We start from the raw sequence: 57,671 nt of genomic DNA on the forward strand, positions 1-57,671 counted from the left end.
TATGCTAATCAAGATGTCCCCTTTGAGCAAGTGGTTGATGGGTTAGAAATCGAACGAAGTTTAAGTTATAATCCCTTATTTCAGGTTATGTTTGCGCTGCAAAATGCCCCCCTCAATGCTTTAGAATTACCTGATTTAAAGGCTCAATATTTAGCCGTCGAAAACCAGAGAATTAAATTTGATCTCAGCTTAATTTTAGAAGAAATCGAAACCGAAAAAGGAGCTTATTTAGAAGGTTTTTGGGAATATGATAGCGACCTATTTACCCCTGAAAGAATCACCCGCATGGTGGGTCATTTCCAAACTTTGTTAAAAGGAATTGTAGCCAATCCTCAGCAAACCGTCGGGGAATTACCTTTACTAACTGAACCAGAAAAACAGCAATTATTAGAAGACTGGAATCAAACTCAACAAGACTATCCTCAAAATCTATGTATTCATCAACTATTTGAAGCGTGGGTAGAACAAACACCAGATGCTATAGCACTAATTTTTAAAGGCGAACAGCTAACCTACCGAGAACTAAACAGCAAGGCGAACCAATTAGCAAACTATTTACAAACCTTGGGGGTAAAACCAGAAACACTGGTGGGCATCTGTATCGAACCTTCCCTTGAAATGATAGTAGGGATTTTAGGTATCCTGAAAGCAGCTGGCGCTTATGTTCCCATAGACCCTACTTATCCATCTGAGCGTATCGCTTATATGCTCGATGATTCGCAACTAGCAGTTCTATTGACTCAGGAAAAACTGGTCACCTCGTTACCACAGCATCAAGCACAAGTAATTTGCTTAGATTCCGATTGGAAAGAAATCTCTACCGAAAGTAAAAGTTCCCCTATCACTAGCCTAACACCAGAGAACTTAGCTTATGTCATTTACACTTCTGGCTCAACCGGAAAGCCGAAAGGAGTTCTCGTTGCTCATCGAGGATTGTGTAATCTATCCCAAGCACAAATCAAGCTATTTAACGTGCAGCCAGATAGTTGTGTCCTTCAGTTTGCATCCATTAGCTTTGATGCTTCTATTTCGGAAATTGTCATGGCTCTTTGTGCGGGGGCAAGGCTTTATCTGGGAACGCGGGAAGAACTACAACCAGGACAACCTTTACTGGAACTGTTACAAGAGCAGGAGATTACCCATTTGACTCTTGTGCCATCAGCACTCGCCGCTCTGTCCAGTGAGAACTTGCCAGCATTGCAGAATATCATTGTTGCGGGAGAACCCTGCCCTCCTTCTTTGGTTATTCAATGGGCTAATGGACGGCGTTTTTTTAATGCTTACGGGCCAACGGAATCCACTGTCTGTGCTACAGTTGCACAATGCTTTGAAGACATGGATATGCTGCCCATTGGTCGTCCGATCGCCAACACCAAAATCTATATTCTTGATCGCTATCTCCAACCCGTTCCTATTGGTGTTCCTGGGGAATTACATCTTGCCAGCGTTGGATTAGCTAAAGGATATCTCAACCGTCCAGAGTTAACCGATTCTAAATTTATTGCTAATCCTTTTAGTCAAAAACTCAGTGATCGCCTTTACAAAACCGGTGATTTAGTTCGTTATAGAAACGACGGACAAATTGAATTTGTGGGTCGCATTGACAATCAAGTTAAGATTAGAGGTTTTAGAATCGAATTAGGGGAAATTGAAACCATTCTCAATCAACATCCCCAAGTTAAAGAAGCGATTATTATTGCCAGAGAAGATCAACCCGGTGTTAAGCGTTTATGTGCTTATGTGATTGCCTCTCAAAACTTAACTGTTTCTCAATTGCGTCTATTTTTGCAAGAAAAGTTACCTCAATATATGATTCCTGCTTTCTTCGTTTTGTTAGACGCTTTTCCCCTAACTCCTAATGGTAAAATCGATCGTCGCGCTCTCCCACAACCTGCACTAGAATTAGAGAATAAAGCTGCCATCAATTTTAGCCCAGGTACAGAAACAGAACGCATTCTCGCTGCAATTTGGCAAAGGGTTTTAGGATTTAAAACTATTAGTATTAACGATAACTTTTTTGAATTGGGAGGAGATTCTATCTTAGCCATTCAAATTATTGCTCAAGCTAATCAAGCGGGATTACAAATTACTCCTAAACAATTATTTAGTCATCAAACTATCGCTCAATTAGCCACCGTAGCGGAAACAACTACTATCACTGAAATTGACCAGGGATTAGTTACAGGTGAAGTCCCGTTAACTGCGATTCAAAAATGGTTTTTTGAACAAAACTGGCCCGAACGTCATCACTTTAATCAATCTATCTTGTTAGAGGTTCCCAATAATCTACAACCAGATTTATTAAAACAAACTATTTCTAAAATACTCTATCACCATGACGCTTTGCGGTTACGGTTTGTGCAACAAGGAGAACAATGGCAACAAAATCACAGCGATGATTGCAATAATTTCGCTTTTGAAAAGGTGGATTTATCCCATCTATCTTACCATGAACAATTGACCAAGATCGCAGAAATTTCTGAGGTTCAACAACGGGTACTGAATTTAGAGGAAGGCCCCTTAATGGCGGTGGTTTTCTTCGCCTTGGCTGAGAGGGGAAAAATGTTAATTGTGATTCATCATTTAGCAGTAGATGGAATTTCTTGGCGGATTATCCTCGAAGATTTCGTCACAATTTACCAGCAATTAGAAAACCAAAAGCCTCTGCAACTTCCTCCTAAAACCAGTTCTTTTAAAACTTGGGCTGAGGAACTGCAAAACTATGCTAAAACCCCAGAGTTTTACGCTCAATTCAAGTATTGGCTAAACCGTGATTTTTCATCGGTTTTTCCTCTTCCTGTAGATATTCAGGGGGATACACAATCTAACATTGTTGCCCATGCCAAAACGGTTTCTTTCACCTTAACCGAAGAACAAACCCGCTTACTCTTACAGGAGGTTCCGCAAGCTTATAACACCCAAATTAATGATATTCTATTGACCGCTTTAGTCCAAGCTTTTGGCCGTTGGACAGGAAGTTATAAGCTTTTGCTTGACATGGAAGGTCATGGAAGAGAGAATGTAATTGAATCCGTGAATTTATCTCGAACTGTGGGTTGGTTTACCAGTATTTTCCCCGTATTTTTGACCTTAGAAAATCTTCACCATCCCGGTGAATGTCTCAAGTCCATTAAAGAGCAATTACGACAAATTCCGAATCGAGGATTTGATTATGGAATTGGATATTATCTCAACTCAGATTTAACAATTCAATCCCCGTTAAAAAACTATCCAAAAGCTCAAATTAGCTTTAATTATTTAGGTCAATTTACCAGCCATCAAATCGGCGAGATAGGCTGGAAATTATCTCAAGCATCCAGTGGTTCCATTCATAGTCCTTTGGGACAACGTTCCCATTTAATTGCGATTCATGGAATTGTGGTTGATGGGCAACTTGATATAGAATGGCAATATAGTGAGAATTTTCATCATCAAACAACGATCAAAAATTTAGCCGCCGCCTATCGAGATTCTTTAGAAAGCCTGATTAACCATTGTTTATCGGTAGAAGGAGGCTATACTCCATCGGATTTTCCCGATGCGGATCTTAATCAGGTAGAACTAGATGAACTGCTTTCAGAACTCGATTTTTAACCTCAACTTAATGTTTAACCCTCATACTTGATAACAACTATGTCACAGCCTAATCTTCCCAGTGAAATTGAAAATCGTAAAAGCGAACATCTGCGAGTTTGTATCGAAGAAGATGTAGAATTTCAACAACTTACAAACGGTTTAGAAAAATATCGCTTTACCCATTGTTGTCTTCCTGAACTTGACCGCAGCGATATTGAACTGGGGACAACCTTTTTGGGGAAATCTTTAAAAGCTCCAATTCTCATCTCTTCCATGACTGGAGGAACGGAATTAGCCCATTTAGTCAATACTCGATTGGCAACGGTCGCTCAACGTTATGGTTTAGCGATGGGGGTGGGTTCTCAACGCATCGCACTCGAACAACCGGAATTAGCGCCGACCTTTGCAGTCCGTTCTCTAGCGCCAGATATTCTCCTGTTAGCGAATTTAGGGGCTGTACAGTTAAATTACAGCTGCGGTTTAGAAGACTGTTTAAAACTGGTGGAATTATTAGAAGCTGATGCCTTAATTTTGCATCTCAATCCTTTACAAGAATGGGTGCAATCGGAAGGCGATTCTAATTTTAAAGGGTTACTCGCTAAAATAGAGCAAATTTGCGCTCAATTACCCGTTCCCGTCATCGCCAAGGAAGTCGGAAATGGCATCTCTGCGGTGATGGCCAAAAAATTAATTGAAGCCGGAGTCGCCGCGATTGATGTGGCGGGGGCCGGAGGCACGTCCTGGGCTAAAGTCGAAAGTCAAAGAGCCAAAGACAACAGACAAAGGCACCTCGGACAAGTTTTTGCCGATTGGGGTTTACCTACGGCTGAATGTATTACCGCCATTCGGTCTGTGAATTCGACCATTCCTTTAATTGCTTCTGGAGGCTTAAAAAATGGCTTAGATCTTGCCAAATCTATCGCTCTAGGAGCCGATTTAGGAGGGTTAGCTCGACCGTTTCTCGTAGCAGCGATTGAATCAGAAGCCGCCGTTGATGAGTTAGTAAAATTTTTAATTGCTGAACTTGAAATTGTTTTATTTTGTACCGGAAATCCTAATTTATCCGCCCTTAAACATTCAGGAGCCTTAAAACCATGTTAAAGTTTTCAATGGAATTGTATTATCCCCAGCTTGATGTCAAAACTTTAAGCGTTGGCACTTTGGGTCCCAAAGAAACCAGCAGCGAACAAACCTTAAATTATCTAATTTCTCAATGGAAATTACAACAGATTTCGGTTAATAGTCATTTATTTGATAGCTTTACAGATTTAAAAGAATCTTTACTCGACAATCAGATAGATTTGGCGTTAGTACCCCATGCCTATGAAAGAATTAATGATTTCTACATGGAACCGAGTTTTAAACTAGGTTTTATCTTCACCTATCCCACACCCGTTTACGGATTAGCCAAGCGAAAAAATGAAGAAATTGTTGTAGAAAATTGTACCCTGGTTACTCATCCCGCTCCTCTTCCTTTACTTCCCTATTTATTACCTAGCGACTTGAATCAAAACAAGATTAAAATCAAATTTGTGAATTCTACCAGTGTTGCCGCTATTCAAGTTAAACAGGGGTTGGCAGATTTAGCCATTACCAATGAAAATGCCCTCCGAGAACATGATTTAGAATTTATTTCACAATATGGTAAAATTGAGATGAGTTGGTCTTTATTTCACAAAAAGGAAAACACCATGATTCAAAATATTTATTTACCTGTGCATACCTAAAAAAGCTCCCTATCCGCTCAAAATAGTTGCCTTCATCACATAAAAATAATTGAAGTTTAACCTCTCAATTTCATTTTGAACCTGTCCCCTAAAATCATGTCTGAATTTTTCCCAATTCCCGATCCTCTTAAACTCAATCCTCATGTAGAATTAGAGGTTTTTCAATGCCAAGATACCATTTTTCAATTATCCGTTATAGCTCCTAATGCTAAACTTGAATCCCACCAACATCCTGAAAGTCAAATTGGCATGGTACTCTCAGGAGAACTGGAACTGTATATTAAAGATGTGATTAAACCCTTGAGAGCTTTACAAGATATTCATGTCGCCGATGCTAATGTTTCCCATGGTTTTGTTAATCCCTTGTCAGAACCGATGATTGGATTTGATCTTAAACGGATTACCTCTTCTTTACCTTCAGAAGACGTTTTATTAACCCTATCAAACAACCAAGATAAAATCACTCATTTACCTTGTCAATCGGCTAAGGGTTCTTGGTTTGAAATCGTGATGATGAAAATACCTTCTGGTTATTCCATTCCCCCACATCAAGGTGAGCAAGAAGAAATCGGATTTATTTTGAATGGAAAATTAGAAATTTTCATAGAAAATGAAGAACAGTGTTTAGAATATGGTCAAATTTATTATGCTCCTTCAAAAGTTTTAAAAAAAGGATATAATTCATCGAATCAAGATATTAATTTGATTAAAATTTTAATTTAGTTCGTTTTAGAATTTTAAGTTTAACCACAAAATGCTAGGAGAAAGTTTATGAATTTAGGATTAAAAGATAAAGTGGCTTTGATTACGGGAAGTAGTGCAGGAATTGGGTTTACCATTGCTGAAAAATTAGCAGAAGAAGGCTGTCACTTAATTATTTGTGGTCGCAATTCCCAACGGTTAGAACAAGCTTATCAATCTCTGGCTCAAGCTTATCCTGCCCAACAAATTCTGCGTTTAGTGGCTGATGTCCATCAAGCTCAAGATTCTGAACAATTAATACAAGACTCTTTAAATCAATACGGCAAAATTGACATTTTAGTCAATAATTCTGAAGGAGCTAACTTTGCTGAAAATTTAATTGAAAACCTTTCCGATGAAGATTGGTTAAACGTTTTTCAAGGAAAATTAATCGGTTATATTCGCTTAACCAATTTAGTATTACCGATTATGAAAAAACAACATTGGGGAAGAATCGTTAATATCATTGGCACATCGGGAAAAGAACCATCCCCTCGTTTAGTGAAATCCGGTGTTGTCAATGCAGCTTTAATGAATTTTACCAAATCAGTAGCTAGACAAACCGCCCCCTATAATGTTTTAATTAATAGTGTTAACCCCGGCGTTATTGACACCCCTAGACATCGAGAATATTTAGAAATTTATGCCAAAAAGGAGGGAACGACCCCAGATTTAATCCGAGAAAGAATTCTAAAAACAATTCCCATGAATCGAATTGGTACGACTGAAGAATTTGCTAATCTCGTTGTATTTTTAGCTTCAGAATGTGCGAGTTATATAACGGGAATTACTATTCCCCTTGATGGAGGTTTATCCTCGTCAGCATTTTAAACTTATCCATCAAGTAAAAACCCACAACCACAAGGTTCATGAATAGCCAATCTAAATCTCAAATGTTAGACAAATTTGTTCCCTATTATCCGACTAAAGATACTCTTAACTTTTTCATTTTTTCCAGTATTATTAATAATTTTAATATTTGGAGGCTGCAACGCAAATTTAAACAGGAGCTTCAACAACCTTCGGTGATCCTAGTTTATCAAATGGGTAAAGTTGGTTCTGCTAATCCTTATCTTGCCATTAAAAAAATTTTTCCAGAAAAAGCGGTGTATCATGTTCATAATTTAAACACAGAAATTGTTGCCAAAATTTGGGATAAAATTAATCCTACTAGCGAGGGGGTGGAAGGAACCACAGAGACACAGAGGACACAAAGATCGATCAATCATATTGTAAGTTAAACTTATCACACAGAACCTAGAAGAGCCTTAAAGGTAATTCGTTCTAAATTTGATTCAAGAAACTCACGCACATTTTTATTTAATCTATTGGGAAAAATAATGGTAACACCTCAACAATCTAAGGTTAGTAAAAAAGATATTGAATCCATTTATCCCCTTTCTCCCATGCAGCAGGGGATGCTATTTCATTCTTTATATAATCCAGAATCAAAGACGTATTTATCACAAATTCAAATCACCTTGCAAGGCAATTTAGATATTAATGCGTTCCAACAAGCTTGGCAAAAAGTAGTAGATAGACATAGTGTTTTACGGACTTGTTTTGCTTGGAAAAAAACCAAACAGCCTCTGCAAGTGGTTAGAAAAAATGTCACCTTGCCTTGGTTTAATCAAGATTGGCGATTGCATTCTCCCACCGAACAAGAAACTAAATTTCAGAAATTATTAACCTCTGATAAAGAGCAATATTTTGAATTAGATAAAATCCCCTTACTTCGATGTCATTTAATTCAAGTCGAAGATCAAAAATATGAATTTATTAATACTGGACATCATATTTTATTAGATGGTTGGTCAACAGCAATTCTGTTGAAAGAAGTTTTCGAGTTTTACGCTGGACTCATCAACCATCGACCCGTCAATTTACCGACACCTCGCCCTTACCAAGACTATATTAATTGGGTACAACAGCAAGATCAAACTCAGTCCGAACGCTTTTGGCGACAAAATCTTCAAGGTTTTACCTCTCCAACTCCATTAGTCGTTGATAAACCGTTAAATCCTCTTGTTACTCAAAGTAAAAATTATCTTGATCAAAAATCAAAACTTTCTCCAGAAACTACCAGTCGTCTGAAATTACTCGCCCAAGAATATCGCCTTACTCTTTCTACCCTAATTCAAGGAGCTTGGGCTTTATTATTACATCATTATAGTAGTGAATCTGATATTGTATTTGGGGCAACAGTTTCGGGACGACCGCCCACTTTTACAGGGATTGAATCGATGGTAGGGATGTTTTTAAATACCTTACCCGTTCGCATCCAAATTGAGCCTCAACTTGAATTATTAACTTGGTTTCAACAATTACAACAAGAGCATTTAGAACGAGAGCAATATAGTTATAGTTCTCTAATTGATATTCAAAAATGGAGTGAAATTCCCTCCCCTCATTCAGTTTTTGAAAGTTTTGTTGTCTTTGAAAATTTACCCTTTAGCGAAAATGATAGTGAGAATTTAGGCGGTTTACAAGTCGGTGAAATGCAAGATTATGGCAATGCTGATTACCCCTTAACGGTTATTGTCACCCCTGGAGAAGCCTTAAGTATTAAAATTATTTATCCTCAAGAACGATTTGAAAATGACACCATTGAAAGGATGTTAGGTCATTTTAAAACCTTATTAGAAGGAATCACCATTAATCCCCATCGTCGGATTCAAGACTTACCTTTATTAACGGAAGCTGAACGTCAATTATTATTAATTGAATGGAATCAAACTGCACCCCAAAAGCCTCTAAAACACTGCGTTCATCAATTATTTGAGCAACAAACTATCAAAACTACTTCAGCCATTGCCGTTGTTTTTCAAGAGCAACAATTAACCTACCAAGAACTGAATGAATCTGCTAATCAATTGGCTCATTATTTACAAAAAATTGGGGTGAGTTCTCAATCTTTAGTGGGGATGTGTTTAGAAAGGTCTGTTAATATGGTAATTGCCGTTTTAGCGGTGTTAAAAGTAGGCGGCGTTTGTGTTCCCCTAGATCCAACCTATCCTCAAGAAAGACTTTCTTACATCCTGCAAGATACCCAACTGAAAACCCTCTTAACCGAAAAAAATTGTCAATTACTCTTAAACAGTGAAGCCATTTCTCAACGGATTTTATTGGATGAACAAGGGTCAGAAATTTCCTTAGAATCCAAGACTAATCTTGACAAACCCGTGAGTTTAAAGGATTTGGCTTATATTATTTACAGTTCAGGCTCTACGGGTGTACCTAAAGGGATTATGATCCTGCATCAATCCTTAACGAATATTATTGAGCATCATCAATTAAAAACGTCATCCGAAAGGAATTTCTTACAATTTGCTCCTTTTAATTTCGATGTCAGCTATCACGAAATCTTTGCCGCTTTGTGTTTAGGGGGAAGCTTATTTATTGTTCCAGAAGATTCTCGCTTAGACCTGGCTAAATTAAGTCAATTGTTAGCAAATAAACCCATTCATAAAGCGATTTTGCCCGTTACTTTATTACAGCAATTAATTGAAACCTATAGTGAGGAAACCTACTTATTTGCTAACTTGCGTAAAATTATTTCAGCTGGAGAGCAATTACAAATTACTCCAACGATGATTTCTGTATTCAAAAAACTCGAACATTGTACCCTTTACAATTATTATGGACCCACAGAAGCGGATATCGTTACCAGTTATACCTTTGATCCCAATCCTGAGCTTTGGCCGAAGTATATTCCCATTGGTAAACCCGCAATTAATGTGCAAGTTTATATTTTAAATTCCCATCTTCAACCCCTACCCATCGGAGTCACTGGCGAGTTATATGTTGCGGGTGGCGGTTTAGCGCGGGGTTATTTTAACAATCCCCAATTAACCCAAGAAAAATTTATTCCTAATCCCTTTAGCGATAATTCATTGTTGTATAAAACTGGAGATTTAGCTCGTTATTTACCCAATGGAGATATTGAATATTTAGGAAGAATTGATGATGGGGTCAAAGTTAGAGGTTATAGAATTGAATTAGGGGAAGTAGAAACTATTTTAAATCAACATCCTCAAATTGCCCAAGCCATTGCTACAGTTCAGGGAGAAACAGCTAGAGAAAAATATTTAGCCGCTTATTTTATTCCCCGTCTAGGTGAAACCATAAACCAAGTTGAATTACGTCATTTTCTTGAAAACTGGCTACCCGATTATATGATTCCCTCTGCTTTTGTGGTGATGGAATCTTTTCAACTCAGTCCTAACGGTAAAGTTAATCGAAAAGTCTTACCAATACCCGATAAAAACCCTTTATCGTTAACTCAAAATTATGTCGCTCCTCGAACTGCAATTGAAGAAGTTTTAGCAGGAATTTGGACAGAAATTTTAGAAGTCGAACGAGTTGGGATTGAAGACGATTTCTTTCTGTTAGGTGGGCATTCTTTAAAAGCGATTCAACTGATTAGTAAAATCCGTCAAACCTTAGAAATTGAAGTTTCTGTGCGTCAACTTTTTAATCACTCAACTATCAGCCAATTAACTCAAGTCATGATTGAATTAGTGGGGAATGAAAGTTTACTGAATGAAATTGCCGTAACAGTTCAAGAAATTTCTCAACTTTCACCAGAAGAAGTTCAAGCTTTATTATCTCAAAGCTGAACCTAAATGACTTAATCTTTCTATAATGGACATTGATTTAAACTGAAGGAAAAAAATGACAAATCATCTCTTTGATTTAACCGGTAAAGTTGCAATTATCACGGGTGCTGCCCGAGGAATTGGTCGGGTATTAGCGCAAGGGTTAGCACAAGCTGGAGCTAAGGTAGTAATTGGTGATATTAATCAAGTTGGTGCTGAACAAACGGTTCAACTGCTTCAAGAAGCAGGAGGTGAGGCCATCGCAATTGAGACCGATGTTCGTCAACGTCAAGCTTGTCAGAATTTAATTAACCAGGCGGTTGCTCATTATGGTCAACTCGATATTATGGTCTGTAATGCAGGGGTTGAAATTCTCAAAAACACTGATGAATTAGAGGAATTTGAATGGGATCAGGTTATTAATGTTGACTTAAAAGGTTATTTTAATTGCGCTCAACTCGCAACCAAACAAATGATCAAACAAGGAACAAAGGGATCAATTATTATGAATTCTTCTATCTGTGCTTTCGTTGCTGTTCCCAAATCTTCAGGAGCATATAGCGCCGCAAAAGGTGGTGTCAATCAATTATTAAAATCCCTAGCGGTCGAATTAGCTAGTCACAAAATTCGAGTCAATGCTTTTGCACCGGGGTATATGAATAATATGATGGAAGGAACAGAAGGTTTACGTTCAACTTCCGATGAAATGGACGAATTATATACTAGAATTCCCATGAAACGAACCGGAGATTTAGAAGAGTTAATTGGCCCTGTCGTGTTTTTAGCGTCCGAAGCTTCCTCTTATGTAACTGGAGCAATTTTAATGGTAGATGGAGGTTATACTGCTATTTAGTATCAATAATTAAACAATTTTTAGGTTGATTTATATCCATTAAGCCAACCTAAAATCACTGAATTAATCCTATTTAAACCATGTCAAAAATGAACCATAACTCTCAAGACAAACAGAAATTACTCAAGCTGTTACTACAAAAAAAAGGAATCGGTGTAAAAACAAATACGATACCTACTAGGAATCCGTCTCAACTTGTACCGCTTTCTTTTTCTCAAGAACGACTTTGGTTTTTGTACCAATTAGAAGCTAACGGCTATACCTATAATATGGCGTTTCGCTTTCAAATTGAAGGCAATTTGGATATTGATATCTTTAAAAAAGCTTTAGAAACTATTATGCAACGTCATGAATTGTTGCGAACTTGTTTTCAAGAAGTTGACGAAATTCCCCGACAAATTATTAAACCGAAAATTCAGTTAAATTTGCCTTTAGTGGATTTACAGTCCTTATCTTCTGCGGAACAAACCCAAGAATTAGAGCGATTAACCGAACAAGAAATTTATGCTCCCTTTGACTTAACCCAAGCTCCTTTAATGCGGACTTTTTTGGTTAAATTAAAAGCTGATTCTTATCTTTTATTTTTGAGTTTACACCATTCTATTTTTGATGGCTGGTCAATGAAAGTTTTACTACAAGAACTTTCTCGTTTATATGAAGCTTTTTTACAAAAACAATCTAATCCTTTACCCGATTTACCTATTCAATATGGTGATTTTGCCGTTTGGCAAAGACAACAGTTACAAGGAGATAAACTCACCAAAAAAGTTAATTATTGGCAACAACAATTAACAGGAATTCCACCCTTATTAGAAATTCCCACTGATCATCCTCGTCCTCCCATACAAACGTTTAAAGGCAATAATTGTACATTTAAAATAAGTCCAGAATTAAGCCAAAACCTGAAAAATATTAGCCAAACGTCAACCGCTACTTTGAATATGACGCTGTTAACGGCTTTTAATATTTTATTATATCGTTATAGCAGTCAAGAAGATATTGTGATTGGAATTCCTAGTGGAAATCGACAATTTCCTGAAATTGAACCCTTAATTGGTTGCTTTATTAATACCTTACCCATTCGCACTCAGTTTAAAGAAAATCTCTCGTTTAAAGCTTTATTAAATCAAGTCAAACAAGTAGTTTTAGAAGCTTATGAACACCAAGATTTACCCTTAGAGAAGGTGGTAGAAGCGGTAAATCCTCAACGAAATATAAGTTATAGTCCTTTATTCCAAGTGATGTTTTCTTGGGAAGATATGCTGCACATTAATCATTTTTCGATGGCGGATTTAAAATTAACTCCCGTCACGATGAATGCTTTAATTGCTCAATTTGATTTAACCTTAGCCATGCAAGAAACGACTGAGGGTTTAGTCGGATCTTTTGATTATAATTGCGCGTTGTTTAATCAAGACACGATTGAACGCATGATTACCCACTTTCAAACCTTGTTAGAAGGAATTGCAGTTAATCCTGAACAATCGATTGAATTATTACCTATTTTACCTTTATCAGAACAAAAGTTATTAGCTCAATGGAATCAGACTAATATTGCTGAAAATCCAAAGGTTTGTATTCATGAATTATTTGAACATCAAGTTTTAAAAACTCCAACTGCGATCGCAATAGAATGGGACAGGGAAAAAATTACCTATCAAGACTTAAATCATCGTGCTAATCAATTAGCTCATTATCTCCAATCTAAGGGGGTTAAAATTGAATCATTAGTGGGAATTTGTTTAGAACAATCTGTCTCTATTATTATCAGTTTATTGGCAATTCTTAAAGTGGGTGGTACTTATCTTGTTCTAGCTCCCAATTATCCCCAAGAGCGTTTAAACTATATCTTAAATGATGCTCAAGTCTCGGTATTAATCACTCAAAATACCTTCGTTAATTTATTCCGTGATCATCAAGCAGAAGTGGTTTGTCTGGATACTGAAGAAAGCTCAATTGCTAGTCAAAGCAAAAACAATTTAGTTAACCCTATTCAGCCAAATAATTTAGCTTATATTATTTATACCTCTGGTTCAACAGGCACTCCTAAAGGGGTTATGATTGAACATCAAAGTTTAGTTAATCATAGCTTAGGAATTATTAAAGCCTATGATTTAACAAGTCGTGACCGAATTTTACAATTTGCTTCTTTTACCTTTGATGTAGCTGCTGAAGAAATTTATCCAACCTTTTTAACGGGTGCAACTTTAGTCATGCGTCCTGCATTAATGTTCCCTTCTTTAGCTGATTTTACTCAATTTATTCAGCACAATTGTTTAACGGTAATTAATCTTCCGGCTACTTATTGGCATGAATGGGTATTAGATTTATCTCAAACTTTAATAACTTTACCAGAAACCCTACGCTTAGTGATTACAGGAAGTGAAGAAGTATTAGCAGAGCGATTAATATTATGGCAAAAAATCCTATCAAATAGTCAACGAGAAGATATCACTTGGTTGAATGCCTATGGACCGACAGAAGCGACGATAACCACCACGGTTTTTAATCCCAATTTGAGTCATAAAATTGCTCAAATTCATTCTGTTGCCATTGGTAAACCGATTACAAATACACAGGTTTATATTTGTGATCGCTATTTGCAACAAGTCCCGATTGGAATACCAGGAGAACTGTTAATTGGAGGTTTAGGTTTGGCCAAAGGTTATCTCAATCGCAATGATTTAACCCGTGAAAAGTTTATTACTCATGCTTTTAATTCATCAGAATATCAACGTTTCTATAAAACTGGAGATTTAGCTCGTTATTTACCCGATGGAAATATAGAGTTTTTAGGACGCATTGATAATCAAGTCAAAATTCGAGGGTTTCGTATTGAAATTGGCGAAATTGAAGCCATATTAACTGAATACCCAGATGTCCGAGCGACGGCGGTAATTGTTAGAGAAGATCAAACAAATAATAAACAATTAGTTGCTTATATTGTGTCAAAATTCCAATCTATTGATCCTATAAAAGTGCGAAGTTTTCTCAAACAGAAATTACCAGATTATATGATTCCAGCTTTCTTTGTACAGCTTCAAGAATTGCCCTTAATGAGCAGTGGGAAAATTGATCGTAACGCTTTACCCGCACCCACCGAAATTCGGGAGCAAAAAACGATTATTACACCCCGAACAGCTACAGAAAAAATTGTTGCTGAGATTTGGCAAGATGTTTTAGGGTTAAAGCAAATTAGTATTTTCGATAATTTCTTTGACTTAGGTGGCCATTCTTTAAAAGCTACCCAAGTGATTTCTCGACTGCGAGAACAATTAGCTATTAATATTCCTTTAAACTATCTTTTTTCAGAACCGACGGTAGCAGGATTATCCTCTAATTTAGACTTGAATTTATCTGATAAAATTGAGAGTGTTCAAATCCCACATTGGCAAGTTGAAATCACCTTAGACCCCTCCATTCAACCGCAGAATATTCTGACTTTCTTTCCTCAAAAACCTGCTGATATTTTGCTAACAGGAGCTACGGGTTTTCTTGGAATTCATTTATTAGCTGAATTGCTGGATAAAACAGAAGCTAATATTCATTGTTTAATTCGAGACAAAAGTTTAGAACAAGCTCAAGCGAAAATTTACCAGAAATTAAAAACCTTTCAATTATGGGATGAACAGAAAAGCTCTCGTATTATTCCTGTTATTGGTGATTTATCCCAACAACGTTTAGGAATGTGTCAACCTGATTTTCTGGAATTAGCCAATCAAATTGATGTGATTTATCATAATGGAGCTTGGGTTAATGCCATTTATCCCTATTCAATACTGAAACCCACTAATGTTTTAGGAACAGCAGAAATCTTGAGATTAGCGTGCTTAATTAAAACTAAACCTGTTAATTTTGTCTCGACAACTTCTGTTTTTTCCCCCAGTTATGCTCAAGGGAACTTAATTCAAGAATCTGATCCTCTAGGTATAAATCATGGACTCAATGCTGGTTATACTCAAAGTAAATGGGTCGCCGAAAAATTAATCATGGAAGCTGGAAAGCGGGGACTTCCGATTACAATTTTTAGAGCATCTCGAATTATTGGACATAGTAAAACTGGAATTTGTAATAGAGAAGATTTGTTTTGTCGTATGATTAAAGGCTGTATTCAATTAGGAATGATTCCTGATTTTGGTGACAGTACAGACGACCTCACTCCTGTGGATTATGTGAGTGGTGCAATTGTACATTTAGCCAGTCAAGAAAGCTCTTTAGGGAAAGCATTTAATTTATTGAATTCTCACCCAACCTTAAATCGTGAGCTATTTGATTGTGTTCGGGAAATGGGTTATCCGTTGCAGTTGGTTTCCTTTGAAAAATGGCGATCGCATTTAACAGAACAATGTAAAATTAATACAGATAATGCTTTATCAGCGGTGTTAGATATTTTTTCAGATGAAAATTTATCCGCAGGTTATTCCCCCGAGTTGGATTCTCAAAATACGGTAATGGGGTTAAAGGGTACGGCCTTTAATTTTCCCCCGATTGATCAAAAATTGTTAAAAACTTATTTTGAATATTTTACTAAAAGTGGGTTTTTAACACAATAAATGTCGATTTAATCAAACACGACAGCTAAATTAAACCAACTTATGTGATCACTTTATTAATTTCACGAGGACAATATTATGTTTAACGTAAGACATCAGTTATATTTATTGATTTCAAAATTTTTAGAAGAACAAGAACGGATCGAAAAACATAAAAAACTTTCCGACAATGCTACATTTCACAGTTCCGTCAAATTTATCGGAAAGTGTATAAACCTTAGGGAGGATAAAAGTCTAATTCAAATTGGAGAGAATACCGTCATATTGGGTGAATTATTTTTATTTGCTCATGGTGGAAAAATAGAAATAGGTAAAAATTGTTATATTGGTGAGAAAACTCGAATTAGATCAGCTACTTCTATCAAAATTGGAAACGAAGTTATAATTTCCGATGATGTCAATATTTATGATACCGATGCTCATTCATTAAATTATATTTTAAGACAGAAAGAATTTATGGAAGTCGTCATTTTGAATAATCTGATTAAGGATGCTAAGGATGTTGATATACAATCTGCACCTGTGGTGATAGAAGATCATGTTTGGATTGGATTTAATGTTGGTATTCTTAAAGGGGTTACGATTGGTAAAGGAGCAATTATTGGAGCAGGTTCTGTTGTGACAAAAGATGTAGAACCTTTTACTGTTGTTGCTGGTAATCCTGCCAAAATTATCAAACGATTATGAATCTGATTTAATTCTGGTTAATATTCATTCCTGATCTGTAGAAAATCCAGAAAATAGTAATAATATAATTTCTGATAATAATGCAGCTTTTTATGGTATGCTGAATTAATGTCTAACTCAAGAGATAGATATTCAAAGTTCTAATGTCCCTTATTTTAGAGCAAGGAGAATCCTATGAATGTTGCACAAAAAACCTCAGATACTATAAATCTCAAAGAAGATGTCCAAACTTTCAATCAATCTCTTCAAGAATTTTCAAGATTTATTCAAGCTTATTGGTATCCGAAAGAACACCAGGATAGAGCTTTTTCGCAGATTATTCGTTCCTGGGGAATGCTCGTTTTATTGTTTTTATTATTAGTGGGAGTAGTAGGTCTTAATGCGTTTAATAGTTTTGTTTTTAGATACTTAATTACCTTCACAGAAGCTAAGGATGCAGAAAAATTAACTTATTTTGTCATTATTTATGGGATTACCCTAGGCAGCATGACGTTTTTCGGAGGATTGTCCAAGTTTCTTAAACAACTAATTGCGCTGGATTGGTATCAATGGATCAATAGTAGTATCTTGCAAAAATATTTTAAAAATCGTGCTTATTATCAAATCAATTTTAAAGGAGATATTGAAAATCCAGATCAACGTTTATCCCAAGAAATTCAACCCATCACCAGAACAACGATGGACTTTTTAACAACCTGCGTCGAAAAACTCATGGAGATGCTGGTTTTTATTGTCATCCTTTGGTCAATTTCTAAAACCATTTCTATAGTGCTTCTGGTTTATACGATTATTGGAAATATTCTTGCTACCTATATTACTCAACAATTAAATAAAGTCAGTAAACAACAATTAGAAACCGAAGGAAACTATAAATACGCCATTACTCATGTTCGGACTCACGCCGAATCAATTGCATTTTTTAGAGGGGAAGAAAAAGAGTTAAATATTATTCAAAGGAAGTTCAATCAGTTGATTAAAATTATCATTGAAAGGATTAATTGGGAAAGAAACCAAGAATTTTTTAACCGCGGCTATGAATCCATGGTTCAAATCTTCCCCTTTTTAATTGTTTCCCCATTATATATTAGTGGTGAAATTGAGTTTGGACAAGTTAACCAAGCCAGCTATTGTTGCTATTTTTTTTCCACAGCTTTATCTGTGTTAGTCGATGAATTTGGACGCTCTGGTGCGTTTATTAATTATATTGAACGGTTAGAAAATTTTTCCCAAGCTTTAGATGATGTAAGCAAACAAACCAACCCAGTTAATACCATTAAAGTCATTGAAAATAACAATCTAACTTTTGAGGATGTCACCTTACAAACTCCCGATGCTGCTAAAGTGATTGTTGAACATTTATCCCTGTCCGTTGAACCGGGGGAAGGTTTATTAATTGTTGGGCCAAGTGGTCGAGGAAAAAGTTCTCTTTTACGTGCTATTTCTGGGTTATGGAATACAGGTACAGGTCATTTGATGCGACCTCCCCTCGACGATTTATTATTTTTACCCCAACGTCCTTACATCATTTTAGGAAACCTGCGCGAACAGCTGATTTATCCTCAAACGACAACGGAGATGAGTGAATTTCAATTAAAAGAAATCTTACAAGAAGTTAACCTACAAGATGTTCTTAATCGCATCAAAAATTTTGATGAAGAAGTGGATTGGGAAAATATTTTATCTTTAGGAGAACAACAACGTCTAGCCTTTGCGCGACTATTCGTTAATCAGCCAGATTTTGTGATTTTAGATGAAGCCACCAGTGCTTTAGATTTAAAAAATGAAGATCATTTATATAAACAGTTACAACAAACTGGCAAGACCTTTATTAGTGTCGGACATCGAGAAAGTTTGTTTAACTATCATCAAAGGGTTTTGGAACTTTCCGAGGATTCTACTTGGCGTTTAATGAGCATGGCAGACTATCATCCATCAACAGCGATTGCGACTCATTCTAACAGTAACCAACCCGTTGATGAAACGATAGAAATTGTCTCTGAAATAAACAATCAAGACAATTTTACCCATCAAGAAATGCAAAAACTGACTAACTATAGCTTAAGTACCATTAAAAATAAAGCTAGTCGAGATCAAACGATTATTGCTAATGATGGCATGAGCTATCGTTATGACAAAACCCTTGATATTGCCAAATGGGTGAGAGTATAGCTTCTCAGGGGGATTAAAATCCCCCTGGACTTAAATAACTGGGATTTTCCTGTAGGGAAGTATCGAAGGGATTGGGTAAATCTCGGGTGCGAATTAACGGCCCAGACTGTTGCTGTTGCATGACATCATAGTATAAAGTTTCGGTTAATTTGGCATCCCGGGTAATCAGATTATCGAAATAAGAACCTTGCATAAAAGTACGCCAACCAAAAATAGAGTTGAACTGTCCTAAAATGCTGGTATAGTCGTAGAAACGACCCGTATTGTTATTAACAGCGCGGTTAAACAAACCGGGGATATTATTAAATCCTACCGCCGTATCGGGAGAGGGGACAAGTTGCAATTGTTGGGTTTTTACCGGTGCAGGATTGGTGGCGGGTGGAGTTTGGGCGATCGCATTAGACGAACTCAACCAGACTAAACCAGTTAAACAAAACAGGGGAGGAAGTAAAAACTTAGCGCGCATGGGTAAAAATCTCCTCACAGGGATAGGGTTAATTAAAAAATCGCGTCAATGGGATGAGAAAGAAATCAATACTAGCGATCGAGTCAATATATAATGACTTTTGGCTTAATTGTAACCGAAATTTTGGAGTCAATCAGGCTCCTAATCCTGAAAATATGGCTAATTCCTCGGTAGCGAATCTTGATACTGCTTCCCTGCGTCAATTTCTCCTCGATGCTCTTGTCCGTCTTGCCTATCGAGAGGGAGATTTCACCCTGTCCTCAGGACAAAAAAGCAGCTACTATATCAACGGTAAACAAGTTACCCTGACTGGGGAGGGAGCTTTAGCCGTGGGGCGTTTATTGTTGTCTCTACTGCCTCCAGACACCCAAGCGGTGGCAGGATTAACCCTAGGAGCAGATCCGATTGTCAGCGCCGTTAGTGTGGTATCTGCCTACGAAAATCGCCCTATTCCAGCCTTAATCGTCCGCAAAGAGGCAAAAGGTCACGGTACTATGGCTTATATCGAGGGGCCGACTTTAAACCCTGGTGCTGCGGTGGTTGTCCTCGAAGATGTGGTGACAACGGGGAAAAGTGCCATGGTAGCGGTAGAAAGATTACGCAATGCGGGTTATCAAGTAGATTTAATCATTGCTTTGGTGGATAGAGAGCAAGGAGGGGCGGAATTTTACCAATCTCAGGGAATACAGTTTCAAGCTTTGTTTTCGATTCAAGACCTACAGGCGGCTTATCAGAAAAAATAGCGGCGATTGGCGAGAAACGCTCGATAACTGGATTTTAACAGTCGGATTGGCTCTGGGGATAAACCACAAAGGCACAAAGAACACAAAGAGGAAGACAGATTCAAGCGGGCTGCTTTCATTGCCTAAACGATAAGTTAAGTAGATAGGAGTTAAAAATTATCAGAAACCCCCCTTATCAAGGGGAGCAGGGGGGATCGAACCTAAAATCCATTTTTAATTTAATTATAACCAGCTACTTAACTAGATTTTTTTCCTGTGAATAATTGATAACTAGCTGAGGTTGTCGGCGCTAAGAAACAGATGAGAACATTGATAGATTCAGAGTTTAACTATTGACTAATACCTATTGTCGGCGGGGGAATCAAGATTCCTTGACTCTCTTGGCTGCTAATGAGTTGAAGCCTTTGTCACTTTACTGATAACCCTCAGACCGACTAACTGTATACTAGGCTATAAGATTTGCTTAAAAATCTTCAGACCATGCCGAACTATTGACAGTACAGCGATCGCCAAATATGAATCAAGGCATAGATTTACAAGAAAGTTTCATTAAATCCCTAACAGACTTGGGATTAAGTGGAGGACTGGCTAAAGCGATTTGGATGCCTTTACCCATGTTCCTGATGATTATAGCCGCCACGGTGGGGGTTTTAGTCTGCGTCTGGTTAGAAAGGAAAATTTCCGCCGCCGTCCAACAGCGTATCGGGCCGGAATACGCAGGACCTTTGGGCGTTTTACAACCAGTCGCCGACGGTCTGAAATTAGTCTTTAAAGAAGATGTCGTCCCCGCTAAGGCTGACCCCTGGTTATTCCTCTTCGGGCCGATTTTGGTGGTGATGCCGGTGTTTGTCTCCTATCTCATCGTCCCCTTCGGTCAAAATCTGCTGATTACTGACCTAAACGTAGGTATCTTTTTATGGATTTCCTTGTCCAGTATTGCCCCCATTGGTTTATTAATGGCGGGTTATGCCTCAAATAATAAGTATTCCTTACTGGGAGGCCTGCGGGCGGCGGCGCAATCGATTAGTTATGAAATTCCCTTGGCTTTATCGGTATTAGCGATCGCGATGATATCTAATAGTCTCAGTACCATTGATATTGTCGAACAACAATCCGGTTATGGCATTTTAGGCTGGAATATCTGGCGCCAACCGGTGGGGTTTCTGATTTTCTGGATTGCCGCTTTAGCTGAGTGTGAACGTCTGCCTTTCGATTTACCGGAAGCGGAGGAGGAATTAGTCGCCGGTTATCAAACCGAATACGCGGGGATGAAATTCGCTCTTTTTTATGTGGGTTCCTACGTTAACCTGGTGCTGTCGGCCCTAGTTTTCGCCGTCCTTTATCTTGGTGGTTGGGAATTTCCTATCCCCGTCAATGCTGTGGCCGGCTGGTTGGGAGTCAGTGAAACCAATCCCTGGCTACAAATTATCACCGCTTCCCTAGGGATTACGATGACAGTATTAAAGGCCTATTTCCTCATCTTCATCGCCATTCTCTTGCGTTGGACAGTACCCCGGGTTCGCATTGACCAATTACTCGATTTAGGCTGGAAATTCCTCCTACCGGTATCTTTAGTTAACCTACTACTTACCGCCGCCCTAAAACTAGCTTTTCCCTTTGCTTTTGGCGGTTAATTTCCTTTTTTGCCCTTTTAACCCACTACCCCTCTGACCATCATGTTTAACATCCTCAAACAAGTCAGCGATTACGCCAAAGGTAGCATTCAAGCGGCGAAATACATCGGCGAAGGTTTATCCGTTACCTTCGATCATATGCGTCGTCGTCCGATTACCGTCCAGTATCCCTACGAAAAGTTAATTCCCTCGGAACGTTATCGGGGTAGAATTCACTTTGAGTTCGATAAATGTATCGCTTGTGAAGTTTGTGTGCGAGTTTGTCCGATTAATTTACCCGTAGTGGATTGGACTTTTAACAAGGAAATTAAAAAGAAAGAACTCAAACACTACAGTATCGATTTTGGGGTCTGTATTTTCTGCGGTAATTGTGTGGAATACTGTCCGACTAATTGCCTATCGATGACCGAAGAATACGAACTAGCGACCTATGATCGTCATGAATTAAACTATGATAACGTCGCCCTAGGCCGTTTACCCTACAAAGTCACCCAAGACCCGATGGTAACACCTCTGAGGGAATTAGGTTATCTGCCTAAAGGTGTCATCGAACCCCACGATTTACCCGCCGGTAGTCAACGCGCCGGTAAACGTCCGGAAGAAATTACCGATTAATTAGCAGTTAGCTATCAGCCGTCACGGTTTTTAGGTAGGAGAATTGCCAGATTCTGTCTTTTGCCTCTTGCCTGTTGCCTCTTGCCTTCAGAAGCTGATAACTAATAATTAATAACTCTCAAACATAAAAGGAGATGAAACTACTGTGAATTTAGCCGAGGGCGTTCAAATAGTATCTTTTGGCATTTTAGCAGCCCTAGTAATCGGGACAGCTTTAGGCGTGGTACTATTATCTAATATCGTTTATTCCGCCTTTTTATTGGGCGGTGTTTTTATCAGCATTTCCGGTTTATATCTCTTACTAAATGCTGATTTTGTAGCGGCGGCACAAATTCTAATTTATGTGGGTGCGATTAACGTTTTAATTCTCTTTGCTATTATGCTTGTTAACAAGCAAGAGGACTTTTCTGATATTCCTAAACGTTGGATCCGTCAGGCATCTACTGCTTTAGTTTGTGTGGGTTTATTTGTGCTGTTATCGACCATGGTTTTAATCACACCTTGGTCAATTTCTAGCACTTCTCCCGCCGTTGTGACTAATACTTTAGTAGAAATCGGTAAGCATTTCTTTAGTGATTTCCTGCTACCCTTTGAATTAGCTTCCGTGTTATTATTAATGGCCATGGTCGGAGCAATTATTTTAGCTCGTCGTGACCTTATCCCCACCCTAAAAGCTGAAGAACCTACGGCCACAGCTTTAACATTACCCGAACGACCTAGAGAATTAACCGCCCCTAAATAAGACCCAAAAAAGAGGTATCATGCAGATTCAGTTAGAGTATTATTTGTTATTAGCGGCGGCTTTATTTTGTATCGGAATTTATGGTTTAGTCACCAGTCGCAATGCCGTCCGGGTTTTAATGTCGATCGAATTGATGCTCAATTCTGTTAACATTAACTTAATGGGTTTTTCCAACTATCTTGACCCCGCTAATATCCGAGGCCAAATTTTTACTATTTTCGTGATTACCGTAGCGGCAGCCGAAGCAGCCGTGGGTTTAGCGATTATCCTGACTATCTATCGTAACCGCGACACGATCGATATGGAACAGTTTAACCTGCTCAAATGGTAAGCTTTTAAATATTTACCCCCCCTCTCTCCCTTTTCTGGGGAGAGTTTTTTTTGGCCAATTTTTCCCTGTTTGTACGGTGTTAAATGTTTGAAATTTCAAGAGTTGGCTCTTCTAGGTTCTGTGTGATAAGTTTAACTTACATTATGATCGCTCAATCTTTGTGTCCTTTGTGGTTCCTTCCACTCGCTCGCCAGCAGGACTGTATCTTAGAATACATTTTGCCCACCAAACCTAAGAGAGCAGTCTTAGGGGAGTGGATAGGGTATCAGTGGCAAAATTTTGCCAAAGTAATTTTTGAGTAGGGTTGTCGTGGATTAGCCCTATTTTGTTGAGGATATTTCTCAATAAGAGTTTTTTTTAAGCTCTGGGATGGGTTGGGTTGGAGTCGTGGGCTGAAGGCGATCGCACACACAGGAAGAATGATCACACTCACAGGAATAACCACCATCGATAGCAGGTACTCCTTCAGGGCTGATGTTGATAATAATTCCACCTAACAAATCCACATGAAGACCTAACTTATATATAGGAGTTAAATCTTTTATTTTATTGTCTGATAAAAACAATACCTCAAGATTATTTAAGTTAGCTAAAGGACTTACATCTACTATTTGATTATCCATTAAAGACAAAGTCCTAAGATTAGTAAAATTAGCTAAGGGAGTTATATCTTTTATTTTATTGTCTGATAAAAGCAATACCTCAAGATTAGTTAAATTAGCTAATGAGGTTATGTCTATTATTTGATTGGTTTGTAAATCTAAGTGGGTAAGGTTAGTTAAATTAGCTAACGCATTTACATTTACTATTTGATTCTGACGTAAACGCAACTCGATAAGATTAGTTAAATTAGCTAAAGGCGTTAGATCTACTATTTGATTATTAACTAAAGACAACTCCTGAAGATTTGTTAAATAATTTGAGGCTGTTTGACAATTTTCAGTTTTTGCTTCTCGTAGCAGTATTTCTATAGTGTATTTTTGATCTGGTGGAAGAGACTGTAAACGATTACATAATTCAAAAAAAGAAGGAAAAAAATTGGAACCCTGAGCTATAGCTGAAGTTGTGTTTGCTATGCTGGCGATAGTCAATAATCCAGATAAAACGAAGGACACAGATTGTTTAAATTCCATAAAACTTAATATTGCCGTTTTATAATTTTAAAATTTTTCTCTGCGAGATTGTCACTCAAAAAGAGATCACCCCTTTCATAGTAACGCTTTTAGGGGTTATTGAAGTCATGATTACAAACAAAAAGGCGATCGCTTTTAAATGTAGGTAGGGTTGAATAACATGAAACTAAAGCCATTGCTACAAACAAAAAGGCGATCGCCCTGAAAATTAAGGAATAAGTTCGGGATTGGTACAGTTATTTTTTCCTCTTCCAGTAAGATCAACCCCTTCATGTACATAAGCAACACATTCCAAAGCTCTTTGATTTACACTATTGAGGTGGTAAAACACACCTCCCAAAGCTAATAGAATCAAAATGATGACATTTTTAATCATAATTTCATGAAACCCAACGAATCAAGATAGAAAATAATCATCAAGTTGGATTACGGTATGCAACCCAACCGACAAGCTAACAGTAATAAACATAAGATACTGGAGTATTTCCTTGAAAGTGTTGACAAACTCTATATGGTCGTCCATAATAGTAAACTATACCGTGTCTTACATATGTTTGTCCTGAGTTGACAAATCTTTGGGCTTGTTGTCCTGATAGTACAGCCCCTGTCGCTGCTACAACAATAAAGTCCCCCGCCCGTCTTCCAGCACCAGCAGCGAAATTTTCAGCCCAGATGCGAGCTAAGGATTTTGATACTTGGCGACCTATAGCGGCACTTTGAGCATTTGCTGGTGGAATTGAAACAATAATTGATGTAATGATATATGGGGATATGCAGATAAAAGGAATAACTTTCGATAAATTGAAGATGTTTTTCATGATTAGTTGCAACCTCTTTGATTAATTGTTCTTTATTTTTTATTAGTAGTCACCGTAATCATCATAGTCATCAAAAGAACTTTCGTAGTAACTATAAGGGCTACCCAATTCTGCTAATTCCTCTATCTTTTCTATTTCAATGTTATGATTTAACCTGTTAATCTCTCTTTGTAATGTATAATTTGATCTAACGAGATTGTCACTATCAGTTGAAGATGTCTGTGTTGGACTTGACTGATGATTAAGTAGTATGTTTGCCTCGCTTATGAGATCGTTAGTCTCATTTAAAACATCTTGGACTTCTTTGTTCTGTCCATGATAACTAGGTTGAAAGTTCATAATTTAGTATTTCTGATATTTGGATTGCTACCTATAATCATCGCAAAGATTTTTTTCAACCACCACCAGATTTCACCTGATGTTTTGTAAAAAAATGTTAAGACAAGGCCAGAAATGACTTGATCTTGTTTTACAATGACTGAACTATAATATAGGTAACAATTTATTCACTTTCACACCATGAAGGATAGTTTACACTTGTTGCGTTTTATCGAAGATTTATTGATAGAGGAAGATGGGCAAAGTCTTAGCGATATTCAGCGACACATTATTGAAGAGTTATTAAACGGCAAAACCTATAAAGAAATTGCGGATAGTTATGGTTATGATGAGAAACATATTGGCGATGTGAGTAGAAATAAAATATTTAAGGTTTTATCTAAGCAATTAGGATTAGAAGAAAAAGAGCTTAATAAGTCTAATTTTCGTTGGAATATCGAAAAAGCAGTTAATTCTCAACTTTTTACAATACTAAATAAAAATATTAATTATTGTGTAAAGTCTCCTCAACCTGACACCACTAAACCAATTGAAAATAAAGAAAAATCTCCATCAGAAACATCATATCATGATTTAAGTTTAGCTCCAAAGATAAATCGTAATTTCTGTGATCGCATTTCAGAATTAGAAATCTTAACACAGAGAATATTAATTGAGAAAAAGCCCTTAATTTCTGTATCAGGATTGAGTGGAATTGGAAAAACTACCTTAGTTAGACATTTTGTAGAATTAAATTTAGAAAAATTTGAAGTAATTATTTGGCAAAATCTAAAAATATTCAATTGTTTAGACACAATTATTACTGATATTTTCACTAAAATTAATACGGATTTTATCTTAAATGATCACGATAAATTGACTCTGTTTTTAAAGTTATTGCAACGGAAAAAGTGTTTAATCATTTTTGACAATGTACAGGAATTATTTAGCGAGGGTGAATTAGCAGGGCAATATCAAACTAAACATAAAAAGTATCAGGATTTCTTTTCAATAATTACTAACGAAATTGAACATCAAAGTAGTTTAATTTTAATTAGTCAAGAGCGATGTTCAGAAATGTATTATTCAGATGAAAAATTAGATTTACTTGAATTACAAGGTTTAAATAATCGGGCAATCCTCAATAATTTAGGTTCTGAAGATGAAGAAAGCTGGTTAAAAGTAGTTCAGTTATACGAAAGAAATTTATTTTATTTAAAAGATATTGCTGTTTTAATTCAAGATGTTTATCATGGTTGTGTCGGTGAGTTTTTACAAGAGGAAAATATTGTTATTACAGCAAAAATAAAGGAAAGTTTGACTACAATAATTAAGAGATTATCGCCCATTGAAAAACAAATTATTCAATCCTTAATCAACCTAAAAAAAGATTGTTCAAGAAATGAATTAAAATTAAGTTTAGATTTATCAGGGGATGACTTGATTAAAGGGTTACAATCTTTACAAAAAAGATATTTGTTAACTAAAATTCAAGAATCAGAAATCTTATTTAATTTATCTCCTGTGTTTAAAAAATATATCAAAGATACAGGTATCTAAATAAGCGGCGGTTATCATAATTTTTTACCTCATGAACTTTGCACTGTACGATGTTAGAGGTATCATGCAGATTCAGTTAGAGTATTATTTGTTATTAGCGGCGGCTTTATTTTGTATCGGAATTTATGGTTTAGTCACCAGTCGCAATGCCGTCCGGGTTTTAATGTCGATCGAATTGATGCTCAATTCTGTTAACATTAACTTAATGGGTTTCTCCAACTATCTTGACCCCGCTAATATCCGAGGCCAAATTTTTACTATTTTCGTGATTACCGTAGCCGCAGCCGAGGCAGCCGTGGGTTTAGCGATTATCCTGACTATCTATCGTAACCGCGACACGATCGATATGGAACAGTTTAATCTGCTCAAATGGTAAGCTTTTGAATATTTACCCCCCCTCTCCCTTTTTTGGGGAGAGTTTTTTTTGGCCAATTTTCCCTGTTTGTACGGTGTTAAATGTTTGAAATTTCAAGAGTTGGCTCTTCTAGGTTCTGTGTGATAAGTTTAACTTACATAGGGTCGATCAATCAGCATTCCGATAGAAAATCTACGGTTTCACCGATAGGTTATTGCCCGAATGCTTCGCCCGTACTTTTTCAGTAAACTCTAGCTATGTCTGATTTACGTCAATATGCTCCGGCAACAGAACGCAATCGTCAGCCGATTTTAGAAGTTCTCAGCCAATTTTTACCGAAGACTGGCAATATCCTAGAAATATCTAGCGGTACGGGTGAACACGCTGTTTTTTTTGCCTCTCGTCTTGCTCCTTGTCGTTGGATTCCCTCGGATTGTAACCCTCTGGCTCTAGATAGTATTCGCAGTTGGTGCGATTATTATCCTAGTTCTAATCTTGATCGCCCCCTATTTATCGATGTTCATCAGTCAGTTTGGGTAGTAGAGAGGGAAAATATCGTCATTAACGCCATTGTTAATATTAACATGATTCATATCGCTCCTTGGTCAGCTTGTTTAGCTTTAATGGCGGGAGCGAGTCGCATTCTCAGTTCGGGGGGAATTCTCTATCTTTATGGTCCTTATAAACGGCAAGGAAAACATACTTCTCCTAGTAATGAAAGCTTTGATTTTTCTCTCCGTTCTCAAAACTCTACTTGGGGAGTTAGGAATTTAGAAGATGTGGTGCAAGAAGCGAGCGATCGAGGTTTACAATTGTTAGAAGTAATTCCTATGCCAGCTAATAATCTATCGGTTTTATTTGCTTTAACATAGCAATTATTATAGCGGTTCTCACACCTGTTTGGTACAGTTTAACCTTTGCTGATTAAGCTTTTCAACATCGATAATGTACCTTTTGCGAACAGGAAACGCTATAGTAATGATTAGCATTGCTGAATCAAGGGATGAATGTCATACTAAATCTGATTATTAAGGACTGATTATTTATTCCCCCTTTTGCCCTTCGGTTGTCCTTATAAGTAGCCTATAATCAACGGATTTAGTAGGACTCTTTTCCAGAGAACCTAAAAATTTTCTTGTCTCTTAATCAAATTCCGCTTTTAAATCTCGACGCATCAATTCATAAACGGCAACTTTGGGAGAGATTTCCCCGCGCAAAAGACGATCAACTTGGTAGGTAATCGGTACATATAAATTTTTTTCTTGGGCAATTCTCATCAAAACTTCTGTGGTATTTATTCCCTCGGCAGTTCCCTCTAACTTCGCTAAAATTTCTGGCAAAGATAAACCTAAAGCTAATTGATAACCCACTTGATAATTGCGAGATAAAGGACTATTACAGGTAGCTAATAAATCCCCTAAACCCGATAAACCGAAGAAAGTTTCTTGACAACCTCCTAGACAAGTTCCCACCCGAACTATTTCCGGTAGAGCGCGAGTTAATAGGGCAGATTTAGCATTAGTACCTAACTGTAAACCATCACAAACCCCAGAAGCGATCGCCATGACATTTTTTAAAGTGCCACCTAACTCTGTTCCCAAGGGATCGCTATTCAGATAAACCCGAAAAGACTCCCCAGATAATAATTTTTGTAACAATATTGCCGCTTTTTGCTGATAACTTGCTACCACCGTCGCAGCGGGTAAACCTTGATTAATTTCTTTAGCTAAATTGGGACCAGAAAGAACCACAAGGGGATGAGCAGAAAAAGCTTGATTCCACAGATGAAAAGGGGTACGAGTGGTGATCGGATCTAATCCTTTAGTAGCGGTGACGATAATTGTGCGAGAATTTAATGGTAACTGCTGTAATTTTTTGATCGTTGGAGTAACTCCTTTAATCGAAACTGCTGAAATAATTACGTCAGTATCTGCTATAATAGCTCCCAAATCTTCCCCACTATGACGCGACCAAACCCTAACACTTAAGTGATTACGTCTAGCCAAATTAGCGAGAGTTTGTCCCCAAATTCCCCCACCTATCACCGTAATTTTCTTGGTATTTTCTAACAACTTTTATTCTCCTCCTTATTAGTGATCCCTGATCAGTGACTGGTTAGAAAAGATTCGATTTTAAGGTTATGAGTGTTAAATGAAATTATTGACCGATTACTGATAAGTAGGTAGGTGTTAAAAGTTGTCAGACACCCCCCTTATCAAGGGGGGACTAGGGGGGGATCAGAGACAAAATCTATCTTCAATTTAATTATAACTACTTACTTAACTGTTCACTGATAACTGAAAAAAATGACAAACTATCGCAATCCTGCCCCCACTGTTGATATTATCATCGAACTGATCGACTCGCCCCACCGTCCGATCGTACTAATTGAGAGAAAAAATCCGCCTTTTGGCTGGGCAATTCCGGGGGGATTCGTGGACTACGGTGAATCGGTGGAAACGGCGGCCATTCGGGAAGCTTACGAGGAAATCAGTTTAGATGTGCAGTTAATCGAGCAATTTCACGTCTATTCCGATCCTAACCGCGATTCGCGTCAACACACCATTAGTATTGTTTTTATCGCCACGGCAAAAGGAAAACCGATCGCTGCCGATGATGCCAAAAAAGTGGGGATTTTTCATCTCTGGGAATTCCCCCAAGCTTTATGCTTTGATCACGATCGCATCCTCAATGATTATCGTCGTTATCGGGATTATCAAATCCGTCCCACACATTAGACCCCAACCTAGCTATAAAAGCAATCCTTGCCCAAAACCTCCCCGAAAAACCGTTAAAAAATTATACACTTCTGAGGGCGACAATCGGCTCCAATTTAGAGGCACGATAGGCGGGAAAAACGCCAAAAAAGAGACCAATACCCGTGGAAACGCTCAAAGACAGGGCGACGGCGGTGGCGGAAACAGTGGCAGCCAGGGGGGAGAAACTGGAGACAAGAACGATCGCTCCCGCACCGAAGAGAATACCAAGCGCACCGCCAGCGATGGAAACGAGAGTTGATTCAATCAGGAATTGTAAGAGAATATCCTGTTCTCTGGCTCCGATCGCTTTTCTTAGTCCGATTTCCCCGGTTCTTTCCGAAACCGAAACGAGCATAATGTTCATCACCCCGATACCACCGACAATTAGGGAAATACCGGCGATTAGAGCCAAAAGTAGGGTTAAACCCTGAGTAATCGTGCCGAAGATCTCGATCATTTGTTTAGCAGTTTCGACGCGAAAATCATCCTCAGCGATGATTTTATGGCGTAAACGTAGAAGATTCTCGATTTGGAACTTAGCGGCGCGGATTTCCTCCCCCGATCGCGCGCTGAGACTAATCCAACTCAACTCGACACCGTAGGGTCCGGTTTTACCCACCAGCTGCGAGTTCATGGTGCTAAGGGGAATAATCAACATTTCATCCTGATTATTGCCAAAAAAGGAGCCTTTCGCCTCTAAAATCCCGATCACCTCAAAACTGAGATTTTTGATCCGCAGCTGTTGACCGAGGGGATTTTGGGTGGGGAAAAGTTGCGATGCCACTTCACGGCCGATTACCGTTACCCGTTTGTTGCGGACTAGATCGATATTATTGATAAAACGACCTTTTTCTAGGGTAAAATTGCGAACAGAAGCGTATTCTGGGGTGCTTCCCGTGACTAGAGCCGTCATATTGCGATTACGATAGGAAATCAGGAAACGAGCGTTTATTTCTGGAGCGACTTCAGCAACGGTGGGAACCTGTTCGGCGATCGCCTGAGCATCGGCTAAAACCAAGGTTTTCGGTAAATTAACGGTGGTATTGCGTGCTTGTCGCGATCCCGGCACCACAAAAAGAGTATTGGGTCCCAAGTTAGCAAACTGGTCATTGGCTAAGGTTTGCGCCCCTTGGCCAATACCAATCATAGCCACCACCGAAGCGTTACCGATGATAATTCCTAACATTGTCAGGCCGCTACGCACTTTATTGGCCCCTAGGGTGGCGACGGCCATTTTTAAGCTTTCGATGATAAACATATCAGTTATCAGTTATCAGTTATCAGTTATCAGTTATCAGTTATCAGTTATCAGTTATCGGTTAGATAGTTGTAGGGTTTTGGGGTTTTGGGGTATTAGTTGAATTCCGCCATTTCCCCATTCCCCCATTCCCCCATTCCCCCATTCCCCCATTTCCCGAATCCTGCCCGATCATAAAAAAGACAATTTGGAGATATTTGTTAAGAAAAATTATTGAGATTTTTGATTAGTTTTCGAGGTATCTTCGGCTCCTTGGGGGAGATCGATAAAGACCTTTTCTCCAGCTTCCAACCCTGATAAAATTTGGGTTTTATCGTCTAAGACCAAACCGATCGAAACGGGTTTAAAACTGGGTTTATTTTCGGCATCAGGAACTAAAACCCCTGACTTGCCTTCCCGGGTGACAATGGCAACAGTCGGCACGACCAGGGCATTATCTAACTGCTGGCCGACAAAAGTTACATCCACATTCATTTTTGATTTAAGTTTGTCCCGTCCCGTCACCAAACCGATTCTGACCTCAAAAGAAGTAACATTCTCCTCGATAATTGCTTCGGGAGCCACGAGAATAACTCGACCTTCAAAGACTTCTTCAGGAAAAGCATCGGCGACAATTCGCACGGGTTGGCCGCGCTGTAATAAACCCACATCTACTTCCGGCACTTTCGCAATTACTTCTAATCCCGATGCTAGGGCGATAATTGAGGTGGAAGTGGCGGAAGCGGTACTAGAGGCCGAAGTGGTGGGAGTGACAAAAGAACCCTCGGTGGCGTATTTTTGGGTGATGATGCCATCAAAGGGAGCAGTAATGACCGTATCGCGGTATTGAATCTTAATTTGCTCTAAACTGGCCCTAGCAGCCGCTACGGATGATTCTAGTCGAGCAAGCTCGGTTTCTTGGGTTTTTTGGCGTTGTTCGAGGGCAAATTTCGCTTCTGCGATCGCTGCTGCTGCTCGAATCATTTCCTGCTCAATTCCGGCTACTTCTGGGGAAGCGGTTTTATCCGCTTGTTCCAAACGGCGGATCGATTCGTCTAAATTGGCTTTAGCGTTGAGATATTCATTAAGGACGGCATCAAATTGGTCTTGAGCGATCGCCCCTTCCCGGACTAAATTTTCATTGCGTTTAACCCGATTTTCTGCTAGTCGAAACCGGGATTGGGCCGCTTGTACCTGAGCTTGCAGCTGGTCTAAATCTTTGGGAATTCTTTCTTTGGCCTGAGCTAAACGGGCTTCTAATTGCTTATAACTGGCCTGGGCCTGATAAAATCTGGCCTGTAATTGGCGGATATCTTCGGGAATACTGCGTTTAGCCTGTTCCAGACTGGCTAGAGCTTCCCGCAGACGCGCTTCTGACTGCATCCCCTGGGCATACACCTCTAAATTATCCATGACGGCGAGGGTTTGTCCCTTTTTAACGACCATGCCTTGATCCACCAATAATCGCACTAATCGGCCGGGGTTTTTCGGGCTAATGTTGACACTTTGGATTGGTTCCACCCTACCACTAGCTTTAATTTCCACAGCGAGAGTTTCCCGTCGAGCAGGAACGGTCATTTTCGCCAATTCTAGGGCAGGAGGAGGGGTTTGCAGTAAGCGATAAGAAACCACTCCCACCACCAGAAAACCACTAGCCATGAGTCCGAATATCCAAAATAGGGGGCGATTTGATTTTCCCAACACGGTTATTGCCATCGATCAGCCAAAAGTTAATTGGTTATATACTAACGTCTCTAGAGTTGCCTTTGTTGTTTCTTTAGCCAACAACCCCCAAGCGAGATAGACTGATTAAAAAAGGCCTATCGCGGGGGTAAACTGTGCCAAAACTTCGATTAATCATTTCTTTGCTCATTTTTTTCGTCGCTGGCAACCCGCCAGCTTTTTCCCAAGCTCTACTCCCCTACGCCATCGAACCGGAGTTAGAACAGATGGAACAAGCGGGAATTGAAATGGCTGAGGATGCTATCCAATTAGCTCGTTTTCGCCGTACCGATGCGGCCCTTTCCCGCGCTAGGTTAGCGGTGCAGTTGGCCCCCCATCTCTATCAAACTTGGTTTATTCTCGGTAGTTTATATCTGCAAGACGATCAGGTACAACCCGGTATCGAGGCATTAAATCAATCTTTGTCCCTTGCTCCCGCCGATGCCCACGCTAATATTAAATTTTCCCTCGGTAGTGCCTATTTTCAGAATCAAGATTACCAGTCTGCTATTGCCCAGATTGAAGCGGGTTTGCAAATGAAACCCGATGTCTCCCCCGCTCTTTTTGATCTCGGTAATTCCTATCTCAAGTTAGCGCAATATCCTGATGCGATCGCAGCTTACGAAAAAGCTGTTAGTCAAGATAAAAATTTTTGGCCGGCTATTAATAATATTGGTTTAGTTAAATACGAACAGGGTGACAAGGAAGCGGCTCTTAAAGATTGGCGGGCCGCTTTGAAAATTGATCCTAAACAGCCGGAACCTCAGTTAGCTATTGCGGTGGCTATTTATAGTCAAGGAAAAACTGAGGAGGGCATCAAATTAGCTCAGGCCGCTCTCACTAGCGATAGTCGTTATGTCAGTCTGGAATTTTTAGAGGAAAATCTCTGGGGTCAACGTCTCTTACAAGACACGGAGAAAATGTTTAATCATCCCAAAATGAAAGATTTTATCGCTCGTTTACCACAACCAATCCCAGAAGCGGAGGAAGAAAATTAAGCTGATAGCAGCAAGCACTAAGATAATCCCTTAGTTAATTGGCTAGGAATTCTTGAGGCTTGCTCTAACTAATTAGGACTGGCTGAATATCGGTAGCAGCTTTGCTAAAAAATGGTTTTGGGACTTTATTAGCAAAACAACAAACTTTTTGCCGCAAACCCCACATACAGTACAATTATTACAGTTAAGGGTTTGAAAGGCCTAGGATGATGGCAAAGCAATCAAGGGCAATTGCGGTAACAGAACATGATAATAAGTGTCCCGAATGTCTGCACTTGGAGATGTCGGGAGAACTGGTTACGTCTGAGTCTAAGGGTGTTGTTTCCCTTTTCAAAAAGTCTGAACCAAAGGCGTTTTCCCTATCGGTGCGGCTTAATTTTAATCAGCAGTGGCTTGATTTTTCTTTTGGACGGGTTAAGTTTGGTTTGCGGGGGGGAGAGTTACGCTTAAAACTGGAGAATGGCCAAATGCCTTCTGAGTTGAGAAATGAGGCGTTGAAAAAGATTTTAGCAAGGGAGTTGGAGATTGAACGTCAGTTAGGAGGAGAAAAGGAAAGCAAGTCTCAACTAGAAGGCTCTATAACTCCTGATTTATCGAAGGCAAGCTTCAAGGGAGTTAGAGAACAGCGTCAGAAAGAGTCCCGGGGAGATAAGTTTCAGCTTAAAATAGCGCAAATTAGTCACAAGGGAGCAAATAATCAGCCTGTGTGGGTGTTCGAGAATAGGACAGGTGAGCCTGTTTTACTGGGGGAATTAATGGATTTGCTTGATGAATTGGGAAAATTTATTTAGGGTTTGCGGCAAAAAGTTTGTTGGTGAGGTTCCCTTGTTTCAAGGCAGAGCTTTGAAACATAATATCTAAGGCTCTGCCTTAAAGTAGTATTTAGAAAAACCGGAATTTCAGTAAACAGTTATCAGTAAACAGTTATCAGGTAGAACCTGAATCAAGCGTTCCCAGGTTCTACCTGGGAACGAGATAAACCACTAAGACTACGAATGTATGGAAGGCTATCAATTGGGCGAAAGTCCAAAGATACGTCTTTAATCTCCAAAAGAGAATATTCCAAGCGGCTAAATCGGGATAGGATGCAAAGGTTAGAAGGTTGCAACGTCTATTAGTGAAATCATACTACGCTCGTCTATTAGCAGTTCGCAAAGTGACTCAAGATAATCAAGGAAAGAAGACAGCAGGAGTCGATGGAGTGATAGCAGTATCCCCAGAACAAAAGCTAAATCTAACTGAAGAGATCAAGGGAAAACTCAAAGCAAAACCGCTAAGAAGGGTATGGATTCCTAAACCCGGTAGGGATGAAAAACGCCCATTAGGAATACCCACCATAAAAGACAGAGCTAGACAAGCATTGATTAAATCGGCACTCGAACCAGAATGGGAGTCAAAAACTCACAAACTTAAAAGTAGGGTGGGCATTGCCCACCAATTCATCTCACAAACTTAAAAGTAGCATTGCCCACCCTAAGGACTCACTAATCACTGATTAATGGAGAAATTAATCAGTGATTTATCCAGAGATGGTAAAGTGATTGCTTGAAAAATCAAAGAACAATGATAGACTTGCCTATTGTCTGGCGATTAGCTAGAGCAATATGAGCTTCTAAGCTGTGATTGAGCGAATACTTTTGACCAATCAAAACAGACAACTTTTTTTGAGCAATGTACTCAAAAATATCGAGAAGTCTTTCCGTAAATTCCTGACCTTTCAGATAATGTGCTGTGGTAGGACGAGTCAGAAAAAATGAACCCCGATCACTGGATGAGTTGGCTAAGAGATTAACATCAAAAGGCGGAATAAAGCCACTAGATTGACCGAACGCAACTAGCAATCCCCGCGATTTGAGAATCTTTAGACTCTTCTTGAAAGTAGCGGCTCCAACTGAATCATACACCACATCGACTCCCGCTCCATCGGTCAGCTTCATCGTTTCGGTTTCAAAGTCCTCGCTTGAATAGAGAATCGTATGATCGATCCCCACAGATTGGGCAATTTGGGCTTTTTCTAAGGTAGAAACTGTGCCAATTACTTTGGCTCCTTTCAATTTCGCAAGTTGCACTATTAGTAACCCAACTCCTCCCGCTGCTGCGTGGACTAAAATCTTATCATTTTCCCCGATAGCAAAGGTACTATGAGTTAGATAATGAGCGGCTAATCCTTGTACCAAACAAGCACAACCTGTAGAAAAATCGATAGATTCTGGTAAGCGAATTGCCCGACTTGCGGAGACAGCAGTAAACTCAGCATAGCTTCCGGTTCCAGTGTGACAATAGGCGACACGATCGCCTACCTCAAAATTAGTAACCTTCTTCCCTTTTTTGCTGACAATTCCTGCTCCCTCTATTCCTGGAGTGTAGGGAAAATTCGTTCGATAAGAACCATCCCGAAACAGTAGATCTTTCCCATTAATACCAGAAGCTTTGTTTTCGATGAGAAGTTCCGAATCTTGTAAAGGAGGAATCGGTATTTCTTCTAGTTGTAGAACTTCTGGACTACCGGGACGATGAACGCGAATGGCTTTCATGATTATAGCTCCTAAAAAGCGAAAGGGATACAAAGATGATCAAGAGTTTTTGATGAGCGAGTTAGCTTTTTTAAAGCGAATTAGAGAAGCGAAAGTTAGATCAATTGCCTGAAATAACCCCCAGACTTCTCGGTAATCCTCTTTCCAGCCCGGACAGCCTTGCTCTAGGTCTTGCTGTCGAGCGAAAATAGCGTTTGGCCAATCTTTTGAGGTGGGATAGCGATGGTGAAAATCATGCACAGGTGTGTCTCCGACCATCACGAAAACCCGACAAAACAGGAAGTGAAAGAAAATCATTTTCAGCCACCACCACGACCATTTAGAAAAGCTTTCTACAGATTTGCCCTCAACTTCAGGAGGGCTTTCTCCGAGAAAAATTCCCGTAGTCAACCGAGCATAATCTGATTTGTTTCTTGTTGGCGACAGGGTTTGGTGTTCGGGAAAAATATGCTCTGCACAAAGCCTTAAAGTCGCGCTAATTTGATAGAGAATGGTTAGCGGAACTACCCACACTAAGAGGAAAGTCACCCAAGCATTGGTTAAGGCTACTACCCCCAGCATCGTTGATAGGAAAAACCAAGATTTGAGGTTATAAAACAGGTAAGGAGAACATAAGCTGGAGGCGAGACGTTTGTAGAGTATTTGCCCGTGAAAACGCGGGGAGACTAGGCTTATGCCTAATTTGCGCCAGAGTTTGTGTTTCATGGTTTAATATTCAATAATCCAAGAGTTTGCAAAAAGTGAAAAGTTGGATCTGTTGGAGTCATCAAGTTTTTGAGTCCGTGATGATCTTTTTTGTGTGTTTGACAGTAGGTAGGAAAATTACCAATCATGAGAAAAATTGAAAGGGTTTCTCCTAACCATTGATCAAATTTTTCTCGCCCTAAAAACTGTTCGTGTGCGCACTGATGTACTATCTGGACTTGCAGTTTCCTTGCACCGGATACAGTAAATAGCCATCCAAGAGGCAAACAAATAAGGAAACCGTGATGTAAGAACAAAATATTGAGAATTACTCCGCTTAATAGAGAGAGTGTGGCAGTAGCAAGATGGTACATTGGGGTTAAGCGCGATGGGGTTTCACCCTTTAGGGGTTTGCCTGTCGCTACAGTGAGAAAAGGTTGGCACCATCGAGGGCAGCTACTCATCTTTTCTCTGGGATTTTGTTGGTTCATTGTGTAGATGAGGTAAGGGTTTTCGAGCTTTGTTGTCAAAGTAGGGGCAACCTCCGACAGGGTGTGTCGGAGGGGTAAGCTAAACGGCTTTTACTTCGGATCACCGATATAGAGTCCAAAAGGTTTATAGCTATTGGATCATGCAGGTTAAGCGCCGTTTAGCTTACTTAGAAAATATTTAGGGGGTCAACTTAAACCCCAACTGAAGACCAGGAGCGCATCCATCGAACCACCAGCGATGTAACACTCTCGGCTTAGTCGGATCGAAAGCTGTACGGCCGTGCAGTAGGGCGGTATTATCCAGTAGCAACAGGGATCCCGGTTCTAGGCTAAAAAGGATCTGATTTGCTTCGTCCTCGACGAACTCTCGAAGTTGATTAACAATCCGTCGAGCTTTGGGATGGACATCGATCTGGGCTGTATCATCGCCAGTGTCCCCACGATATCTGACTTGTAAACGCCCATCAGCATTTTGAGAGAGAATCGGACCACAAGCACGCTGTCCCTTTCTGTAAACCCCAAGCGTAGTGGGGTCGTATAGATAGTTCACATCTTCTGGGTTCACTTGCTTCAGGTGCTGAAGTGCCTTACGAAACTCAAGCAATTTAGTGGTTCCCTGTCCTTTGATCGATTGCTGACAGTACATGACGACGATACCAATTTTCTGACTAGAGAACGAGCCGTCGGTATGCATCCCGCTGGCGAGATAGGTTGTATTGATGTAGTTGACTCCGGGCTTGAATTGAATTGCCACGGCACCAGAGTCATCAGAAAGCGGATGACGAACCAGTTTGCCTAAATTAACTGTCGCTAAGAGATTTCCGATATCCTCTTTATCAAATTCAGGAGGCAGTCGGCGAAGGCAGTACCCCTTCTCATTTATCTCTTTACATATCTGATCCTGAACATCAGGAGCCTTCGCATCCATGAGAGAATGTGCTATTGTCATAGGTATAAACCCTGTGTGACAGGGGAAGAAAAGAAACACGGGTTCGAGTTTTCCAGACCAGTCCCGTGTCTGCTTTCAACAATAACATAAAATCAATAATGTGGACATCCATATCCACATTTTTTTTTGCCTCAAAATTTACTGTCCAGAATGTTCCGAAAAATTGTCCGCGGACCAAAAAACCCCAAAATCCTTTCAGGGAAAGCAAAATTCTTTCAGTCAGGGAAAGCAAAATCCTTTCAGTCAGGGAAAGCAAAATCCTTTCAGGACAAGAGATATTATGCTTTAAGCCAGGACTTTTGGGACAGTTCTTGGACGTTATTGTCCACTATTTACCCTGACTAAGCGTTTTTATTGTCCATAAGGACATGATCATGCTATACTGGGTAACAGGTGCCAAAAAAAAGGGGACTTAGGCATTTTCTGTCAGTCAAAAAAGCTCAAACCATTACGGGACAAAGGGTTAACCTTGATTTATCATATCTTTCTTGACAGTTTCTCGAAGTAAATCCCAAGCAGGGATTGGGATTGAGGCTTTTCTCGATTGGTCTTTTGTCTAAGTCCCACTATGTGTACATGGGATGCGACTCGACTCCTAATCCCAAGAACTACTAACCCCGATACCAAAGCTAAATTCCAGCAAGTCATGTCAAAACCAGCAAAAAGAGATCCTGAAGATATTAAGCGAGAAGAAAGAGTTTATTTTTTTCTTCTCAAACTAGCGGGGATCAAAATTAGTCCAGATAATCCAAACATTGAAAGTCTGAAAACACTAGATATTACTAAAAAATGGGGATATAAAGATGACGCGGGAAGGAAATTTACTGAAAGAGTATTAAACGGCTTGAATGAGAACAAAGAGGAAAATGTTCCTCCCTTAACGCTAAGTCGTTTAGTCGAGATTCTTGAAGGAATAGAAAAATACATAGAATATAGTAATAAAGCTGAGAATGAAGGCGACTCACTTCCAAAAGTTCTCAGTAAATTAGATAAAATTAAGGCAATTCGCAAATATTGTGAACTGTCACGTCAACAGAAGAAAGACTTGGGGTTGCCAGTTGATTTTCAGGCTTATATAGAAGAAAATTTGATCGACTTGTCTGATGATTATACTATATCTTCTGACCAAGTATCAGATTGTTTAGAAGATAAATATATCGAGATAGATAAAATCAAAGAAACCAAAGATCAAGATTCCGTTCTTTGGACAATTAAAAGAAAATATCTGAACAATTTAGTCAAAGAGGTAATTGAAAACAAATTCTCAAAAGATTGGCTAAATAAAAATAATGAAGTAGTTGAAAAAATACAAAAAAAAGTTGAGAATGAAATTACACTTATTGCTGTTCAATCTGGCTTAGAAATTGCTAGATATCATCTTCCAAAGCTATTATCACGACAAGATTTAAGTCAGTTTGATGAAGCTTATAAAAAACAATGGAACTATCAATTACCTGATCAGTGGATTAAGCAGTTAACCTCTACTGTCATTGACAATAAAATAATTTCTGATCAAATTCCGATTGCTTTTAGGTACTTAGAAGTCAAAAAAGTCGGACCTCTTCCTTTTGAATCTGTGGATGATCATTTAATCAATGAACAACTCTTAAAAAAAGACCCAGATAGTACAGCAACTAAAGCAGCATTCGAGATATTCAAAAAGAATAATGCTTATCAAGTCACGATTCATTTCCGTTTAAAAATAAAAAAAGAAAATAAAGAAGAAAATATCGATTTTGTTGAAGAAGTAAGTGGTATTTCAAGTATTTTATCATTAGTTCGCAAAGCACTTAATCGGGGATTACTTTGGGATATATCTTGTTTAAATATTTACTTTCCTGTTATGCAAGACGTTTATACTGAGGATAAATATACTGAGGATAAATTATTTAGTGGTGATGGTTTGGCATCTGTTTGGTCAAAATCAAGAGGTAGATTGATCAAAAGTGAGGATTTAAAATACTTACTTGAGAATGAAGAAAAGAATGATTTTGATTCTTATGTTGAAGGTTCAGACATTATCCAGAGCGACTATCTAGGATTTGATTTAATCGAATCTATAGCTATATCTGGCTTTCGTACACGCCTAAAATTAATTGAACAAACAGGCATTCCTCCAGAGGAATATATTGATCATTTGAAAATCCGTATTAAAGAAAAAGAGAATTTAATTCAAGGAAAGAAATATTTAATATCTTATCCTTTTTCTTTATTAGTAATGGAGAAACATCTAAACGAAACAATCCTTAAAGATTATACAGACAAATCTAAATGGAGTAAAATTGCCTACGAAGCTCAATTATTTATTATTGAAGCATATCTTGATGAAGGCTTGGTTAACCAAGCAGGAAACTTATTAAAAACACTGAAAAGTCATGAGGATAATTTCAGTCATTTTCTTAAAGCTAGTTATTATTTATGTCAGGCTGAATATACTTTTTTACGTGACAAGAATAAATCTGAGGGAAGAAAAGGACCGAAACAAGAGTTAATAGATGAATGTAACGATTACATAGAAAAAGCTGAAGATCAACTACGGAAAAGATTGCTAGAATTTTTTAGGATTGGTGAAATAGCTCAAGGAAATCTTTCACCTTTATACTATTATTGGACAAAAATATATATAATAAAAGCCCGACTGTCTCTATTCTTTCCTGTGTTTTTAGGGGAGTCAGTTAATCAATTATTTCCCTCCCTTGTATCGTTTGGAAAAGCGAGAGTTTATTATGCGCCTAGAGAAGGGGATTCTTACTTATGCGCTCAAGTCTCTTTATATCAAAGCTGGTGTTACTTAATCCAAGCTTATATAGGTAATGAACCAGAAGGATTTGAAAAAGACACTTGTATTAAGTGGGCAAAAAAACTAATCAATAATGGATTATTTAATTATCAAGAAGCAAGTCAAGAATGTTATCGAGATTATACAGACAATCTTTTTTCGGATCAGAAATATGAGAAAGATAACTTGTTGTATGAGCAATATGAATTGTTGGAAATTGAATGTCCCCCCTTTTTAAATTACTCTCCTTCAGGGGGTGTCAAAGAAGACAATCGAGGAAACAAATCAAAAGAGGGAACAATTAAAATTTATGATATTGGTTCTGAATTAATAAAAGCAAACTTTGTTGATGAAGAACAGACTAGCAAAAAACCTATAGATTTGTTTGGTCAGCATTCATCTCTATACTTTTTTGCCTTGGGGATGCTTAAACTTTGTGATAATTATAATAATAATGAAGAAGATGCTAAAGAAAATCTAAAACAATCTTTTAATTACTTTGTCTGTAGTTGGGCAATTGCTCAAGGAGGTTCTCAACTGGGTAAAACTTCAGATCCTGTAAAGATGAATCGCAATTTTGACGAATTGAAAATAAATGATGTTAAGATTGAAGACAACTTTAACGTTTCAAAATTGAGGGGTATATTTTTCCATTGTGTTAGTGAATGGATGGATTTGGCAAAAATTTTTATGGCAGTTTGCAAGAGTATTCTTGGAGAAGATGAAGACTTTCAGGTTGTCGAGGCTATCTTAACAGAAGGAGGAGAAGATGTCTTTAGTAAAGTTCCTGAACATTTTGATCAAGTTGTCGATGTCGCTGGTCAAACAGATTATAACGAGCATCTAAAGTTAGCATTTAAGAATATCAAAGACTATCTCAGTTACTATATATCGGAAAAACATAAAAATAAATCTCTTATTGAGCGTCGAGACGAAGTAGTTAGAGCGATATTTATTCGTTTACGAGGAGGATTATAAGGGTGGCTTTCTTATACTTATGGTGATGAGAAAATCTTATATATCGTAGGGTGGATTAATCACGGGCTAGAATTTGTCAATTTTAATATATTTTTCCTGTCCTCGACGTAACCTACCTCAGAGTATTTGTATTCTGCATTATTGATTGTTGTTTAGAAATTTCGTTGCTCAACTCAAAGAGAAACACTATATGATACTGTTTCGGTGGGCATTGCCCACCCTACGCGACTCTTTTGCCTATTCTACAAGATCGGCGATCACACTGACAAGAATGGGTTTTTGTTTATCCGTATTCCTTGACGCGAATCTTTGTGGAGTAGTTCGCCTTTATAACGATAATCTTTTCTGGAGAGGAGAAAAAAACTCTGTGTCCTCTGTGTCTCTGTGGTTTTTATCAAAAGACTATCAAAATACATAATAGGGAAGTGGCTCGACGAATTTGCTCCCGATGCAGTGCCTTTTCAGGACTATCGTTACTGGGGGGCGTTTTATTGTCTGGGACTTCCTTAAATTAGGAATTATTTCCTTGTTGCAAGTAACGCACCATACCTATCCCTTGTTTCAAGGCAGAGCTTTGAAACATAATATCTAAGGCTCTGCCTTAAAGTCGTATTTAGAAAAACCGGAATTTTAGGAAACAGTTATCAGTAAACAGTTATCAGGTAGAACCTGAATCAAGCGTTCCCAGGTTCTACCTGGGAACGAGATAACTAGATAAATAAGTTAAAATAGTAAGGCGATCATTAACAAAGGGGTCAACAGATGCAAAATTTACGTCAGGTGTCTTTACTAACAAGTGGACAAGAGCAAGTATTAACTATTCCTCCTGAACTGGCCCTATCAAGTACAGAGGTTTTGTTACGCAAAGAAGGTCATCGCTTAATCATTGAGCCGATTTCTTCCGGTTCTCTAATTTCTTTGCTGACTACTTTGCCAGACATTACAGACAATTTTCCTGATATAGATGAAGGGTTGCTTCCCCTTGATGACATTACATTTTAGTACCACCCAATGACCTATCAATATCTGCTTGATACTAACATCCTATCACATTTGATCAGGTATCCCCAAGGTCAGGTTTTTCAGCATATTGTGGATGTCGGCGAAGAAAGCGTTTGTACGAGCATCATTGTGGCGTGTGAATTAAGATTTGGAGTGGTTAAAAGTGGTTCCTCCCGTCTGGTGCAGCAACTAGAACGCATCCTGGAGTTCTTGACAGTTTTGCCATTAGAATCAACTGTAGATAAGCACTATGCCCTAATTCGTAAACATTTGGAGCAAGCAGGAACCCCAATCGGTCCAAATGATTTACTGATTGCTGCTCATTCTCTAGCGCTTGATCTGACTCTTGTTACCGCAAATACTCGTGAATTTGAGCGTGTGCCTGCTTTGAAGTTAGAGAATTGGTTGATTGATTCTGTAATAATTTTTGGGGGATAATTTGTCATAAATGATGTTGCTGATAATGGTTTTGTATATATTCTGCAACTACTTTTTTGCGGTTTTCTCGCAATGACAAATTAGGTGGAGCATTTTCTAAAAGATGCTGAGGATGACCTCTCCGGCGTTGTAATAAAGTTTTACGCGGTTTTAAGCTTTGCCAATGTTCGTAAATGAGTTTTTTCAGAAGTTCTTCTGAGCTAATATTCTCTTCGGAAATGATGTCTGCTAGATAGTTCTCGGTTTCTCGATCTAGATTAATCGATAACATTGTTACCTCATGGGATAAATCAATATCTTTGATTATAGTTGAAAATCCATGATCGCACTACAGATAATCGCACTCACCCCCCCATCCCCAAATGGTAAAATGTTTTATGACATATAATTAATGGCTCTTCGGGACTTGGTATGGTTCGATAGGGGGGCATAAATCGACTAAATCCTTATCTGGCAAGGGATTTAATTGATTAGTTCGCTCCAGATCGCAAACAATTGACAAAAATTGCGTTAATGTCTGTCTCTATAAGGGTTTCATTCCTTATAACCCCGTCCATTGCATAAGACAAACCGAAGAACCTAATTAATTTGCAAGAGTTCTTATCTATCATTAATTTATTTGGTGCGTTACGCTATCGAAGAGCGCACCCTACTGGACTGTTTCAGTTACTATTTTCTTGCACTAACATCAGATTTTAACAGGTCAAAAGCCCTATTTTAAAAGGGTTTTACCATTATTCAGCAAACTCTAATTAGGATAAACTCGCCCTTTCCAACCTCCCCCTTGACCGCGCCAATAACGCAGGGCAGAATCGACGGTCATTAAACTATAAAAGAGGGCAATTAGGGGTAAAGTTAAAGCCCGCAGGGGGGATAATTTATATAGTCTTAAAGTCGGGCTATAGGAAAGGGCGATTAGTAATAAGGTGACGGTGCTAATTATCATAATTGATGTTTGTTTTAAGACCAATCCCCAGATTAAGCCCAAGGGGGCGGCTAAATAGGTTAAAAACATCCCGAAAATTGTCCCGATTAACCAAAGTGTTGAGTAATTTAGTTGCGTGAAGGCGGTCCGGGCTACCATATTCCAAATGCTGGCTAAATCGGGATAGGGACGGAGACTATAGGTGGTTTTTGTTAATCCTAACCAGATGGATTTCTCAGTATTTTCGGGATGATTTTGCAGATATTTTTTAACCGCAATCGCCAAAGAACAATCATCAATTAAAGCTTGTTTAAGAATCTCAATACCGCCAATTTTTTCTAGAATATCTCGGCGAATTAAAATGCAACCCCCAGCGGCGGCAGCTATCGGGGAATTAGGGTTATTAACTAGGGGGAAAGGATAGAGTTTCTCGAAGAAAAAAACAAAGGCAGGAATGAGGAATTTTTCCCAAAAACTGTCACAGCGTAGCAACACCATCAGGGAAACTAAAGCTTGTTTTTCTTGTACTGCTTTAGTAACTAATTGCGTTAAATTATCCGGTGCATGAGCAATATCGGCATCGGTAAACAGAAAATAATCGGGGGCGAATTTCTCGGTAGCCTCTGTTATTCCCTGTTTCATTGCCCATAATTTACCTGTCCATCCTATCTCTAAAGCTTGTCCAGAAATAATAGTTATCTGGTCAGATTTATGAGATTGTTTAGCAATTTCTTGGGCAACTTTTCCCGTGTCATCACTGCTTTGATCGTCAATTAAAATAATCGAAAATTTGCCTTGATAATCTTGGTTAAAGAGGGAAGTTAAACTGATAGGTAAAACGTCGGCTTCGTTTCTTGCCGGGATAATTGCCGAGACTTTTGGATAATTTGTTAAGGAAGAAGTGACAGGATTAATTTTTTGGTTAGATAACCAAAATTGTCCCCTAGCTAAGATTAAATATAACCAAATTATCAGCGATAGGGAAGTAATTAATAATAAGAAAAATGTCATAAGCTGGTGGCCTTTCGATGAGAGAATAGGGAACAGGTTAAAAAGAGTAAGTCTGTAGTTTAGACTAAAGGAAAAACCAAAGCAAAAAAAAAGGCAAGAATGAAGCCAAATAGAGAGAAAATAAAAGATGTAAGTGAATTTATCTTCTCTCTATGAGCAAATATAACAGATATAGCAGATTTCGCCAAGATACATACCAAAAGTTAGGTAATGCTAAAGATGCAACCTTTGACTTAATGGATAGCATCATGACCACCAGAAATGCCTATTGCATAGGAGATTTTTCACTGTCGCCCTTTTTTAGAAGAAAATGACATAGTACATACGAAGCGGTGCAAGATTGTCGTCCCGACCGCAATCAGCTAATGAAAAGATATGTTCAGGAAATACCAGAACTAGAGTATATCTTGTTAGCAATCGATCATACAGCATGGGAATTGAGGGATGCTAAAACGATGAAAGATAGAGGCTATCAACATAGCGCGGCATCAAAAAATGTAACAGTATTAGGACAAGGCTATAGCACCATTGTCTGGCTACCCGAAGGAGAAAAAAGTTGGGCATTACCATTAAGGCATGAAAGAATCGCATCGTTTGAAACACCGATATCCAAAGCCAAAGGGCAACTCCAAGAAGTATGTCAACAAATGGAACAAAAAGTCTTGGTAGTATTAGATTGTGAATATGGCAACAGTTCATGGGTAAATCCAGCAATTATCATTTTGAAAAAAATCAGATAAAATTCTCTTATTTAAATAAAGAACTTGTGTAGAAGCATTATTTTTTGACAGATAATTATCATCCAACACTGGAGATAGACAGGTTTTAAGAACTTTCTCCACGAAAAATCGATTTCAACTCATAAATCTGGATGAAATTCTAACAAAATTTTTAGTTTTTTTATGAACAACTTTCTTTTTTTCCTTCAAGAGTTCTGACATTTTTAACTAGAATTTACTTTTTTAAATGGGACATATTCGGTTAGAATAAATGAGAAAAATTCCGACCAATTCTTAAACCAAATAAATTTTAATAGGGTACGAATATCATTAAAGAAAGAAGTCCTAGTTACTAATAGCTCACGAATCTTTTGATAGGTGTAATTAACTAAATCCAACACGGTATGAAATAAAAAAGCTAGTAAATTCAAAGACAATAAGAACTCGCACAAATGATTCTGACCGTGACCAAAGTTATGCTCTAAATTATAACCGTGATTTTTAAGAACGTTATTGCCTTCATTTTCAACTTTCCATCTGCTACGTCCAGCTTTGACAATTTCTTCGACATTATTTTCCGTGATTTTATGATTAGTTATCCAATTATTTTGGTAGATAGTTTTCTGGGTTTTTTCATTGATAACAGTCACTTCACACCAATTAACTTCGAGACTTGAGTCCCCCTCTCTTAAGGGAACTCTAGAAGCATAACGATAACGATAAATTAGATTTTTTCGTCCATCCCATTGTTTCTTTTCAACGGTCCTAACTTCGCCACTTTTTTCTAAAAATTCTAGCCATTCATATAAAGTTTTATGCGACGTTTCCAAACAAACAAAAATAAAATTATAACCTTGTTTTATCGCTAATTCACAAACAGGTTCGTGAGAATATAAGTCGTCTCCTAAAAGAGTTACAGGATAACCATACTTATTTTTATGATTCCTATTTAACCATCTTTTAACGGCCGCATTTTCACAGTCTTGTTTTTGATGTCCATCTTGTTTTTTAATGAATTCTGGCTCTAAATTAATTACTTGTTTTTGCTTAGGAGAAACTACTATCGGTGTGACACAGCCATGAAAATAAGTTGTAGTTCCATTTCGATGATTACGACAGTTACAATGAGGGCAATTAATTTTCTTGGATGAGAAATATTCTGTGCCATCTAACGCCACTAATATTTCTCCATCTAAGTAGAGAAACTTTTTCAAAACTCCCTTTTCTTTTAACCATTCATAGACTTTTTGAAAAGTCCTAGAGATATTAGATGCTGGCACTGGATCTAGCAAATTTCTTATTTGATTATCCCCAGGAATTTTTTTAATTGAAAATAAACTTTCAGCATTATCTTTTCCCTTATTGCTTTTCATTAAACGTTGATGGTCTAAAAAAGACGGCGACTGAGTAAAAAAGACTGAAAATGCAGCCATCACGGCATCTTTTATCTCATATTTTCTATTATTTCCAGGTTTCCTCTCATCGGGTAAATCATCTAATTCTTGATGTAAAAATTGCGTTAATTCCGAAATTTCTAGGGTTGCCGCTTTTTGAGCCATCTTGGAATAATTTGACGTGCTGGTGGATTTCTATCTTACCCATTTTACCTTAGCTGACAATAATTATAAATTTTTATTTCCCTTGAATTCTCTATTCTAAAAACAGAACTATCTTCCTGATTTAACCCTGTTCGTTCTCAGCCAACCTCTTTGATTGCTTGAGTATTTATACTTAATTTGTCCAGCCAATTGTTTTTTTTATTGTTCGCCTCTTCTAGAAAATAGTTGCTTCGTACTATATTTTCCCTGCCAAAATCGGGGTTAATGCTCTATTTATTTCAAAATGAGAATTGCTGGATTCGTAGGGCTGTTGTCTCATTAATCTCCCAGTTAATTGCGAGATGGAAATAAGTCCTATATTCCCGCAAATACTCTAAGATCATCAAGATTTGGTCTTCTAAACTTAATTTACTTGGTCTTCCCGATTTTTTTTGCAGAACTTTTTCAGCGGCCAGAACTTTCACCATATCCTTAAATGTTTCAGGATATACTCCACAAAAGCGTTTAAACTCTTCTGGATTCAAATTTTTTACTTTTTCGTAAGTCATTGTTTTTCTGAGTGTTTTACTTTATTTTACATAATCAGTTCCTATTTTTGCAGGAGGTCTAGTATAGGCTACATATCAGCATGGGCAAAAGGCTTCGGGCGTGAGCTCAGCGTTCGACTGAGCTCACGCCGAAGTCTCACGCCGAAGTCCGAACGGCAAGAGGCAAGAGGCAAAAGGGGGAATAAATAATCAGTTTTTAATAACCAGATTTAGGATCACATCTGATAACTGATAACTGATAACTGATAACTGATGAGTTCGATCGGTTTTCTCAGCTATTGACAAGGGTTCCCCTAAAAGCCTACAAGTATTTTGGATAGGTATAGCCATTGAGGAACCGACCAAAATATGAAAATAAAGACAAGATTACGGGAATGGGGCAAATTTTTCTTAAAAAGCGGTGCTAGTATCGCCCTGGCACTATTTTTAATCTTAAGTCTGTTTACGGTTAAGGGGACTGCTCCTGCTTTAGCTGTGCTTGCTCAGGGTGACGCGGTAACGGATCCCACTGCTATTTTACGCAATGCCTTACCCATAGATAATAAACCAATTCGTCAAGTGCAACAATCGATCGAAGATATTGCCAAACATCTGCGGGCCAAGCGTTGGAGTCCGATTAAAAAAGATGTCAAGGATGCCAATTATGCCCTTTCTACCAAAAGCAAGGCTATCTTAGATAGTGTTCCCGAAGCAAGTAAAAGCCAAGGGGAGGAATTAATCGAAAAACTGAAAACGGGAGTGGCATCCCTGGATACGGCCGTAGAAGCGAAGGATAAAGAGGCAGTTTGGTCAACCAGACGGGAATTGCTCAATAATATCACCGCTTTAGAAGAATTAATGGTGGTGGGTTTTCCCTTTAACGTTCCCCCAGAATACGCTAACTTGCCGCAATTGCGAGGACGTGCCACCGTAGAGATGCAGACCACCAAGGGAGATTTAACTATCGTTGTGGATGGTTACAGCGCTCCGATTAATGGGGGTAACTTTGTGGATTTAGTCCAACGGGGTTTTTATGACGGTTTACCCTTCATTCGCAGCGAAGATAATTTCGTTGTCCAAACTGGAGATCCTGTCGGTGCAGAAGAGGGATTTATTGACCCGAAAACTAAGCAATATCGCTCTATTCCCTTAGAAATTTTGATTAAAGGGGAAGAAGAACCAGTTTATGGCAATACTCTCGAAGAATTAGGGATTTACTTACCTAGTCTCGCTTTGCCTTTTAACGCTTTCGGTGCCTTGGCCCTAGCGCGTCCGGATACTAATCCTAACGGAGGTTCCTCGCAATTCTTTTTCTTTAAATTCGATAATGAATTAACTCCTCCGGGGTTTAATCTTATGGATGGTCGTTATTCGGTTTTTGGCTATTTAGTCGAGGGAAAAGAGGTGTTAGAAGAACTTACCGATAAGGATAAGGTTATCACCGCTAAAGTGGTTTATGGCTTAAATAATCTCGTGCAACCTAGCTAAGGTGGGGGTTTTTAACTAGGTTTTGTCAGGGCAAAAGATTAGTCAAGATAGGGGAAGTAGCTCAAATTGTGGGTACTTCCCCCCATACCCCCGAAAAGTGGCAATTGTCGGGGTCAATATTTCCCGCTAGTGAAAGCAAGGCAGTTAGTAGATGTTACTCTGTTAACGACCTTTTCAACTTAGAGGAGGTAAATCGTCCACTATTTGCTTATGTCGAAGTCAGCAGTCACGATCAAAAATTGGTTAATAACATCAAAGTTCTCACCCCTGTTTTTGCCGATAATTTAGCCGAGCTTATTCGGGGATGCCTAGAGGATTTATTAATAAAAGTTTTTTATCAAAAGGGAGAGTTCAAGTTAATATGATCGATAGTCATTCTTCAGAAAATGAGCAGGAAAATGTTCAAAGGTTTCAAGAAAAATATCTCTATACTATTGGTCAAAGAACTGATAAATTAGAAAATCAAAAGAATAATAAATTAACTGAATGTCAGCGAGAAAACTTACAACTAATTCAATCTTTGTCCGAGCAAAGCAAACCTATTATTGTGATTGATGGCGTTATTTTTCAAATTAACCAAGGAGGAATAGCGAGAGTTTGGTATTCAATTCTACAAAAATGGAGTAACTCAGAATTTAGTCAACATATTATTATTTTAGATAGAAATCAAACCGCACCGAGGTTAAAAAACTTAAAATATTGGTTATTAGAAGCCTACGATTATAATCATAGTGGAGAGGATACTAGAAAAATTCAAGCAATCTGTGATCGGCTGCAAGCAAGTTTATTTATTTCCACCTATTATACAACGCCTTTATTCACTCCCGCAGTTCTGATGGTTCATGATATGATACCTGAAGTCCTGCAAGCAGATTTAACTCAACCAGAATGGCAAGAAAAACACTATAGTATTCTCTATGCGTCTCGTTATATTACCATATCAGCTAATACTGCCAAGGATTTAGTTAAGTTTTATCCCCACATTACCCAGGATAAAATTGATGTTGTTTATAATGGAGTCAGCCGAGAATTTTCTCGAAGTATAGCTAAAGAAATTGATAGTTTTAAGCAAAAATATCAGATTTTAAAACCATATTTTCTCATCGTTGGTTCCCGCATTAGTCTCAAGGGTTATAAAAATGTCAAATTATTCTTTGAAGCTTGGAATAATTTACCTGAAAATAATAATTTAGCTGTGGTTTGTGTCGGTGGTGATTTAGAGTTAGAGCTAGAATTATCGAAATTAGCTCCAAATATTACCACCTATGTCTTAAAATTAGATGATCAGGATTTAAAAACCGCTTATTCGGGTGCAATTGCCTTAGTTTATCCTTCCCTTTATGAAGGATTTGGACTGCCAATTATTGAAGCAATGGCCTGTGGTTGTCCCGTGATTACTTGCTTTAATTCAGCAATTCCAGAAGTAGGAGGTGATGCAGTTTTATACATTAACGGCACCAGTACTGATGAGATGATACAAGCTATCAAAAAAATACAAATTCCTGAAATTCGTCAGCAACTAATAGACAAAGGATTAGAGAGATATCAACAATTTTCTTGGCAGCAAAATTCCGAAAAAATTTATCAAATTATCCTAAAAACTATTACCGAAGTTCAAGAAAATCCTTCTGGTCAGGTTTGGTTAGAATTGAGAAAATTAGAAGAGGAAAGACAAAATCAATCTCTGGAACACTTAATTACATCTATCTCTCTTCAAGAAATGGAATATTCTCTGGAAAAATTCAAGAATCAGAATAAACAATTATCAGAAAATATTGAAAGTCTGCAAGATAAAATTAAGAGTTTATCTACAGCAAATTCAGCTATTAAAAGACTGCTTAAAATTGTAATCAAAAAATCTAAACTTGCTTACTTTATAAAAAAGAGCTATTAGTTTAGCAAGCTTAATTGGGAATAACTAAAATATCAATATATTCCCCAGTGTTTAAATTTTCTTGATAAAATGTATCAAGAAAATCTAAACTTATTTCAATAAATGTTCCCTCGTGCAATCTCCATACTCTAGAGGCAAAAGTTTCGATAAAGCTTAAATAACTTTTCTTTCCAGCTAGTCGGTTAATTCCGTAGGGCCAAAATTCTACATATAAAGGAACAGATATTTCTTGAAAAAATTCTTGTCCTCCTTGAAATATTAGTCCTTCACTACCCTGACAATCTATCCAAACAAAACCAATTTTTCGAGGATTTAAGATTCCTCGATTCTTTAACTCATCTAGAGTAATAAACTCGGCTAATTCCCGACTATAGTTGTCTTCATTAAATAAATTATCTGTGACATTGACTGGTTGAATACGGAAGTCGCCACAATTATCAGGGTTACAAACTAATTCTCCTGTACCAGTAAAATTAGCTAATCCGTAGTTCAATGCTTGTAATCGCTCAGTTAACTGGTTAATCTGAGTATTAAAAGTCAGAAATTGATAATTTAAACCCGAAGCTTCGATAGAGACAGCGGATTGGAAGTAATTACCTTTTAAAGCATAAATGGATGTGGAGCCAATATTAGCACCCAAATCAAGAAAACAAGACTCATCGGGGTGGAATAGACTATGATTTTTCAGAAAGGTCATACAGACTAAAAAATCATTCAGCTGAAAAGCTTTTCCCTGTAAAGCTCCTTGAAGTTGGACTTTATCAAAAGTGGGATAGAGTAAATAACCGTCAATTTCATCACTTTTGATCATAATTCCATACAGGGATTCTGGTGGCTTTTTCAGACTAAAATTATTGGCCTGTTTATACTCTGCTGATTCTCCGAAAATATGTAACATTTCTGGCAAAGTATGGGAGTTATTCAGCCAATATTCTAACTCTGAGTTATCGGGATCTCTTTTTAGTAGATACTTGTATAAATTAGTAATAAATTTCCGTTGCTGCTCATTATTATTTTGATTATTTTGGCTATTTTGCTGATGCTGCTGAAATTCAGAAGACTGTAAAAAAGACTGGATAACTTCCTGAAAAGACCGTCCTAATTTGATCTGTTCCAGATAATATCTTTTACCTTCTATATCCGCAGCTCTCTGTAAAAAAGTTTCATAACAAAATTCGATAAAAGTTTCTGGTTGAATAAACATAATTAGTCATCAATTTTTATGAGTGAAAGATTTTTGGTGATTGAGTTAATAATCACTAGAAAGAAAATTTATCTGAGAAATAGCCAAGCTTAAGTTTCTATCATCATCGCTTAGTCCTAAATTTTTAGGTGATGTGGAACCCTCTATTTTTAGTTCAATAGTTATTAGAGATGAGTTTTCATTAAGTAGATTTTTAGAGCAGTAAATAAACTTACGAAGATTATTTTGTAAACGATTATATTCAAAGTTCCAAATATCCACTAATTTTTTATTTACCCATACCTCCACCTTAAGTGTAGGGTTTTCTGACGAGAGAAAAACTGTCACTATTTGCCATTCTATAAGTAGGGGAACGGTACAGTCAAGCTCGATAGTAAAAAAAGCATAATCACCTTTTAACCAAGTAAAATTTTCTTCGGGTAAATAAAACCCTTGTCGGAATAATTGAGGATGAAGGAAATTAGCTAAATAACCAGCAAAACTTACCCGCTTATTTAACTGGGCAACTATTTGATAAATTCCCTCTATTATATCGGCAAATCTGCCTGTTAGTAAAATTTCTTGCGAACTTAAATATTTTCTTTGCAAAGGATCGGGAGAATGACCTTTTGCCAAATTTCTATAGGGTAAGCAGCCATAATAATTAGGAGGCACATAAATTAACTCTGGAATATTTGTATTTAAAAAAATGAGATTTTTTTCGCTTAAAACATCATTTCTAACCATAAATAAATTAATCCCTTGACTATCGGCATAAATAAGGGAATAACCTTTCTTATCTGCTAAATTTTTCCAAGCTAAAATACTAGCTCCAAAATAATTTGTTCCATCCCAACAACGCTGAGTAGAGTAGGGGGAAACCTTATCTTCTTTGGGTGAGTGAGAAGAATTGTATTCCACTACCACCACTCGCGGTTGATAGATTTTTTCTAAACTAAACCAGAGATAAAAATCATTACCGTCCACATCAATAGAAAGCAAATCGAACTCGTGGGGAACCTGATACTTGATAAAAACTTGATTGATATTTTCGGCAGTAATTAACTCTTGATAGAGATGAAGTTCTGGGTTACTATAATCCCTATCCAACTGGATACCATGACAGTTATAAATTTCTCGCAGATAACGCGTATTACACTCTCTGCCATCTTCTACCCCAATTTCTACATAAAAGCGATTGGTAAAACCCATGAGAGCGAAAATCTGCTCAATCACACCATCTTCTCCATTTTGGGAGAAAACTTTTTTCTCGAAAGATTGTAAATTGATGACTGTCATGGTTAAAAATATCAAGTTTCTAGAAACATCAAGATAGTATTTACTCAATACCTAGTTTTTGCAATGTTAGTAAACGTCCTTGACTAAACTCCTCGTACACTGTTTTCAGATGAGTAATATTCTCCTCCTCTGTTTCCAAAGGTTTCCCATCTTTAACCACTTTTTTGCCTTGACTTGCCAAAATTTGCCAGACAAATTGTACTGCATCTTGGTTATAGGATTTAGCCAAAAGGAATAATTGTTCTAAACGATTGACCACTACTCCAGTACCAATCAAAGGAGAAGCTAAAAAGCTTAATTCCTCATCATAGATCGCTTTTGCTTTCACTGCATTATTAAAAGCATCAGTAGATGGTTTCCTTTGCAGGCAAGTTTGCTCATCCACAGCAGGATGAATATAGCCAATACCAGTTAAAATCATCAGAGCTTGGTAAAGACCATTCAAGTTAATATTTGAAGTTTTGGGGTGATTTTGTAGTTGCAGTAAAGTTTGGGGAGATTCCGCTAAAACCTGACAAATTGGTTGATAAACTGCCTCCTGTAACTTAACTTCTCCCACGGGAAACTGCTGCTCAAGCTTGATATTTGCGGGATTAACAATCATGGCGAACCGGCTTTCTTGTAGTTGTTTAACCTGTTCTTGGGTGGTTAAACCTAAAGAGCCTCGAATAAAAATATCACGACGGAATTGGGTATTAACAAAGAAATCTCGCACCACTTCCCGATAGATTGGGTCGCTGATTTTTGATAATTTCTCTTGGGCTGCTGGGGAGAGATTGACCGCCTCAATATGGTCATTAATATGAGCAGAACCCACGTATTTAAGTTTAGCATCCTCTAATTCTTTCGCTACTTCATCAAAGTAAAAAGAATTCCATTCCTGATTGAAATACTCGTGAGCTAAATAATAACGATTTTGTTCCTTCAGGCGCTCGTAACGACTTTTTAAAATTGGATTTTGCACAAAATAACTAGCATTAGCTTCTAATAATTCCCCTGTAAAACTAAGTGCTTGTTCAATGCGGGTTAAAATTGGCTCGGAACTGTGTTGACCATGACGTAACATTAAAGCTTGCATCGGCATCGCTGCTGACCAACCCGGCAGGGCATTATAGGAGATATAAACTAATCCCCCTACCTTGAGATTGCGGCGTATAAAATCAACTATTGCTTGGCGATTTCTGGCACTAATCCAGCTATAAATTCCGTGCAGACTAATGAAGTCAAATTGAGGTAAATCTCTCCCTAAAAATTCCTCAAAACTATCATCAAAGAAAAGAATATTCTTCATTCCCGCCTTGGTCGCTAAATCTCTGGCGGTGGCGATATGACTCGGATTGAAATCATTGGCATAAAATTGGGCGTGGGGATAGGTAGCCGCTAGAATATTCGTGGTTAAACCCTGACCGCAGGCCAATTCGCAATAGGTAAATTCTTGGCTAGAATCGGGGGGGTGAATCGATTTAATCAGAGTGGCTAAACCTAATTTTAGGGGACTTAACTCGCCGTAAAAGCCGCTAGTGTAGTTAACTTCCGATACATATCCTTCTGTCCAACTCATAGATTTTCCTCAAATATAATGACAATTCCTAAAATTAAGACTTGATTATACAGGAAAAGAGCCAGATGAGTTGCCCGCACCTTTAAATTTCTTGTTGAGGTGAGGCAAGGGGCAAGAAAGAGGTGGTTGGATATGTATAACCGAACTTTCCCCACACATATGTACTACAAGAGCCGAAAACCCTTATCCATCAATCGATGCGCCCTTTAACTTTTCTTAATGTACCCATGTAGCTTGTGGTGTTTCTAAATAGACGATAATAGCTCTTCGGTTTGTGTTATGCAATGGACGGGGTATATAAGGGATAGAACTTTTGTTTAGAAAGGCATTTGGCGATTTTTGTCAATTGTTTTTGATCTAGAGCGAACTAATCAATTAAATCTCTTGTCAGATAAAGATTTAGTCGATTTATGCCCCCATGTCAAATCATACCAAGTAACAAACAACCACGATAATTCTCTCTATTTCCTAAAATGATAGCCATGTATATAGAAAAAGTTTCTAACCGTAATTCCTCCCCCCACCGTTCTTCGAGAGTCCTACCGATAAGGAGATCAAGTCAAAAAAAGAACCCTTGCCAATCTCTCAAAATCACCCGATGATATTATCGACAATCTAAAACTGGCTCTTAAAGGGGCAACACTGCTACAAAAAGCTGAGCTTGATCATGACTTTTCTGATAAATATCTTTTTCTGGCTCCTGTCTGGCTTACTTAAATATCAGTTGTAAAATAGGGCTTTTGACCTGTTAAAACCCGATGTTAGTGCCAGAAAATCGGATTGGGATTCTCAAAAACCTTGCATTATCCTCCTTATAGTATATAAATTAGTACAACAAAGAGGGCAACAAAGCCTGAAACCACTGGCTACTAACCCCACCAACAAACTGTTTCAGCAACCCCTAAATAATACCTTTCGACAAAGGATTTCTCGGCTGGAGAGGGAGAGAGTCTATCTTTCTCTAAAAAAATGGAGAATCGCGTTGGGGAACCCTTTGGTATTTTATCCATGACTACAATGCATAGCAAAGCAAAGGATTAAGCCGCCATCACTACTACCGAATTACCACCGAAAATTGAAAATCGCTTACATTGGGTCAAGGATGTGATTTAAAACGAGGATCGTAGTCCCCAGAAAGAAAAAGGGACTTTCCCCCATCAACATTTCCTTGTTAAAGACATGGGTTTTAACCTTGTAGAGGTTAGAGGGTTATGATTCTTTAACAAAGGGAATTGACCACAATAGGCATAACACCCCTGATTATTATCTTTGTGTTGCTAAAATTTCGTTTCTCGCCGTATTTCTCCTTTTTTCT

General features: G+C 38.2%; 45 protein-coding genes and 3 pseudogenes (1 of these 48 running past the window's edge). 30 read left to right on the forward strand and 18 right to left on the reverse strand.

Annotated elements, in window-relative coordinates; all coding sequences use genetic code 11:
• The 11 genes from ACE3JL_RS11040 to ACE3JL_RS11090 form a co-directional block, all read left to right on the forward strand.
• On the forward strand, positions 1-3,594 hold the 3' portion of the coding sequence (locus ACE3JL_RS11040) for an amino acid adenylation domain-containing protein (protein WP_375329470.1). 1,167 nt of this gene lie to the left of the window's left edge; only the last 3,594 of its 4,761 coding nucleotides appear in the window; its start codon lies off the left edge, out of view; its stop codon occupies positions 3,592-3,594.
• A 39-nt stretch (positions 3,595-3,633) separates the two neighbouring features.
• The gene (gene fni / locus ACE3JL_RS11045; protein ID WP_375329471.1) at positions 3,634-4,677 is read left to right on the forward strand and encodes a type 2 isopentenyl-diphosphate Delta-isomerase; all 1,044 of its coding nucleotides are present in this window, start codon (positions 3,634-3,636) and stop codon (positions 4,675-4,677) included.
• Positions 4,671-5,303: a LysR family transcriptional regulator gene (locus tag ACE3JL_RS11050; RefSeq protein ID WP_375329472.1), complete on the forward strand. Its 633-nt coding sequence runs from the start codon at positions 4,671-4,673 to the stop codon at positions 5,301-5,303. The genes fni and ACE3JL_RS11050 overlap by 7 nt, the downstream gene beginning before the upstream one ends.
• Before the next feature lie 96 nt (positions 5,304-5,399).
• On the forward strand, positions 5,400-6,026 hold the full coding sequence (locus ACE3JL_RS11055; RefSeq protein ID WP_375329473.1) for a cupin domain-containing protein: 627 nt from the start codon (positions 5,400-5,402) through the stop codon (positions 6,024-6,026).
• Between the two features lie 48 nt (positions 6,027-6,074).
• Complete coding sequence (locus tag ACE3JL_RS11060) at positions 6,075-6,875, forward strand: SDR family oxidoreductase (RefSeq protein ID WP_375329474.1); 801 nt, start codon at positions 6,075-6,077, stop codon at positions 6,873-6,875.
• 38 nt (positions 6,876-6,913) lie between these two features.
• A complete protein-coding gene (locus ACE3JL_RS11065) occupies positions 6,914-7,285 on the forward strand; it encodes a capsular polysaccharide biosynthesis protein (RefSeq protein ID WP_375329475.1) in 372 nt (123 codons plus the stop codon).
• A gap of 99 nt (positions 7,286-7,384) precedes the next feature.
• Entirely contained in the window at positions 7,385-10,663 is a 3,279-nt protein-coding gene (locus ACE3JL_RS11070) for an amino acid adenylation domain-containing protein (protein WP_375329476.1), read from the forward strand.
• A 55-nt stretch (positions 10,664-10,718) separates the two neighbouring features.
• Positions 10,719-11,495, forward strand: coding sequence for an SDR family NAD(P)-dependent oxidoreductase (locus ACE3JL_RS11075; RefSeq protein ID WP_375329477.1), 777 nt, complete (start codon positions 10,719-10,721; stop codon positions 11,493-11,495).
• 80 nt (positions 11,496-11,575) lie between these two features.
• A complete protein-coding gene (locus ACE3JL_RS11080; RefSeq protein ID WP_375329478.1) occupies positions 11,576-16,048 on the forward strand; it encodes an amino acid adenylation domain-containing protein in 4,473 nt (1,490 codons plus the stop codon).
• A gap of 78 nt (positions 16,049-16,126) precedes the next feature.
• A complete protein-coding gene (locus ACE3JL_RS11085; protein WP_271988707.1) occupies positions 16,127-16,735 on the forward strand; it encodes a DapH/DapD/GlmU-related protein in 609 nt (202 codons plus the stop codon).
• Positions 16,736-16,909: 174 nt separating this feature from the next.
• A complete protein-coding gene (locus ACE3JL_RS11090) occupies positions 16,910-18,904 on the forward strand; it encodes an ABC transporter ATP-binding protein/permease (protein WP_271988706.1) in 1,995 nt (664 codons plus the stop codon).
• A gap of 13 nt (positions 18,905-18,917) precedes the next feature.
• Here the strand turns inward: ACE3JL_RS11090 and ACE3JL_RS11095 are convergent, their stop codons facing one another.
• Positions 18,918-19,370, reverse strand: coding sequence for a porin (locus ACE3JL_RS11095; protein WP_271988705.1), 453 nt, complete (start codon positions 19,368-19,370; stop codon positions 18,918-18,920).
• 53 nt (positions 19,371-19,423) lie between these two features.
• Here ACE3JL_RS11095 and pyrE point away from each other — a divergent pair, with 53 nt between their 5' ends.
• The 5 genes from pyrE to nuoK (ACE3JL_RS11120) all read left to right on the forward strand — a co-directional run bounded on the left by pyrE (position 19,424) and on the right by nuoK (ACE3JL_RS11120) (position 23,435).
• Positions 19,424-20,113, forward strand: coding sequence for an orotate phosphoribosyltransferase (gene pyrE / locus ACE3JL_RS11100; RefSeq protein WP_271988703.1), 690 nt, complete (start codon positions 19,424-19,426; stop codon positions 20,111-20,113).
• A 515-nt stretch (positions 20,114-20,628) separates the two neighbouring features.
• Entirely contained in the window at positions 20,629-21,747 is a 1,119-nt protein-coding gene (gene nuoH, locus ACE3JL_RS11105; RefSeq protein ID WP_271988702.1) for an NADH-quinone oxidoreductase subunit NuoH, read from the forward strand.
• Positions 21,748-21,789: 42 nt separating this feature from the next.
• Positions 21,790-22,362: an NAD(P)H-quinone oxidoreductase subunit I gene (gene ndhI, locus ACE3JL_RS11110; protein WP_002733194.1), complete on the forward strand. Its 573-nt coding sequence runs from the start codon at positions 21,790-21,792 to the stop codon at positions 22,360-22,362.
• A 145-nt stretch (positions 22,363-22,507) separates the two neighbouring features.
• Positions 22,508-23,104 carry an NADH-quinone oxidoreductase subunit J gene (locus ACE3JL_RS11115; RefSeq protein WP_002734810.1) on the forward strand — a complete coding sequence of 199 codons (597 nt, stop codon included), beginning with the start codon at positions 22,508-22,510 and terminating at the stop codon, positions 23,102-23,104.
• Between the two features lie 25 nt (positions 23,105-23,129).
• A complete protein-coding gene (gene nuoK, locus ACE3JL_RS11120) occupies positions 23,130-23,435 on the forward strand; it encodes an NADH-quinone oxidoreductase subunit NuoK (protein ID WP_197533180.1) in 306 nt (101 codons plus the stop codon).
• Between the two features lie 341 nt (positions 23,436-23,776).
• Here the strand turns inward: nuoK (ACE3JL_RS11120) and ACE3JL_RS11125 are convergent, their stop codons facing one another.
• The 3 genes from ACE3JL_RS11125 to ACE3JL_RS11135 all read right to left on the reverse strand — a co-directional run bounded on the left by ACE3JL_RS11125 (position 23,777) and on the right by ACE3JL_RS11135 (position 25,725).
• Complete coding sequence (locus ACE3JL_RS11125) at positions 23,777-24,568, reverse strand: leucine-rich repeat domain-containing protein (RefSeq protein ID WP_375329479.1); 792 nt, start codon at positions 24,566-24,568, stop codon at positions 23,777-23,779.
• 452 nt (positions 24,569-25,020) lie between these two features.
• The gene (locus tag ACE3JL_RS11130) at positions 25,021-25,386 is read right to left on the reverse strand and encodes a hypothetical protein (protein ID WP_002732448.1); all 366 of its coding nucleotides are present in this window, start codon (positions 25,384-25,386) and stop codon (positions 25,021-25,023) included.
• 42 nt (positions 25,387-25,428) lie between these two features.
• Positions 25,429-25,725 (reverse strand): hypothetical protein, encoded by a 297-nt coding sequence (locus tag ACE3JL_RS11135; protein ID WP_002734992.1) that lies wholly within the window; start codon positions 25,723-25,725, stop codon positions 25,429-25,431.
• A gap of 180 nt (positions 25,726-25,905) precedes the next feature.
• Here ACE3JL_RS11135 and ACE3JL_RS11140 point away from each other — a divergent pair, with 180 nt between their 5' ends.
• From ACE3JL_RS11140 to ACE3JL_RS11150, 3 genes are all read left to right on the forward strand, one after another.
• A complete protein-coding gene (locus ACE3JL_RS11140; protein ID WP_375329480.1) occupies positions 25,906-27,264 on the forward strand; it encodes an AAA family ATPase in 1,359 nt (452 codons plus the stop codon).
• Between the two features lie 70 nt (positions 27,265-27,334).
• Positions 27,335-27,640 (forward strand): NADH-quinone oxidoreductase subunit NuoK, encoded by a 306-nt coding sequence (gene nuoK, locus ACE3JL_RS11145; RefSeq protein WP_197533180.1) that lies wholly within the window; start codon positions 27,335-27,337, stop codon positions 27,638-27,640.
• Positions 27,641-27,876: 236 nt separating this feature from the next.
• Positions 27,877-28,491: a DUF938 domain-containing protein gene (locus ACE3JL_RS11150; protein ID WP_375329481.1), complete on the forward strand. Its 615-nt coding sequence runs from the start codon at positions 27,877-27,879 to the stop codon at positions 28,489-28,491.
• A gap of 270 nt (positions 28,492-28,761) precedes the next feature.
• Here ACE3JL_RS11150 and ACE3JL_RS11155 read toward each other — a convergent pair whose 3' ends face one another.
• Positions 28,762-29,691, reverse strand: coding sequence for an NAD(P)H-dependent glycerol-3-phosphate dehydrogenase (locus tag ACE3JL_RS11155; RefSeq protein ID WP_375329482.1), 930 nt, complete (start codon positions 29,689-29,691; stop codon positions 28,762-28,764).
• A gap of 234 nt (positions 29,692-29,925) precedes the next feature.
• On the opposite strand from ACE3JL_RS11155, the gene ACE3JL_RS11160 reads away from it, so the two are divergent.
• A complete protein-coding gene (locus ACE3JL_RS11160; protein ID WP_271988925.1) occupies positions 29,926-30,357 on the forward strand; it encodes an NUDIX hydrolase in 432 nt (143 codons plus the stop codon).
• Between the two features lie 61 nt (positions 30,358-30,418).
• Here the strand turns inward: ACE3JL_RS11160 and ACE3JL_RS11165 are convergent, their stop codons facing one another.
• Positions 30,419-31,636 (reverse strand): ABC transporter permease, encoded by a 1,218-nt coding sequence (locus ACE3JL_RS11165; RefSeq protein ID WP_375329483.1) that lies wholly within the window; start codon positions 31,634-31,636, stop codon positions 30,419-30,421.
• A gap of 210 nt (positions 31,637-31,846) precedes the next feature.
• Positions 31,847-33,331, reverse strand: coding sequence for an efflux RND transporter periplasmic adaptor subunit (locus tag ACE3JL_RS11170; protein WP_375329484.1), 1,485 nt, complete (start codon positions 33,329-33,331; stop codon positions 31,847-31,849).
• On the opposite strand from ACE3JL_RS11170, the gene ACE3JL_RS11175 reads away from it, so the two are divergent.
• The 4 genes and pseudogenes from ACE3JL_RS11175 to ACE3JL_RS11190 all read left to right on the forward strand — a co-directional run.
• Positions 33,273-33,419 carry a hypothetical protein gene (locus tag ACE3JL_RS11175; RefSeq protein ID WP_167341562.1) on the forward strand — a complete coding sequence of 49 codons (147 nt, stop codon included), beginning with the start codon at positions 33,273-33,275 and terminating at the stop codon, positions 33,417-33,419. The two genes, ACE3JL_RS11170 and ACE3JL_RS11175, sit on opposite strands and share 59 nt — an antisense overlap.
• Positions 33,420-33,453: 34 nt before the next feature.
• Positions 33,454-34,335 carry a tetratricopeptide repeat protein gene (locus ACE3JL_RS11180; RefSeq protein ID WP_375329485.1) on the forward strand — a complete coding sequence of 294 codons (882 nt, stop codon included), beginning with the start codon at positions 33,454-33,456 and terminating at the stop codon, positions 34,333-34,335.
• 209 nt (positions 34,336-34,544) lie between these two features.
• Positions 34,545-35,126, forward strand: a complete 582-nt coding sequence (locus ACE3JL_RS11185) for a hypothetical protein (RefSeq protein WP_375329486.1) — start codon at positions 34,545-34,547, stop codon at positions 35,124-35,126.
• A 218-nt stretch (positions 35,127-35,344) separates the two neighbouring features.
• Positions 35,345-35,734, forward strand: a pseudogene (locus tag ACE3JL_RS11190) (reverse transcriptase N-terminal domain-containing protein); the annotation flags it as partial.
• 154 nt (positions 35,735-35,888) lie between these two features.
• Here the strand turns inward: ACE3JL_RS11190 and ACE3JL_RS11195 are convergent.
• The 4 genes from ACE3JL_RS11195 to ACE3JL_RS11210 all read right to left on the reverse strand — a co-directional run bounded on the left by ACE3JL_RS11195 (position 35,889) and on the right by ACE3JL_RS11210 (position 38,993).
• A complete protein-coding gene (locus ACE3JL_RS11195; RefSeq protein ID WP_375329487.1) occupies positions 35,889-36,869 on the reverse strand; it encodes a quinone oxidoreductase in 981 nt (326 codons plus the stop codon).
• Positions 36,870-36,908: 39 nt separating this feature from the next.
• Positions 36,909-37,574, reverse strand: coding sequence for a hypothetical protein (locus tag ACE3JL_RS11200; protein WP_375329488.1), 666 nt, complete (start codon positions 37,572-37,574; stop codon positions 36,909-36,911).
• Positions 37,571-38,044, reverse strand: coding sequence for a fatty acid desaturase (locus ACE3JL_RS11205; protein ID WP_375329489.1), 474 nt, complete (start codon positions 38,042-38,044; stop codon positions 37,571-37,573). Before ACE3JL_RS11205 ends, ACE3JL_RS11200 begins: the two co-directional genes overlap by 4 nt.
• A 178-nt stretch (positions 38,045-38,222) precedes the next feature.
• Positions 38,223-38,993 (reverse strand): TauD/TfdA family dioxygenase, encoded by a 771-nt coding sequence (locus tag ACE3JL_RS11210; protein WP_375329490.1) that lies wholly within the window; start codon positions 38,991-38,993, stop codon positions 38,223-38,225.
• Between the two features lie 568 nt (positions 38,994-39,561).
• Between ACE3JL_RS11210 and ACE3JL_RS11215 the strand changes: the two genes are divergently transcribed.
• The 3 genes from ACE3JL_RS11215 to ACE3JL_RS11225 all read left to right on the forward strand — a co-directional run bounded on the left by ACE3JL_RS11215 (position 39,562) and on the right by ACE3JL_RS11225 (position 44,190).
• Complete coding sequence (locus tag ACE3JL_RS11215) at positions 39,562-42,750, forward strand: hypothetical protein (RefSeq protein WP_375329491.1); 3,189 nt, start codon at positions 39,562-39,564, stop codon at positions 42,748-42,750.
• A gap of 762 nt (positions 42,751-43,512) precedes the next feature.
• Entirely contained in the window at positions 43,513-43,752 is a 240-nt protein-coding gene (locus tag ACE3JL_RS11220) for an antitoxin (protein WP_002793069.1), read from the forward strand.
• Between the two features lie 9 nt (positions 43,753-43,761).
• Positions 43,762-44,190, forward strand: coding sequence for a type II toxin-antitoxin system VapC family toxin (locus ACE3JL_RS11225; RefSeq protein ID WP_002788601.1), 429 nt, complete (start codon positions 43,762-43,764; stop codon positions 44,188-44,190).
• A gap of 4 nt (positions 44,191-44,194) precedes the next feature.
• Here ACE3JL_RS11225 and ACE3JL_RS11230 read toward each other — a convergent pair whose 3' ends face one another.
• Entirely contained in the window at positions 44,195-44,461 is a 267-nt protein-coding gene (locus ACE3JL_RS11230; protein WP_375329492.1) for a hypothetical protein, read from the reverse strand.
• Between the two features lie 477 nt (positions 44,462-44,938).
• Positions 44,939-46,126 carry a glycosyltransferase gene (locus tag ACE3JL_RS11235; RefSeq protein WP_375329493.1) on the reverse strand — a complete coding sequence of 396 codons (1,188 nt, stop codon included), beginning with the start codon at positions 46,124-46,126 and terminating at the stop codon, positions 44,939-44,941.
• A gap of 152 nt (positions 46,127-46,278) precedes the next feature.
• On the opposite strand from ACE3JL_RS11235, the pseudogene ACE3JL_RS11240 reads away from it, so the two are divergent.
• Positions 46,279-46,833: pseudogene (locus tag ACE3JL_RS11240) on the forward strand (transposase); the annotation flags it as partial.
• Positions 46,834-47,155: 322 nt separating this feature from the next.
• On the opposite strand, the pseudogene ACE3JL_RS11245 reads toward ACE3JL_RS11240, so the two are convergent.
• Positions 47,156-48,404 (reverse strand): annotated as a pseudogene (locus ACE3JL_RS11245) (ISNCY family transposase).
• A gap of 278 nt (positions 48,405-48,682) precedes the next feature.
• Positions 48,683-48,952 (reverse strand): transposase family protein, encoded by a 270-nt coding sequence (locus ACE3JL_RS11250; protein ID WP_375329494.1) that lies wholly within the window; start codon positions 48,950-48,952, stop codon positions 48,683-48,685.
• A gap of 348 nt (positions 48,953-49,300) precedes the next feature.
• Here ACE3JL_RS11250 and ACE3JL_RS11255 point away from each other — a divergent pair, with 348 nt between their 5' ends.
• Together ACE3JL_RS11255 and ACE3JL_RS11260 are read left to right on the forward strand one after the other, a co-directional pair.
• Complete coding sequence (locus ACE3JL_RS11255; RefSeq protein ID WP_271988690.1) at positions 49,301-50,419, forward strand: peptidylprolyl isomerase; 1,119 nt, start codon at positions 49,301-49,303, stop codon at positions 50,417-50,419.
• A 304-nt stretch (positions 50,420-50,723) separates the two neighbouring features.
• Entirely contained in the window at positions 50,724-52,313 is a 1,590-nt protein-coding gene (locus ACE3JL_RS11260; RefSeq protein ID WP_375329495.1) for a glycosyltransferase, read from the forward strand.
• 10 nt (positions 52,314-52,323) lie between these two features.
• Here the strand turns inward: ACE3JL_RS11260 and ACE3JL_RS11265 are convergent, their stop codons facing one another.
• Genes ACE3JL_RS11265 through ACE3JL_RS11275 form a run of 3 tightly spaced genes read right to left on the reverse strand, consistent with a single transcriptional unit; the run spans position 52,324 to position 56,356 of the window.
• Positions 52,324-53,517, reverse strand: coding sequence for an FkbM family methyltransferase (locus tag ACE3JL_RS11265; protein WP_271988686.1), 1,194 nt, complete (start codon positions 53,515-53,517; stop codon positions 52,324-52,326).
• Positions 53,518-53,562: 45 nt separating this feature from the next.
• Complete coding sequence (locus ACE3JL_RS11270; protein WP_271988685.1) at positions 53,563-54,795, reverse strand: hypothetical protein; 1,233 nt, start codon at positions 54,793-54,795, stop codon at positions 53,563-53,565.
• Between the two features lie 40 nt (positions 54,796-54,835).
• Entirely contained in the window at positions 54,836-56,356 is a 1,521-nt protein-coding gene (locus tag ACE3JL_RS11275) for a methyltransferase regulatory domain-containing protein (RefSeq protein WP_375329496.1), read from the reverse strand.
• Between the last annotated feature and the right edge of the window lie 1,315 nt (positions 56,357-57,671).

The organism is Microcystis sp. BLCC-F210 (assembly GCF_042134685.1).
GTDB lineage: Bacteria > Cyanobacteriota > Cyanobacteriia > Cyanobacteriales > Microcystaceae > Microcystis > Microcystis aeruginosa_D.

Coding starts and splice junctions, on each gene's coding strand:
- ACE3JL_RS11080 (WP_375329478.1), top strand. CDS start 11,576: ATGTCAAAAATGAACCATAACTCTCAAGACAAACAGAAATTACTCAAG.
- ACE3JL_RS11050 (WP_375329472.1), top strand. CDS start 4,671: ATGTTAAAGTTTTCAATGGAATTGTATTATCCCCAGCTTGATGTCAAA.
- ACE3JL_RS11165 (WP_375329483.1), bottom strand. CDS start 31,636: ATGTTTATCATCGAAAGCTTAAAAATGGCCGTCGCCACCCTAGGGGCC.
- ACE3JL_RS11130 (WP_002732448.1), bottom strand. CDS start 25,386: ATGAAAAACATCTTCAATTTATCGAAAGTTATTCCTTTTATCTGCATA.
- ACE3JL_RS11135 (WP_002734992.1), bottom strand. CDS start 25,725: ATGAACTTTCAACCTAGTTATCATGGACAGAACAAAGAAGTCCAAGAT.
- ACE3JL_RS11195 (WP_375329487.1), bottom strand. CDS start 36,869: ATGAAAGCCATTCGCGTTCATCGTCCCGGTAGTCCAGAAGTTCTACAA.
- ACE3JL_RS11055 (WP_375329473.1), top strand. CDS start 5,400: ATGTCTGAATTTTTCCCAATTCCCGATCCTCTTAAACTCAATCCTCAT.
- ACE3JL_RS11230 (WP_375329492.1), bottom strand. CDS start 44,461: ATGTTATCGATTAATCTAGATCGAGAAACCGAGAACTATCTAGCAGAC.
- ACE3JL_RS11085 (WP_271988707.1), top strand. CDS start 16,127: ATGTTTAACGTAAGACATCAGTTATATTTATTGATTTCAAAATTTTTA.
- ACE3JL_RS11225 (WP_002788601.1), top strand. CDS start 43,762: ATGACCTATCAATATCTGCTTGATACTAACATCCTATCACATTTGATC.
- ACE3JL_RS11260 (WP_375329495.1), top strand. CDS start 50,724: ATGCCTAGAGGATTTATTAATAAAAGTTTTTTATCAAAAGGGAGAGTT.
- ACE3JL_RS11250 (WP_375329494.1), bottom strand. CDS start 48,952: ATGACTTACGAAAAAGTAAAAAATTTGAATCCAGAAGAGTTTAAACGC.
- pyrE (WP_271988703.1), top strand. CDS start 19,424: ATGAGAAAGAAATCAATACTAGCGATCGAGTCAATATATAATGACTTT.
- ACE3JL_RS11235 (WP_375329493.1), bottom strand. CDS start 46,126: ATGACATTTTTCTTATTATTAATTACTTCCCTATCGCTGATAATTTGG.
- ACE3JL_RS11150 (WP_375329481.1), top strand. CDS start 27,877: ATGTCTGATTTACGTCAATATGCTCCGGCAACAGAACGCAATCGTCAG.
- ACE3JL_RS11095 (WP_271988705.1), bottom strand. CDS start 19,370: ATGCGCGCTAAGTTTTTACTTCCTCCCCTGTTTTGTTTAACTGGTTTA.
- ACE3JL_RS11160 (WP_271988925.1), top strand. CDS start 29,926: ATGACAAACTATCGCAATCCTGCCCCCACTGTTGATATTATCATCGAA.
- ACE3JL_RS11140 (WP_375329480.1), top strand. CDS start 25,906: ATGAAGGATAGTTTACACTTGTTGCGTTTTATCGAAGATTTATTGATA.
- ACE3JL_RS11170 (WP_375329484.1), bottom strand. CDS start 33,331: ATGGCAATAACCGTGTTGGGAAAATCAAATCGCCCCCTATTTTGGATA.
- ACE3JL_RS11255 (WP_271988690.1), top strand. CDS start 49,301: ATGAAAATAAAGACAAGATTACGGGAATGGGGCAAATTTTTCTTAAAA.
- ACE3JL_RS11070 (WP_375329476.1), top strand. CDS start 7,385: ATGGTAACACCTCAACAATCTAAGGTTAGTAAAAAAGATATTGAATCC.
- ACE3JL_RS11265 (WP_271988686.1), bottom strand. CDS start 53,517: ATGTTTATTCAACCAGAAACTTTTATCGAATTTTGTTATGAAACTTTT.
- ndhI (WP_002733194.1), top strand. CDS start 21,790: ATGTTTAACATCCTCAAACAAGTCAGCGATTACGCCAAAGGTAGCATT.
- ACE3JL_RS11275 (WP_375329496.1), bottom strand. CDS start 56,356: ATGAGTTGGACAGAAGGATATGTATCGGAAGTTAACTACACTAGCGGC.
- ACE3JL_RS11075 (WP_375329477.1), top strand. CDS start 10,719: ATGACAAATCATCTCTTTGATTTAACCGGTAAAGTTGCAATTATCACG.
- ACE3JL_RS11060 (WP_375329474.1), top strand. CDS start 6,075: ATGAATTTAGGATTAAAAGATAAAGTGGCTTTGATTACGGGAAGTAGT.
- ACE3JL_RS11065 (WP_375329475.1), top strand. CDS start 6,914: ATGAATAGCCAATCTAAATCTCAAATGTTAGACAAATTTGTTCCCTAT.
- ACE3JL_RS11200 (WP_375329488.1), bottom strand. CDS start 37,574: ATGAAACACAAACTCTGGCGCAAATTAGGCATAAGCCTAGTCTCCCCG.
- ACE3JL_RS11215 (WP_375329491.1), top strand. CDS start 39,562: ATGTGTACATGGGATGCGACTCGACTCCTAATCCCAAGAACTACTAAC.
- ACE3JL_RS11185 (WP_375329486.1), top strand. CDS start 34,545: ATGGCAAAGCAATCAAGGGCAATTGCGGTAACAGAACATGATAATAAG.
- ACE3JL_RS11270 (WP_271988685.1), bottom strand. CDS start 54,795: ATGACAGTCATCAATTTACAATCTTTCGAGAAAAAAGTTTTCTCCCAA.
- nuoH (WP_271988702.1), top strand. CDS start 20,629: ATGAATCAAGGCATAGATTTACAAGAAAGTTTCATTAAATCCCTAACA.
- fni (WP_375329471.1), top strand. CDS start 3,634: ATGTCACAGCCTAATCTTCCCAGTGAAATTGAAAATCGTAAAAGCGAA.
- ACE3JL_RS11175 (WP_167341562.1), top strand. CDS start 33,273: ATGAGTCCGAATATCCAAAATAGGGGGCGATTTGATTTTCCCAACACG.
- ACE3JL_RS11220 (WP_002793069.1), top strand. CDS start 43,513: ATGCAAAATTTACGTCAGGTGTCTTTACTAACAAGTGGACAAGAGCAA.
- ACE3JL_RS11210 (WP_375329490.1), bottom strand. CDS start 38,993: ATGACAATAGCACATTCTCTCATGGATGCGAAGGCTCCTGATGTTCAG.
- ACE3JL_RS11205 (WP_375329489.1), bottom strand. CDS start 38,044: ATGAACCAACAAAATCCCAGAGAAAAGATGAGTAGCTGCCCTCGATGG.
- ACE3JL_RS11125 (WP_375329479.1), bottom strand. CDS start 24,568: ATGGAATTTAAACAATCTGTGTCCTTCGTTTTATCTGGATTATTGACT.
- ACE3JL_RS11090 (WP_271988706.1), top strand. CDS start 16,910: ATGAATGTTGCACAAAAAACCTCAGATACTATAAATCTCAAAGAAGAT.